At 69.8% G+C, this 55,287-nt stretch carries 54 protein-coding genes and 3 tRNA genes (1 of these 57 only partly in view); 30 read left to right on the forward strand and 27 right to left on the reverse strand.

What is annotated here, in order from left to right; translation table 11 throughout:
* Positions 1 to 159 precede the first annotated feature (159 nt).
* Positions 160 to 555, forward strand: a complete 396-nt coding sequence (locus AB0L53_RS35030) for a hypothetical protein (protein ID WP_364003304.1) — start codon at positions 160 to 162, stop codon at positions 553 to 555.
* Positions 556 to 665: 110 nt separating this feature from the next.
* On the opposite strand, the gene AB0L53_RS35035 is transcribed toward AB0L53_RS35030, so the two are convergent.
* Positions 666 to 1,232, reverse strand: a complete 567-nt coding sequence (locus AB0L53_RS35035) for a DoxX family protein (protein ID WP_364003307.1) — start codon at positions 1,230 to 1,232, stop codon at positions 666 to 668.
* Positions 1,233 to 1,489: 257 nt separating this feature from the next.
* Here AB0L53_RS35035 and AB0L53_RS35040 point away from each other — a divergent pair, with 257 nt between their 5' ends.
* Together AB0L53_RS35040 and AB0L53_RS35045 are read left to right on the forward strand one after the other, a co-directional pair.
* Entirely contained in the window at positions 1,490 to 1,819 is a 330-nt protein-coding gene (locus tag AB0L53_RS35040) for a helix-turn-helix transcriptional regulator (protein ID WP_364003310.1), read from the forward strand.
* Positions 1,816 to 2,784 carry an HD domain-containing protein gene (locus AB0L53_RS35045; RefSeq protein ID WP_364003313.1) on the forward strand — a complete coding sequence of 323 codons (969 nt, stop codon included), beginning with the start codon at positions 1,816 to 1,818 and terminating at the stop codon, positions 2,782 to 2,784. Before AB0L53_RS35040 ends, AB0L53_RS35045 begins: the two co-directional genes overlap by 4 nt.
* A gap of 48 nt (positions 2,785 to 2,832) precedes the next feature.
* On the opposite strand, the gene AB0L53_RS35050 is transcribed toward AB0L53_RS35045, so the two are convergent.
* Complete coding sequence (locus tag AB0L53_RS35050; protein WP_364003316.1) at positions 2,833 to 3,558, reverse strand: alpha/beta fold hydrolase; 726 nt, start codon at positions 3,556 to 3,558, stop codon at positions 2,833 to 2,835.
* Positions 3,559 to 3,718: 160 nt separating this feature from the next.
* On the opposite strand from AB0L53_RS35050, the gene AB0L53_RS35055 reads away from it, so the two are divergent.
* The 5 genes from AB0L53_RS35055 (at position 3,719) to AB0L53_RS35075 (ending at position 5,750) form a co-directional block, all read left to right on the forward strand.
* Positions 3,719 to 4,540, forward strand: a complete 822-nt coding sequence (locus AB0L53_RS35055) for a helix-turn-helix transcriptional regulator (protein ID WP_364003319.1) — start codon at positions 3,719 to 3,721, stop codon at positions 4,538 to 4,540.
* A gap of 84 nt (positions 4,541 to 4,624) precedes the next feature.
* A complete protein-coding gene (locus AB0L53_RS35060) occupies positions 4,625 to 4,786 on the forward strand; it encodes a hypothetical protein (RefSeq protein ID WP_364003322.1) in 162 nt (53 codons plus the stop codon).
* 314 nt (positions 4,787 to 5,100) lie between these two features.
* Positions 5,101 to 5,262: a hypothetical protein gene (locus AB0L53_RS35065; protein ID WP_364003325.1), complete on the forward strand. Its 162-nt coding sequence runs from the start codon at positions 5,101 to 5,103 to the stop codon at positions 5,260 to 5,262.
* Positions 5,249 to 5,449, forward strand: coding sequence for a type II toxin-antitoxin system RelE/ParE family toxin (locus AB0L53_RS35070; RefSeq protein WP_364003328.1), 201 nt, complete (start codon positions 5,249 to 5,251; stop codon positions 5,447 to 5,449). The genes AB0L53_RS35065 and AB0L53_RS35070 overlap by 14 nt, the downstream gene beginning before the upstream one ends.
* A gap of 1 nt (position 5,450) precedes the next feature.
* Complete coding sequence (locus AB0L53_RS35075) at positions 5,451 to 5,750, forward strand: helix-turn-helix transcriptional regulator (protein ID WP_364003331.1); 300 nt, start codon at positions 5,451 to 5,453, stop codon at positions 5,748 to 5,750.
* An 86-nt stretch (positions 5,751 to 5,836) separates the two neighbouring features.
* Here AB0L53_RS35075 and AB0L53_RS35080 read toward each other — a convergent pair whose 3' ends face one another.
* The gene (locus AB0L53_RS35080) at positions 5,837 to 7,291 is read right to left on the reverse strand and encodes a carboxylesterase family protein (protein ID WP_364003334.1); all 1,455 of its coding nucleotides are present in this window, start codon (positions 7,289 to 7,291) and stop codon (positions 5,837 to 5,839) included.
* Between the two features lie 126 nt (positions 7,292 to 7,417).
* On the opposite strand from AB0L53_RS35080, the gene AB0L53_RS35085 reads away from it, so the two are divergent.
* Genes AB0L53_RS35085 through AB0L53_RS35095 form a run of 3 tightly spaced genes read left to right on the forward strand, consistent with a single transcriptional unit; the run spans position 7,418 to position 9,002 of the window.
* Positions 7,418 to 7,852 carry an SRPBCC domain-containing protein gene (locus AB0L53_RS35085; RefSeq protein ID WP_364003337.1) on the forward strand — a complete coding sequence of 145 codons (435 nt, stop codon included), beginning with the start codon at positions 7,418 to 7,420 and terminating at the stop codon, positions 7,850 to 7,852.
* Positions 7,839 to 8,171 carry a metalloregulator ArsR/SmtB family transcription factor gene (locus tag AB0L53_RS35090; RefSeq protein ID WP_357955765.1) on the forward strand — a complete coding sequence of 111 codons (333 nt, stop codon included), beginning with the start codon at positions 7,839 to 7,841 and terminating at the stop codon, positions 8,169 to 8,171. Before AB0L53_RS35085 ends, AB0L53_RS35090 begins: the two co-directional genes overlap by 14 nt.
* A gap of 42 nt (positions 8,172 to 8,213) precedes the next feature.
* On the forward strand, positions 8,214 to 9,002 hold the full coding sequence (locus tag AB0L53_RS35095) for a thioredoxin family protein (protein WP_364003340.1): 789 nt from the start codon (positions 8,214 to 8,216) through the stop codon (positions 9,000 to 9,002).
* On the opposite strand, the gene AB0L53_RS35100 is transcribed toward AB0L53_RS35095, so the two are convergent.
* The 6 genes from AB0L53_RS35100 to AB0L53_RS35125 all read right to left on the reverse strand — a co-directional run bounded on the left by AB0L53_RS35100 (position 9,003) and on the right by AB0L53_RS35125 (position 14,377).
* Complete coding sequence (locus tag AB0L53_RS35100) at positions 9,003 to 9,863, reverse strand: hypothetical protein (protein WP_364003343.1); 861 nt, start codon at positions 9,861 to 9,863, stop codon at positions 9,003 to 9,005.
* Positions 9,860 to 10,183 carry a PadR family transcriptional regulator gene (locus AB0L53_RS35105; RefSeq protein WP_364003346.1) on the reverse strand — a complete coding sequence of 108 codons (324 nt, stop codon included), beginning with the start codon at positions 10,181 to 10,183 and terminating at the stop codon, positions 9,860 to 9,862. Before AB0L53_RS35105 ends, AB0L53_RS35100 begins: the two co-directional genes overlap by 4 nt.
* Before the next feature lie 99 nt (positions 10,184 to 10,282).
* A complete protein-coding gene (locus tag AB0L53_RS35110; protein ID WP_364003349.1) occupies positions 10,283 to 11,152 on the reverse strand; it encodes a carbohydrate ABC transporter permease in 870 nt (289 codons plus the stop codon).
* Complete coding sequence (locus AB0L53_RS35115) at positions 11,149 to 12,156, reverse strand: sugar ABC transporter permease (protein WP_364003738.1); 1,008 nt, start codon at positions 12,154 to 12,156, stop codon at positions 11,149 to 11,151. The genes AB0L53_RS35110 and AB0L53_RS35115 overlap by 4 nt, the downstream gene beginning before the upstream one ends.
* Positions 12,156 to 13,382, reverse strand: coding sequence for an extracellular solute-binding protein (locus AB0L53_RS35120; RefSeq protein WP_364003352.1), 1,227 nt, complete (start codon positions 13,380 to 13,382; stop codon positions 12,156 to 12,158). The genes AB0L53_RS35115 and AB0L53_RS35120 overlap by 1 nt, the downstream gene beginning before the upstream one ends.
* Positions 13,383 to 13,393: 11 nt before the next feature.
* Entirely contained in the window at positions 13,394 to 14,377 is a 984-nt protein-coding gene (locus AB0L53_RS35125) for a LacI family DNA-binding transcriptional regulator (protein ID WP_364003355.1), read from the reverse strand.
* A 126-nt stretch (positions 14,378 to 14,503) separates the two neighbouring features.
* Between AB0L53_RS35125 and AB0L53_RS35130 the strand changes: the two genes are divergently transcribed.
* The gene (locus AB0L53_RS35130) at positions 14,504 to 16,711 is read left to right on the forward strand and encodes a glycogen debranching N-terminal domain-containing protein (protein ID WP_364003358.1); all 2,208 of its coding nucleotides are present in this window, start codon (positions 14,504 to 14,506) and stop codon (positions 16,709 to 16,711) included.
* Between the two features lie 109 nt (positions 16,712 to 16,820).
* Here the strand turns inward: AB0L53_RS35130 and AB0L53_RS35135 are convergent, their stop codons facing one another.
* The 5 genes from AB0L53_RS35135 to AB0L53_RS35155 form a co-directional block, all read right to left on the reverse strand.
* Entirely contained in the window at positions 16,821 to 17,867 is a 1,047-nt protein-coding gene (locus AB0L53_RS35135; protein ID WP_364003361.1) for an SDR family NAD(P)-dependent oxidoreductase, read from the reverse strand.
* Between the two features lie 36 nt (positions 17,868 to 17,903).
* Positions 17,904 to 18,689 (reverse strand): chitosanase, encoded by a 786-nt coding sequence (locus tag AB0L53_RS35140; protein WP_364003364.1) that lies wholly within the window; start codon positions 18,687 to 18,689, stop codon positions 17,904 to 17,906.
* Positions 18,690 to 18,780: 91 nt separating this feature from the next.
* Positions 18,781 to 19,455, reverse strand: a complete 675-nt coding sequence (locus tag AB0L53_RS35145) for an FMN reductase (protein ID WP_364003367.1) — start codon at positions 19,453 to 19,455, stop codon at positions 18,781 to 18,783.
* A 22-nt stretch (positions 19,456 to 19,477) separates the two neighbouring features.
* Entirely contained in the window at positions 19,478 to 20,551 is a 1,074-nt protein-coding gene (locus tag AB0L53_RS35150) for an LLM class flavin-dependent oxidoreductase (RefSeq protein ID WP_364003741.1), read from the reverse strand.
* Positions 20,552 to 20,627: 76 nt separating this feature from the next.
* Positions 20,628 to 21,284, reverse strand: coding sequence for an NAD-dependent epimerase/dehydratase family protein (locus tag AB0L53_RS35155; protein ID WP_364003370.1), 657 nt, complete (start codon positions 21,282 to 21,284; stop codon positions 20,628 to 20,630).
* 183 nt (positions 21,285 to 21,467) lie between these two features.
* Between AB0L53_RS35155 and AB0L53_RS35160 the strand changes: the two genes are divergently transcribed.
* Complete coding sequence (locus tag AB0L53_RS35160) at positions 21,468 to 22,385, forward strand: helix-turn-helix transcriptional regulator (protein ID WP_364003373.1); 918 nt, start codon at positions 21,468 to 21,470, stop codon at positions 22,383 to 22,385.
* Positions 22,386 to 22,387: 2 nt separating this feature from the next.
* Here AB0L53_RS35160 and AB0L53_RS35165 read toward each other — a convergent pair whose 3' ends face one another.
* The 3 genes from AB0L53_RS35165 to AB0L53_RS35175 all read right to left on the reverse strand — a co-directional run bounded on the left by AB0L53_RS35165 (position 22,388) and on the right by AB0L53_RS35175 (position 25,903).
* Complete coding sequence (locus AB0L53_RS35165) at positions 22,388 to 23,209, reverse strand: SAM-dependent methyltransferase (protein WP_364003376.1); 822 nt, start codon at positions 23,207 to 23,209, stop codon at positions 22,388 to 22,390.
* A gap of 285 nt (positions 23,210 to 23,494) precedes the next feature.
* Positions 23,495 to 24,748 (reverse strand): amidohydrolase, encoded by a 1,254-nt coding sequence (locus AB0L53_RS35170; protein WP_364003379.1) that lies wholly within the window; start codon positions 24,746 to 24,748, stop codon positions 23,495 to 23,497.
* Between the two features lie 144 nt (positions 24,749 to 24,892).
* Positions 24,893 to 25,903, reverse strand: a complete 1,011-nt coding sequence (locus AB0L53_RS35175) for an Lrp/AsnC family transcriptional regulator (protein ID WP_364003382.1) — start codon at positions 25,901 to 25,903, stop codon at positions 24,893 to 24,895.
* A gap of 251 nt (positions 25,904 to 26,154) precedes the next feature.
* On the opposite strand from AB0L53_RS35175, the gene AB0L53_RS35180 reads away from it, so the two are divergent.
* The 6 genes from AB0L53_RS35180 (at position 26,155) to AB0L53_RS35205 (ending at position 33,084) form a co-directional block, all read left to right on the forward strand.
* Complete coding sequence (locus AB0L53_RS35180; RefSeq protein WP_364003385.1) at positions 26,155 to 27,696, forward strand: ABC transporter substrate-binding protein; 1,542 nt, start codon at positions 26,155 to 26,157, stop codon at positions 27,694 to 27,696.
* A 27-nt stretch (positions 27,697 to 27,723) separates the two neighbouring features.
* Entirely contained in the window at positions 27,724 to 28,779 is a 1,056-nt protein-coding gene (locus AB0L53_RS35185; RefSeq protein WP_364003388.1) for an ABC transporter permease, read from the forward strand.
* Entirely contained in the window at positions 28,766 to 30,472 is a 1,707-nt protein-coding gene (locus AB0L53_RS35190; RefSeq protein WP_364003391.1) for a dipeptide/oligopeptide/nickel ABC transporter permease/ATP-binding protein, read from the forward strand. Before AB0L53_RS35185 ends, AB0L53_RS35190 begins: the two co-directional genes overlap by 14 nt.
* Positions 30,465 to 31,274: an ABC transporter ATP-binding protein gene (locus AB0L53_RS35195; protein WP_364003394.1), complete on the forward strand. Its 810-nt coding sequence runs from the start codon at positions 30,465 to 30,467 to the stop codon at positions 31,272 to 31,274. The genes AB0L53_RS35190 and AB0L53_RS35195 overlap by 8 nt, the downstream gene beginning before the upstream one ends.
* The gene (locus tag AB0L53_RS35200) at positions 31,271 to 32,536 is read left to right on the forward strand and encodes an amidohydrolase family protein (RefSeq protein ID WP_364003397.1); all 1,266 of its coding nucleotides are present in this window, start codon (positions 31,271 to 31,273) and stop codon (positions 32,534 to 32,536) included. Before AB0L53_RS35195 ends, AB0L53_RS35200 begins: the two co-directional genes overlap by 4 nt.
* 110 nt (positions 32,537 to 32,646) lie before the next feature.
* The gene (locus tag AB0L53_RS35205; protein ID WP_364003400.1) at positions 32,647 to 33,084 is read left to right on the forward strand and encodes a hypothetical protein; all 438 of its coding nucleotides are present in this window, start codon (positions 32,647 to 32,649) and stop codon (positions 33,082 to 33,084) included.
* A gap of 6 nt (positions 33,085 to 33,090) precedes the next feature.
* Here the strand turns inward: AB0L53_RS35205 and AB0L53_RS35210 are convergent, their stop codons facing one another.
* Together AB0L53_RS35210 and AB0L53_RS35215 are read right to left on the reverse strand one after the other, a co-directional pair.
* Positions 33,091 to 34,110 (reverse strand): hemolysin family protein, encoded by a 1,020-nt coding sequence (locus AB0L53_RS35210; RefSeq protein WP_364003403.1) that lies wholly within the window; start codon positions 34,108 to 34,110, stop codon positions 33,091 to 33,093.
* The gene (locus AB0L53_RS35215; protein WP_364003406.1) at positions 34,107 to 35,420 is read right to left on the reverse strand and encodes a hemolysin family protein; all 1,314 of its coding nucleotides are present in this window, start codon (positions 35,418 to 35,420) and stop codon (positions 34,107 to 34,109) included. The genes AB0L53_RS35210 and AB0L53_RS35215 overlap by 4 nt, the downstream gene beginning before the upstream one ends.
* Positions 35,421 to 35,561: 141 nt before the next feature.
* On the opposite strand from AB0L53_RS35215, the gene AB0L53_RS35220 reads away from it, so the two are divergent.
* The 3 genes from AB0L53_RS35220 to AB0L53_RS35230 all read left to right on the forward strand — a co-directional run bounded on the left by AB0L53_RS35220 (position 35,562) and on the right by AB0L53_RS35230 (position 40,240).
* Positions 35,562 to 38,738, forward strand: coding sequence for a BTAD domain-containing putative transcriptional regulator (locus tag AB0L53_RS35220; protein ID WP_364003744.1), 3,177 nt, complete (start codon positions 35,562 to 35,564; stop codon positions 38,736 to 38,738).
* Between the two features lie 177 nt (positions 38,739 to 38,915).
* Positions 38,916 to 39,542, forward strand: coding sequence for a helix-turn-helix domain-containing protein (locus tag AB0L53_RS35225; RefSeq protein ID WP_364003409.1), 627 nt, complete (start codon positions 38,916 to 38,918; stop codon positions 39,540 to 39,542).
* Positions 39,543 to 39,676: 134 nt separating this feature from the next.
* On the forward strand, positions 39,677 to 40,240 hold the full coding sequence (locus tag AB0L53_RS35230) for a dihydrofolate reductase family protein (RefSeq protein WP_364003412.1): 564 nt from the start codon (positions 39,677 to 39,679) through the stop codon (positions 40,238 to 40,240).
* Between the two features lie 5 nt (positions 40,241 to 40,245).
* On the opposite strand, the gene AB0L53_RS35235 is transcribed toward AB0L53_RS35230, so the two are convergent.
* Positions 40,246 to 41,880: a Coagulation factor 5/8 type domain-containing protein gene (locus AB0L53_RS35235; protein ID WP_364003415.1), complete on the reverse strand. Its 1,635-nt coding sequence runs from the start codon at positions 41,878 to 41,880 to the stop codon at positions 40,246 to 40,248.
* A gap of 190 nt (positions 41,881 to 42,070) precedes the next feature.
* On the opposite strand from AB0L53_RS35235, the gene AB0L53_RS35240 reads away from it, so the two are divergent.
* Entirely contained in the window at positions 42,071 to 42,907 is an 837-nt protein-coding gene (locus tag AB0L53_RS35240; protein WP_364003418.1) for an SAM-dependent methyltransferase, read from the forward strand.
* A gap of 558 nt (positions 42,908 to 43,465) precedes the next feature.
* On the opposite strand, the gene AB0L53_RS35245 is transcribed toward AB0L53_RS35240, so the two are convergent.
* The 5 genes from AB0L53_RS35245 to AB0L53_RS35265 form a co-directional block, all read right to left on the reverse strand.
* A tRNA-Val gene (locus tag AB0L53_RS35245) sits at positions 43,466 to 43,540 on the reverse strand.
* 4 nt (positions 43,541 to 43,544) lie between these two features.
* A tRNA-Cys gene (locus tag AB0L53_RS35250) sits at positions 43,545 to 43,615 on the reverse strand.
* 15 nt (positions 43,616 to 43,630) lie between these two features.
* Positions 43,631 to 43,702: transfer RNA gene (locus tag AB0L53_RS35255), tRNA-Gly, on the reverse strand.
* Positions 43,703 to 43,736: 34 nt separating this feature from the next.
* Positions 43,737 to 44,216: a hypothetical protein gene (locus AB0L53_RS35260; protein WP_364003421.1), complete on the reverse strand. Its 480-nt coding sequence runs from the start codon at positions 44,214 to 44,216 to the stop codon at positions 43,737 to 43,739.
* A 177-nt stretch (positions 44,217 to 44,393) separates the two neighbouring features.
* Positions 44,394 to 45,218 (reverse strand): SDR family oxidoreductase, encoded by an 825-nt coding sequence (locus tag AB0L53_RS35265; RefSeq protein ID WP_364003424.1) that lies wholly within the window; start codon positions 45,216 to 45,218, stop codon positions 44,394 to 44,396.
* A 105-nt stretch (positions 45,219 to 45,323) separates the two neighbouring features.
* Here AB0L53_RS35265 and AB0L53_RS35270 point away from each other — a divergent pair, with 105 nt between their 5' ends.
* Together AB0L53_RS35270 and hutH are read left to right on the forward strand one after the other, a co-directional pair.
* Positions 45,324 to 46,154, forward strand: coding sequence for a helix-turn-helix transcriptional regulator (locus AB0L53_RS35270; RefSeq protein WP_364003427.1), 831 nt, complete (start codon positions 45,324 to 45,326; stop codon positions 46,152 to 46,154).
* Positions 46,155 to 46,168: 14 nt separating this feature from the next.
* A complete protein-coding gene (hutH, locus tag AB0L53_RS35275) occupies positions 46,169 to 47,719 on the forward strand; it encodes a histidine ammonia-lyase (RefSeq protein ID WP_364003430.1) in 1,551 nt (516 codons plus the stop codon).
* Between the two features lie 29 nt (positions 47,720 to 47,748).
* On the opposite strand, the gene AB0L53_RS35280 is transcribed toward hutH, so the two are convergent.
* Entirely contained in the window at positions 47,749 to 48,903 is a 1,155-nt protein-coding gene (locus AB0L53_RS35280; RefSeq protein WP_364003433.1) for a Rid family hydrolase, read from the reverse strand.
* A gap of 58 nt (positions 48,904 to 48,961) precedes the next feature.
* Between AB0L53_RS35280 and AB0L53_RS35285 the strand changes: the two genes are divergently transcribed.
* The 4 genes from AB0L53_RS35285 to AB0L53_RS35300 are packed head-to-tail and all read left to right on the forward strand — an operon-like array spanning position 48,962 to position 53,376.
* A complete protein-coding gene (locus AB0L53_RS35285) occupies positions 48,962 to 49,879 on the forward strand; it encodes a LysR family transcriptional regulator (protein ID WP_358546054.1) in 918 nt (305 codons plus the stop codon).
* The gene (locus tag AB0L53_RS35290; protein WP_364003437.1) at positions 49,846 to 50,859 is read left to right on the forward strand and encodes a chorismate-binding protein; all 1,014 of its coding nucleotides are present in this window, start codon (positions 49,846 to 49,848) and stop codon (positions 50,857 to 50,859) included. The genes AB0L53_RS35285 and AB0L53_RS35290 overlap by 34 nt, the downstream gene beginning before the upstream one ends.
* The gene (locus AB0L53_RS35295) at positions 50,856 to 51,686 is read left to right on the forward strand and encodes an aminotransferase class IV (protein WP_364003440.1); all 831 of its coding nucleotides are present in this window, start codon (positions 50,856 to 50,858) and stop codon (positions 51,684 to 51,686) included. The genes AB0L53_RS35290 and AB0L53_RS35295 overlap by 4 nt, the downstream gene beginning before the upstream one ends.
* A gap of 4 nt (positions 51,687 to 51,690) precedes the next feature.
* Positions 51,691 to 53,376, forward strand: coding sequence for a serine/threonine-protein kinase (locus AB0L53_RS35300; RefSeq protein WP_364003443.1), 1,686 nt, complete (start codon positions 51,691 to 51,693; stop codon positions 53,374 to 53,376).
* Here AB0L53_RS35300 and AB0L53_RS35305 read toward each other — a convergent pair.
* Positions 53,370 to 54,722 carry a hypothetical protein gene (locus AB0L53_RS35305; RefSeq protein ID WP_364003446.1) on the reverse strand — a complete coding sequence of 451 codons (1,353 nt, stop codon included), beginning with the start codon at positions 54,720 to 54,722 and terminating at the stop codon, positions 53,370 to 53,372. The two genes, AB0L53_RS35300 and AB0L53_RS35305, sit on opposite strands and share 7 nt — an antisense overlap.
* Before the next feature lie 78 nt (positions 54,723 to 54,800).
* Here AB0L53_RS35305 and AB0L53_RS35310 point away from each other — a divergent pair, with 78 nt between their 5' ends.
* On the forward strand, positions 54,801 to 55,287 hold the 5' portion of the coding sequence (locus AB0L53_RS35310; RefSeq protein ID WP_364003449.1) for a DUF305 domain-containing protein. It continues 131 nt past the right edge of the window; only the first 487 of its 618 coding nucleotides appear in the window; it begins with the start codon at positions 54,801 to 54,803; its stop codon lies beyond the right edge, outside the window.

Here is a 55,287-nt window from a genome sequence, read left to right on the forward strand (position 1 = left end):
CCGGAAAGATCAAGAACTCGCCCAGCACCGCCCGCCTGATCGAAGGACAGCGCACCATCGGCTGGCGCGAAGCACTCATCGAACTCGACATCGCCTATCCAGGCCGCATCAGGTAAAGACCGCTCTCAAGCTCTCAGGAACGATCTTTACACACCTGAAGTGACAACCTCCCTTTCGGGCGGTTGTTCGTCTCTGCTGGTCGGGGACGTGAGCTGGTCGACTCCCGCGAACGGCACCTCCGTCTGCACCAGTGGTATCAGGACAGGCCAGATCTGCCGGCAGATCGTGACCGACGCGAGCTGGGAGGGGATCGTCGGTGGGGTGTACGTGCGTCATCTGGCGTTCATCCAGTCCGACCAGGACGGGGACGGGCAGTACGACTGCACGACGTCCCTGCCGGGGGATTCGGGTGGCGCGGTGTACCAGGGTATGAGCGGAAGCACCATGGTGCGTGCGATGGGCATCATCACTGGGGGCGACAGCTGCTCTACCCTCTACACCAAGCTGGCCGGAGTGAAGGCTTGGGACTCCTCCGTCTCCATGCCACTGAACTGATGCGACCACGACACTCGCGGTATCGATTGATCAGGTGATTCCCTGGCTCACCACGCGTTGCTCATGCTGGGTGAGGTGGTCGGGGCGGTCGGCGTGCGGAACGGAGGTGATCAGAATGGGACGTTGGTCATCGTGTACCACGTCGGAGCGAAAGCCAGCAGGGCCAGCACGCCGAGGACCGCCAACGACTTGAGTACGCGTGAGGTGGTGATGGTCGCGGGCGCGACGGGCCTCAGTTTCCCTCGTCCGACCGCGATGATCGCCGCGACGCCGCCCAGCAAGATATTCGCCGGCACCAATGCGTATTCGCCGCGGATGATGTGAAAACCAGCCGCGAGGATCATCGTCAGTGTCAGGCCGGCGGCGGCGAGCGGTGTCAGCTTCGGTTTGACTCCCGTCATCGCCGGCAGGATCAGGCCGACGCCGCCCAGTACCTCACAGACCCCGATGAAGACGATCAGGGGCTGCGGCACTGCGGCATACCAAGCCACGGCCCGGGGCGCCGCCGCATACAGGGCTCCGTCGTACAACAGCACTTTGCCGAAACCGCTGCCGGCGAAGAAGAAGCCGAACAACGCTTGAAGCGACCAGAGCGCGCCGTTGAGCGTGAACCTCGTTCGGCGCCCCTTGGGCTGCTGCTCTATGTCCTTGACGCCGTCGCTTACGTGCTGGTCCATGTCCTGTCACTGCCTTTCTCGTCGGGTTGGTGCTGGTACGTGGTGACAGGACTCATCCGACCACCGCGGCGAGGTCGCGCGCGGCGTCCGTGGGACACGGTGGGACACGCGAGACGCGGTCCAGCTGCGAAAACAAGAATTTGTGCCGTGACCGCGGGCTGGGACGGCTCCCGTGGCGCGCATATCGAGCGGGTGGCACATGGTTGTCACCCGCGAGGTGATGTCACGTTCCGTGTTGGATATCTAGAGTTCTACATATGACGGATGGTCCGCGGATGACCCTGCAGACGATGCTCGTGCTGGAAGAGATGCTGTCCGACCCGACCAAGCGCCGCTACGGGCTGGAACTGTGCGAGAAGACCGCTCAGCTCAGCGGCACCATCTACCCGATCCTGGCCAGGCTGGAGCGTGAGTTCGGCTGGATCGAGCGCCGCAAGGAGGCCGCGGCCGAGCACCTGGCCCAGGGCCGCCGCGCCCGCTACTACTACACGCTGACCGAGAAGGGCGCTCTCCGGGCTCGTGCCGCCCTTGAGCGAGCCGAGCGGTCTCGCGGAACTGCCGTGAACCTTCGGCCGGCGACGTCATGACCGGCTTACTGGAGCCGCTGCTGGCTCGGCTGCCCGCCGAATCGACGGCTGTGGAGCGTGGCCGGATCCAGCGTGCTTACGAGTTCGCCGCCCGCTGCCACGCAGGCCAGGTGCGCAAGAGTGGCGACCCGTACATCACCCACCCCGTCGCCGTGGCGGAGATCGCGATCGACGCCGGCCTGGACTGTGCCACTGTCTGCGCCGCCCTGCTCCACGATGTGATCGAGGACACCGGATGCGACGCCGCACAGCTCCGCGCGGAGTTCGGCGACGAGATCACCACGCTGGTCAAGAACATGACCGAGCTCGGCCACAGGGACGATCAGGCGGCCATGGACGCCGCGGACAACCGCGTCCTCGCCCTGAAGGTGCTCGACCGGCTGCACAACATGCGCACCATCCAGCACCTCGACCAGGAGAAACAGCGGCAGAAGAGCGAGCAGACGCTGGACATCATCGCACCGCTCGCCGGGCACCTCGGCCTGCGTGCCGTCGCGGACGAACTCGAATCGATCGCCCGCGGCCGCCTGACCCACCTGCTCGGGGACACCGGCGCGACGTACCAGGTGCTCGTCCTCGGCGCGCTGCTTCTCCCGGCGGCGGTGAGAGCGAGCTATGTGGACGAATGGCTCGGCGAGCTCGACGTACTGCGGGACCGGCGGGCCCGCACTCGCTTCGCGCTCAGGCTGGCTCTCAGCATGCCCGCTCTGGCTCTGAACCTGCGCCGCCCCAGACGGCACATGCCGGCCGACTATCTGCTGTCCGTACTCCGCTGGATCTTACGGACAGACCTGCGCACCTGGACCCCACTGACCCTGCTGCTCGGCTGGATGATCGTGGAAACCGCACGGAACAGCCTCAGCGACGCCATAGTCATCCTGATCACGGTGCCCCCCGCCCTCCACGCCGGCGTCACCCGCCTACGCACGAAGCTCGGCCTTGATCAACCAGCCGAGCCCACCTAAGGGCAGTGCAAACGGTCAGCCCGGGTCTTCGGCCGCAGGGTGGGCGGGTCAGCCGAGCTTGAGCAGTAGTTCGGTGAGCTCGGCCGGCATGGTGATCATGCAGTCGTGGCCCGTCTCCAGTTCCCACACCTGTGCCGGGCTGCCGTTGGGCTGTATCGCTGGGACGGGCCGCCGCTTGATGCCCTCCGGTGCGCGGGCGACGCAGTGAATGTGCGCCCGCGCGATCGTGCGTACGGCCGGGTTGTCCAGCCGGACCGGTTGCCGGAAGCAGAGCACCGGCTGATCCGACAACATCGTCCGCAGCCACGCCACGTCCGTCGGCTCGGTGACCCCGAACAGGCCCAGGGGCGGCGGCAACTCGGGCATCGGCGGGATCCGCCACCCGACCCCGGATTCCGCGGCACGGTCGATGAGGGCCTGGGTCATGGGATGCACATCCATCGCGCTCTCGCCGTCCTCCGGGACCATCGCGTCGAGATAGACCAGATGGGCGATTCGATCCGGGATCCGGTTGGCGGCGGACGAGATGACCAGCCCGGCGTAGCTGTGGCCCACCAGGATCACGTCGGTGAGGTCCTGCTCGGTGATCAGCCTGACGACGTCGTCGACGTGCGTGTCCAGCCCTACCTCGGGGCCGAGCAGATGCGCCTTGTCGCCGAAGCCGGTCAGCGACGGCGCGAGCACCCGATGCCCGGCCGATGCCAGCAACGGGACCACCCGCTCCCAGCATCGCCCACTGTGCCAGGCCCCGTGTACCAGCAAATATGTTGACATGGTGTAGCTCCTTGCTCGCGGAAGGGATCATCGGCCGATATCGCCGGTGTTCGTGCCGGAAGCGAGATTTCCGCCCACCCGCTGACGGAGCCAGAGCCCCCGCGATCCTGGGGGTGACAGGACCAGGCACGCACGAAGGCGCGCGAACTACCGTGGGGACATGAGCGACGAATCCAACCTTCTTGGCGATTACGTACGCGCCCGCCGGGAGCTCGTCACTCCTGAACAGGCCGGCATCCCCTCCGTGGGCGTACGGCGCGTGTCGGGCCTGCGCCGGGAGGAGGTCGCGATGCTCGCCGGCATCAGCGCCGACTACTACCTACGCCTGGAGCAGGGCCGCGACCGCAACCCCTCCGCGCAGGTCCTCGAGTCGCTTGCCCGCGTGCTGCTGCTCGACGACGACGCGACGGCCTACTTGCTACGCCTCGGGGCGGGAAAACCCCGGCGGCGTCGGCGGCGGCCCCGGAAGGAGACCGTCCCTCCGGGCGTCGCCAAGCTCGTCGTCACGCTTGCGCTCCCCGCGTACGTGGAGGGCCGCTACTTCGACGTCCTCGCCGCCAACGCGCTGGCGACCGCTCTGTCACCGCGACTCGTGGCGGGGGGCAACCGCCTGCGGGACGTGTTCCTCGACCCCGCCGAGCAGGCCCTATACCCGGACTGGGAGGACGCCGCGCAGGGCATGGTCGCCGGCTTCCGCGAGTCGGTCGGCACCGACACGGACGACCCCCGATTCATCGAACTCGTCGGCGAACTCTCCCTCGCCAGCCCTCGCTTCAGCAGGCTCTGGGCCCGCCACGACGTGAACACATGCGAAGGCACACCCAAGCGCATCGACCACCCCCAGCTCGGTGACCTGTGGCTGAACCGGGAGAGACTGGCCGTCAGCGGCGCGACAGGCCAGACACTCGTCGTCCTCCACCCGGACCCCGGCACCGACAGCGCCGACAAGCTGGCACTCCTCGCGTCCGTCATGCGGACATGACCCCGCGCGTGCCCAGCCGCTCGGCGGGGCGCAGGCGATGTCACTTTCGGCATAGATGTCCTGGGCTTTCCGGGGCTCGTGCGCATGCACGCCACCGGCGTCCACACCATCGCGGAGCTGATAGATGTGTTCTCTGTCGGACGCGCCACCGTTGACCGGGTTCTGGACCGCGAACATCCAATCACGCACCGGAAGGGCAGTGACATGGCCGACCATGCCGTCATCACCTCTGGGATCCACATCTGATGTACTTCATCCATCGCGACTGGGAAGCCGGGCCGCTGTGCAAGAGGAACCGTGCGGTTGCTTGGCATCAGCGGACCCGCCCGTTGGAAGGCCCGACGCCGGGCTGTGCCCGTCCGCGCGTAACGGCACCTGGACCATGTGCGGGTTCAGTGGCCGTATCCCTGGCCCCAGAGATACGGCCGCTGACAGAGGGCCGTCCATCGGCGCGGGGCCGGAGTGGACCGTTTCGCCCAAATGGGCGAGCGTAGCCCGTGACCTGGGCTGATCTCTCATTTCAGGGACATCGCGCTTGCCTGCGCTATAACGTCCGTGTTATGAATTGGGGAGAGGTGGAGTTGGAACCTGAGGTCGACAAGTGGTTCGACTCGCTCAGCCAGGAGGATCAGGAAACGGCGGTCTTCTATGTCGATTTGCTGGCGTGGCGTGGAGTGCTGCTCGACGAGCCGTACACCAGGCAACTGCATGGCAACGCTTAGGGAGCTTCGGTTCCATCTCTCTCAAGAGGCTGTGCGCATCACATACTGGATCGCATCAGGCAGACGGATCATTCTGCTGACGGTGTTCCGCAAGCAGCGGATGCGCGAGACGGCCGAAGTCAAACGAGCTGTGCGAGCTATGAATCGGTGCATCGCCGAGGCTCACACGGCGGATGAGGATGAGTGACGTGAGCGAGCGCAAGGCATGGACTGACAAGCGCGCCGAAATCATGAACCGTCCGGGCGCCGGAGCCGCGTACGAAGCCGCTCGGATCCGCTTCGAGCTGGGCGAGGCCGTACGGCTGCGCCGCGAAGAGCTTGGCTTGACCCAGTCAGAGCTGGCCGAGCGCGCAGGTCTTCAGCAGCCGGCGGTGGCTCGGTTCGAAGCCGGTGGCACCATGCCGACAATCCCCATGCTGGAACGCTTCGCCGAAGCCCTCGGCCTACGTCTCACCGTCCAGTTCCAACCCCTTCGCGAAGCGAGTTGAGCCTTTTTGAGGTGCACCGCACCACTACTGACGTGACCGGGCTCGCTCCGCCGCAGCCTGGCCGGGCTGTTCAGGTGAAGGCCGTCTCAGGTGAGGCCGTCGAGGTGCCACCAGGTGCCTGAGGGCCAGGCGCGGTCGTTCCAGGCGCGGCGTTCGGCCGGGCGTGGATCGGCTTCGACCCGGCTCTGGCCGGTGTCGAAGATCATGGTCTGGCGGTGTTCGGTGTCGTGGGGTGCCCAGCCGGGCGCGTCACCCCGGGCGAAGCGTCCCCAGGTGTCGTGCAGTTCTGCCGACAGTGTCTGGTCGGCGGGGTCGGTGAGTGGGATCGACTGCCAGATCATCGGCCCGTCCGCGCCGTGCCCGCCGCGCAGCAGCCTGCCCAGGGGGGTCGTGGCGGGTACCCCAGGAAACGGGCCGTCGTAGCGGGATCGCCACACCGGTGCGTGTCTCGCCTGCGCTTCGGCCAGCCGGGTTGTGGGGATGCCGTACCGTTCGTCACCCAGGACGGCCAGGCCGAGTGCGGTGTCGTCGAGGTCCGGTCGGCTCTCGCGGTACGCGGCCAGCATCGTGTCCGCCTCGCCCGCGCCGAACAGCTCGGTCAGCACCCTCGGCGCCTGCTCGGCAGTACTGGCGTCCAGCATTTGGAAGGTGCCGCCCTCGTTCCCGCAGGTCTGCGCGAGCAGGGGGATGCCGGCTGCGGCACCCGCGGCGATGGCGTCGATGGGCCGCCCGGCCAGTACGGTTCCGTCGATTACCGGTCGCCAGATCCAGAGTGCCTTCGCTCCGGTGGCGATGGCGTCCTGCGCCGCGAGCATCTCGGCGGCGGGCACCTCGCGCACCCGGTCGGCGCTCACGCCGAGCTCCCGCAGGAACCGTACGGTCACGGCCTTGGCCTGCGGCGGGGTGGCGACGTGGTCACCGCCGCCGCTGCTGGACGCGGCCCGGTGGATCAGCCCTCGGGTGAGCGGGGTGGCCAGCAGGTTGGCCACGCTCTTGGCGCCTGCGGACAACCCGTACAGGGTCACTCGCTCCGGGTCGCCGCCGAATGCCGCGATGTTCTCCCGTACCCAGCGCAATGCCTGAATTTGGTCGAGCAGTCCTGAGACGCCTGAGGAGTCGCCGATGTCGAGGAAGCCCAGGCTGCCCAGCCGGTAGTTGAAGCTGACCACGACGAGATCATGGGTGCGGGCGAAAAGGCTGCCGTCGGCGTACATGTCGATGCCGCTGCCGGTGAGATAGCCACCTCCGTGCACCCACACCAGCACCGGCCTCAACCGGCCGTTCGGGGGAGGAGCCGCCACGTTCGCGTACAGGCAGTCCTCGTCCATGGCCGGCGCAGGTAGGCCGGGCAGGACGGACTGCATGGCCGCGTTTCCCGGCGCGGTGGCTTCCCGCGCTCCCTGCCAGGGCACCGGGGGTTGCGGCGGGCGCAATCGGAGCTTGCCCACGGGGGGAGCGGCATAGGGGATCCCCTGCCAGACGAGCGCGTCCCCGAGATCGACGCCACGGACCGTACCAGCACGAGTCGCAACAAGGGTCACGGCGACCTTCATAGCAGCCTACGAAGGACCATCGCAGGTCGACTCACCCAGCCGACCAGTTGACGCAACCGAATGGTTGCCATAGTGTTGTGGCAACCGAATGGTTGCAACAGATGGAGGTGTGTCATGGGTTTTCCCGATCGCATCGAGCGCAGCATCAGCGTCGCCCACCCGCCCGCGAAGGTGTGGGAAGCGATCACGACGGCTGAGGGATTGGGTACGTGGTTCGGTCACAAGGCGACCGTCGACCTGCGTGTCGGCGGCCTCGCCCAGCTGACCTTCGAGGGCGGCCACAACGCCTACCTGCGCATCGAGCGCCTCGAGCCGCCGCACGTGTTCGGCTACACCTGGGGCATCAACGGCCTGCCGGCCGACGATCCGCGCCGTACCTACGTCGAGTTCACCCTTGAGCCGGAGGTCGAAGGGACCCGGCTCACCGTGGTCGAATCCGGCTTCGCGCAACTGCCCGACGACCTCTACTCCGGCGCGTACGGCGGCAACGTCAAGGGATGGCAGAGCGAGCTGGACGAGCTCGTCGAATACCTCGATGCCCGAGCGTGAGCCGGAGGCCGTCGCGGAAGAGGTCTTCGCCGCGCTGGCCGATCCCAGTCGGCGGAGCATCCTGGCCGCGCTCGCGTCCCGCGGGCCGGCCACGGCGACGGACCTGGCGGCCGGCCTGCCGATCACCCGGCAGGCGATCGCCAAGCACCTCGGCTTGCTCGCCGAAGCCGGGCTGGTCATCGCCGAGCCCGGCGAGCGGCGTCGCGTCCGCTACCGGCTCCAGTCGGCCCCCATCCAGGTCGCGCAGCAGTTTCTCGCCGCGCTGGCCCGTGACTGGGACTCCAGTCTCGACGCCCTCAAGCGGCATCTGGGTACGTGAGGAACAGGGGGAGTCGTGACCTAATACGACAAGGAGAAGGCAATGATCGACCACAAGATCGGAACACGTGAAGAGTGGCTCGCGGCCCGGCTGGAGCTGCTCGAGGCCGAGAAGGCCCTGACGCGGCAGGGCGACCAAGTGGCGCGGCAGCGGCAGGAGCTGCCCTGGGTCCGCGTCGACAAGGAGTACCGCTTCGAGACCGACGAGGGCACAGCGTCCCTCGCCGACCTCTTCGAGGGACGCTCGCAGCTGCTCATCTACCACTTTATGTTCGGGCCTGACTACCAGGCGGGATGTCCGTCCTGCTCGGCGATCGCCGACGGCTTCAACGGCTCCGTCGTCCACCTCGCCGACCACGACGTCACGCTCTGCGCGGTGTCGCAGGCCCCGCTCGCCAAACTGCAGGCGTACAAGCGGCGGATGGGCTGGAGCTTCCCCTGGGCCTCATCCTTCGGAAGCGACTTCAATTACGACTTCCGGGTGACGCACACCAAGGAGGAGTGGCAGTCGGGAGTCGTCGAGTACAACTTCCGCTCGATGGACGTCCGGCCGTCGGAGTCGGGTGAGGAGAATCCCGTCCTCGTCGAGTTCGCGTCGAGCGTGGGCACGGACTGGCCGACGTACCGGCAGCAAGGGCCCGGCATGAGCGCGTTCGCGCTCGAGGTTGACGAGGATGAGGATGAGGATGACGTCGTGTATCACACCTACTCGACGTACGAGCGCGGGGTGGACGGTCTCTGGGGCATGTTCCAGTGGCTCGACCGCGCGCCACTCGGCCGCAACGAGACCGGCTTCTGGTGGCGCCGCCACGACGAGTACGACAGCCAGTGATCACTCTCTGGCTTTGGCCGCGCGCCTCCATCCCGTCGCGGCCATGATCAGCAGGAGAGCCGCAAGGGCCGACCAATAGGCCGTGTACCGCAGGCTCGACGGTGGGTTGGTGAGCGCGGACGCCAAGCCCGGCAGGACGTAGATCGCCGCCGCCAACGCCCAGCGCGGGCTACGCGCGATGGTGGTGGCCCACACCCCTGCCAAGAGCAGGACGCCTTCCATGCCCGCTCTGACCAGCTGCCAGGTCTCGCCGTACTCCCCGAAACCGGGCGCGTAGGTGAGGACGAAGGCGGCTGCCGGGATCGCCAGCCACCACCACGGTCGCGTGCGCAGGTCGCGCGACCTCCTGCTGACCGCGAGGACCACGGCCCCGACCGCCAGCAGGCCGAAGGGCGTCAACGAGACCCAGTTGTGGTACGCCGGGCCCAAGAACGGCGACCATCCCGTCGCCTCGGTCCCGAGCAGCATGGCCCGGCCGGTCGAGAGCGCGACCGCCAAGGCCAAGGGCAGTGCCGCCAGCGCCCAGCCGCGCAGCAGCGCGACCACCAGCGCCGCCGAAGCGGCCAGCCACCAGGGGGAGGCGTGGTCGGCGATGTTGTACGCCAGATTGGCCAGGGCCAGCGTCAGGAGGCCGAGATGTACGCCGTCGGCCCACCATGGTGCGGGTCCCTCGGCGGCCTTGCGGGCCCTGGCGGCGAAGCCCGCCGTGACGAGGGCGGCCGTCTCCCGCGGCGAGGGGACGCGGCGCGGCGAGTCGTTCATCAACGTGCCGAGGATCTCGGCGCCGTATTCGGCGCGGTGATCGGAGGGGAAGGCCCGCAGGAACAGCCGGTACCAGCTTTCGGTGAACGCCTCGCTCATGCCCGTGCCGTCCCCAACGCCGGGGCGATCCGTCCCGTGACGACCCGGGCGGCCTGCTCCATCCGCGTCGCCTCCTTGATGACAGCCGCACGTCCGTCCTCGGTCAGCCGGTAGTAGCGGCGGGGACGGCCCTGGACGGTCTCCTCGCGGTCCACGGCGATCAGCCCGTCGCCCGCCAGCCGGTCCAGCGCGCCGTAAAGGGTGCCGACGGCGAGCCGCACCCGCCCACCGGACTGCTCCTCGGCCCGCTTGATGATCCCGTAGCCATGCGAAGGCCCATCGAGTAACGCGGCCAGTACGAAGTACGTGGGCTCGCTCATCACTGGCGATCTCTTAACCATACGGGCGACGATATATCGGGCGCCGAAGCATGGGAAGACCTCCAGGCGGTGCCCGTACCCGCGTAACGGGAAAATTGATCAGCCCTTGTCGCTGCCCTCGTTGGCGCCGCGGACGAACCGGCGCTGGAATATCACGAAGATCACCGCCACCGGGATCGTCGCGAGCAGCGCCGCCCCCAGCTTGAGCGGGTACTGCGTGCCGCCTCCCAGCGACCCGCTGACCAGATCGGCCAGCCCCCGGGGCAGCGTGAACAGCGCCGGGCTCTGGACGGCCACCAGCGTGTGCGGGAACTCGTTCCACGCGCTCTGGAACGAGATGATCGTCAGCGTGATCAGCGCCGGTCGCGCCATCGGCAGCACTACCGACCAGAACGTACGGAACGCGCCCGCCCCGTCGATCCGGGCCGCCTCCTCCACCCCCGCCGGGATCGAGTCGAAGAACTGCTTCATGATGAACACCCCCGCCGCGTCCACGAGGATCGGCAGGATCAACGCCAGATAGCTGTCATACATCCCCAACTGATTGAGGACCAGAAATTTCGGGATAAAGAGGACTACGCCCGGCACGGCCATCACCGCGATGACCGCCCCGAACAGCGCCGACCGCCCGCGGAACCTCAGCCTGGACAGCGCGTACCCGGCCAGCGAGTCGAGGAACACCCGCCCGACCGTCAGCACGAGTGTCACCAGCAGCGAGTTGCCCAGCCACACCGGCATGTCGGTCCCGCTGAACACCCGCTCGAACCCCGCCAGCGTCCCCGGCTGCGGGATGGGCGAGAGCGGTGAGGCGGCCGCGTCCGGCTCGGTCTTGAACGAGTTCGCGACCTGGATGACGAACGGGTAGATGAACACCAGCGCGAAGAAGATCAGGATCGCGTAGCCGGTGAAGGTGCTCGCGAGCCTGCGCACCCCGGCTCCCGTCGTCCTGCCCCTCATGGGGAGTGTCACGAGCTCCTCCTCTCCCGCATCACGCGCCGCTGGAACAGCGTCAGCAGCACGATGATGAGGAACAGCACGAACGAGATCGCCGTCCCCGCCCCATAGTCGAAGTCCCGGAACGCCGTCCGGTACGACAGGAACGCCGGAGTCAGTGTGGTCTTGGCCGGAGCGCCCTTGCTCATGACGTAGATCTGATCGAACACCTGCCAGCTCCCGATCATCCCGAGCGTCAGCACCAGGAACATCGTCGGCCTGAGCATCGGCAGCGTCACGTACCGGAAGCGCTGCCACCGCCCCGCCCCGTCGAGCACGGCCGCCTCCTCCAGCGTCACCGGGATGTCCTGCAACGCCGCCAGGAACATCAGCATGAACGTGCCCGACGTCGTCCACACCACCAGCGCGATGATCGCGCACATCGCCACGCTCGGCCCGGACAGCCACTCCCACCACGACAGGCCGAACGGCCCCGCCCCGGCGAGCGCCGCCGGCGGCGTGTCCATGCCGAGCAGCAGGTGGATGACCCCTCTGGCGTCGGAGAACCACTGCGGCCCCTGGATGCCGAAGAAGCCGAGCAGCTGCGTGAGCGCCCCGGAGTTGCTGAAGATGAACAGGAACACCACGCTGATCGCCACCGAGCTGGTGACCGACGGGAAGTAGAACGCGCTCCTGAAGAACGACTTGCCCTTGAGCAGGCGGCTGTTCACGATCAGGGCCAGGCCCAGCGCCAGCGCCGTCTGCAGCGGTACGACGATCGCCACGTAGTAGACGTTGTTCCGGACGCTGATCATGAAGTTCTCGCGGGCCAGGTCGTCGCGGGTGAACAGCCGGACGTAGTTCTCCAGCCCGACGAACGGCACGCCGCTCTTGAACGGGCTGCCCTGGCCGTTCCACGAGGTGAGGCTGACCCACATCGCCATCAGGATCGGCAGCAGCAGGAACACCCCGAGGATGACCACGACCGGCGCGACGAACAGCCACCCCGTCACGTCGTCCTTGGCCCGGCTGCGGCGCATCACTCGCCCAGCGCGGACTGCGTGTTCTTCTGCAGCCTGGCCAGCAGCGCTTTTGGGTCCTGCGAGGTGAGCTGCTGGAGCCCGGCGTCGAAGTCGGACAGGACGCTGTCCATCTTGGCGGCGTTCACCGGGCCCTGGGCGTAGGCGGCGCCGTCCACGAACGCCGTGTCCGCGGGGAACTCCTTGACGTAGGCGTCCTTGGCCGACTGCCGAGACGGCATGACCCCGAACGCCTTGGCGAACGCGAGCTGCTGGTCGGCCTTGGTCATCGCCTCGACGAAGGCGATCGCGGCCGTCTTGTTGGCGCTCTTGGCCGCGATGCCCCAGCAGTTCGTGAACGACAGCGTGCCCTGCTTGGCCCCGGCGGGCAGCGGGTGGGCCGTGTACTGGATGTCGGGGTAGTCGGCCTTCAGCGCGCCCTTGATCCAGTTGCCCTCGATCGTCATCGCGGCCTTGCCCTTGCCGAACGCCTCACCGGCCCACTCCGCGCCGAGCTGCTTGGGGGACTGGGCCAGCTTGTCCTGGAGCAGGGTCTTGACGTACTCCAGGGCCTTGAGGTTCTCCGGGCTGTCGCCGGTGGCCTGCTTGCCGTCGGCGCTGGTGATCCAGCCGCCCGCCTGCACCATGAACGCGCCGATCCGGTCGCGGGTGTCGCCGATCGCCAGCGGGGTGATGCCCTTGGCCTTGAGCTTGCCGGCCGCCTCGGTGAGCTGTTCCCACGTGGTCGGTACGTCGGCCGCCGCCAGGCCCGCCTTCTTCCACAGGCCGTCGTTGACGATCAGCGCCAGCGTGGAGAAGTCCTTCGGCGCGCAGTAGAACTTGCCGTCCCGGGTGAAGGTGGTGCGCAGGCTCGGGTAGAAGTCGTCCGGATTCGAGATCTTGTCCCCGTACGGCTCCAGTGCGCCGACACTGGCGTAGTCGGCGAACCGCGAGGCGTCCACGTAGAAGACGTCGGGCGGGGTGCCGCCCGCGAACGCCTGGCCGAGCTGCTGGTGGATGTCCTGCGCCGGGGTGACCGTGGCCTGGTTGCCGCTCGCCTTCGCCCACGCGTCCGCGGCCTGCTTGACCGCCGTCGTCTCCGGGTCGCCGGAGGAGGCGATGAGAATCCGCAGCGAGACCGGGCCGCTGCTCTGCGGCGCGGCCGACGGCTTGTCCTCGAAGCCGCTGCCGCACGCGGTCGCGGCCAGCGCCAGTACGGCGAGCGCCGCCAGGGGGAGGTGTTTCATCGCGTTTCCTTTCACGCTGTACGCCGGATGACCAGGGAAGGTTGAAGCAGTACGTGATCCGGCTTGTCCGGGCTGTCGTCTTCGAGGAGTCGGGTCAGCACCCGGACACAGCGCACGGCGGCGTCCGACAGCGGCTGGCTCAGGCTGGTCAGGCCGATCGCCGCCGCCACGGGCGTGTCGTCGAACCCGATCACGGGCACCGGCCCGGCCTGCATGGCGCCCAGGGCGACGGAGTCGCTCACGCACACCAGGGCGGTGGCGCCGGCGGCGATCAGCTCCCGCGCCGCGGTCTCACCCTCGGCCGCCGACCCATCGGTCCGCCGCTCCAGGACGCCCGCCTCGCTGTCTTCTGGGCTCGTGTCTCCGAGTGCCCGGACCCAGCCGCTCCTGCGGTCGTCGCCGACGCCGGAGCCCTCGGGCCAGCCGATGAACCCGATCCGCCGGTGACCCGCGTCGAGCAGGTGCCGGGTGGCGGCGGCCGTACCGGCCGCGCCGTCCACGTCCACCCACGGATGGTCGCCGCCCTCCGGCATGCCCCACGGCCGCCCGAACGTGACGAACGCCAGCTCCCGCTCGGCCAGCCACGAGGTGCGCACATCGCCGTAATGGGTGCCGGTCAGGACGAACGCATCCGGTTCGTACGCCCCGAGCAGGTCGTCGAACGTGGCGATCTCCGACTGGTCATCGTCTGCCGAGTAGAGGATCACCCGATACCCCGCCTTGGCCGCCGACTCGGTCAGCCCGTGCAGGAACCGGTCGAACACGTTCATGCCATCCTGGGTCCGCTCGATCCGTACGGCCAGGAGTCGTGACCGGCCGGTCCGCATGCGGCGCGCCGCCTGGTTCACCCGGTAGCCGAGCTCCTCGACCGCCTGCCGTACGCGCTCACGCGTCTCCTCGCGAACGAGGTCGGGGGAGTTCAGGACGTTCGAGACGGTCTGCCGGGAGACGTTGGCACGCCGCGCGACGTCGGCGATCGTCACCTTTTCGGGCATTATGTCGCTTTCTAAGGGTTTGAACGTTCAAACGGCGGTATGGCAGGATTGGATCGTTCAAGTAAACGGAGTGTTACGCACTATCTCCCTTGGATGATTCGCCTGTCAAGATTTTGGGGGCCGCTCGTGCTCGACCAAGCCACGCACCGCCTGCAACCGCTGCTGCACGACCTCGTCAGCACCGTCCTGGCACCGACGACCGCGCTGAGCGGCACCGACGGGCAGATCAGGGCGGCCGGGGTGCAGGGCCTCTTCCATGCGGACGCGAGGGCGTTGTCGCAGGTGAAGCTGGCCGTGGACGGCAGGGAACCGGAGGCGGTGGGGCACGCGGTGCAGGCCGCCGGCCGTACCAGGTTCGTGTCGCTGGTCCGCTGGCTGGGCGACCCGATCGCGGACCCCACGGTTCGCGTCGACCGCACCCGCGAGGTCTCTCCCGGACGGATGGCGGAGCTCATCGAGATCGCCTCCACCGCCACCCGCCCGGTGACGGCCACCGTCACGCTCGACCTGAGCTGCGACTTCGCCCCGATCGAGCTGGTGAAGGCCGGCGGCAGCGCCCCTCCGGCCACCGTCACCCCGGCCTCGTCCGCCGGAGGCGCTTGCCTGGAGTGGCGATCCGGCCGCATCCACGTACGGGCGACCGCCGAGCACGCCACGGCCGAGCCGCAGCCCGAGGGGCGGTTTCGGTGGGAGGTCGCGCTGGCGCCCGGTGAGCGCGTCACGCTGCGGTGGGCCGTCGTGATCGACGACCCCGAGGCTGTGGTGACCGCGCCGGTCAAGCCGCTGGAGTGGAACGTCCCGCAGGTGACGGCCGACGACGCCCGCCTCGTACGGCTGGCGGCCCGCTCGCTCGAAGACCTGCGCTCCCTCCGGCTGGCCGAGACCGGTGAGCCGGGGGACACGTTCCTGGGGGCGGGGGTGCCGTGGTTCCTGACGTTGTTCGGGCGGGACAGCCTCTGGGCCGCCAGGATGCTCCTGCCTCTGGGTACTGACCTGGCGGCGAGTACTCTGCGCGTGCTGGCCAGACGACAGGGCACCCACGTCGACCCGGCCACCGGTGAGGCGCCCGGCAAGATCATGCACGAGCTGCGCCGCCACGAGCACAGCGGCGGCGACCTGCGGCTGCCCGCCGCCTACTACGGCACCATCGACGCCACCCCGCTCTGGATCGGCCTGCTGCACGACGCCTGGCGCTGGGGCATGCCCGCCGCCCAGATCGAGCCCCTGCTCCCCGCTCTGGAGGCGGCGCTCGGCTGGCTCGGCGACCACGGGGACCCGGACGGGGACGGCTTCCTGGAGTACATCGACTCCACCGGCCACGGCCTGGCCAACCAGGGGTGGAAGGACTCGGGCGATGCGGTCCGCTTTCGCGACGGCCGCCAGGCGGAGCCGCCCATCGCGCTGGCTGAGGTCCAGGGGTACGCCTGCGCCGCCGCCAACCAGGGGGCCGCCCTGCTTACGGCGTTCGGGCGGAAGGGGGCTGAGCGGTGGCTGGACTACGCGGGCACGATGGCCGACCGCTTCCGCGCCCGCTTCTGGGTCACCCACCCCGCGCCTGCCACCGAGCGGGGGAGTGGTCATCTCGCGCCTGCCGCTGACCGGGGGAGTGGCCATCTCGCGCCGGTGGCGGGCTGGGAGAGCGGTTTTCCCGCGCTGGCCCTTGACCGCGACAAGCGGCCGGTCGACTCGCTGACCAGCAACATCGGCCACCTCCTCGGCACGGGACTGCTGTCGCCGGGGGAGGAGGCGAGGGTGGCGGAGCTGCTGGGCACCCCGGCGATGTCCGGCGCCTTCGGGCTGCGGACGATGTCGGCGGACGACGGCGCGTTCAGCCCGCTGTCCTACCACTGCGGGTCCGTCTGGTCGCACGACACCGCCATCGTCATCGCCGGACTCGCCAGGACCGGCCATGGCCGGCTGGCGGCGGAGCTGGCGCGGGGTCTGCTGACGGCGGCGGAGAGCTTCGACTACCGCCTGCCCGAGCTGCACGCGGGCGACGACCGGGACACGGTCGGCCGTCCGGTGGCCTACCCGGCCGCCTGCCGTCCCCAGGCGTGGTCGGCCGCCGCCGCCGTGACGCTGCTGCACGCGGCTGTGGGCCTGTATCCGGACGTACCGGGCGGCAAGGTGCTTGTGCGTCCTCTGACGGGAGCCCCGCTCGGCGCGGTCACGGTGCGCGGCCTGCGGGTGGCGGGCGCCGACGTCACCGTGTCGATCGACCGGTCAGGCGGAGTCCAGGTAACGGGCCTCCCACCTGGCCTGTCGGTCGAGGTGGCCGACCCCGAACTGTCGGTCGAAGTCACCGAGCCCGGCCTGCCGGTCAGGGGGCTGTAAGAGGGCAGCGGGGCGTAAGGGGTTGGTGGGGCTGCGGTCCCTCGACGGCCAGCGGCTGCGTCCGGTCCGGCCGACGGCCGCGTCCTTGACGGTTAGTGGGCCAGAGAGGTCAGGGGGCCGGGAGGACGGAGAGCTCTGCGAGTTGGGCTTGGGGTGGGGCGGTGAGGGCTGTCAGGACCATGGAGGCGACCGCGGCCGGGGGTAGGCACCGGTCGGGGTCGTACGGCGAGCCGAAGTCGGTCCGGACCTTGCGCAGCAGTTCGGTGGCCGTGGCCCCCGGGTAGATCGTGGTGACCCGGATGCCATGGGGCTGTTCCTCGTCCCGTACGGCGTCGCCCAGCTCGCGCAGTGCCGCCTTGCTGGCCGCGTAGGCGGGCCAGCCGTTGGGGCTCAGGCCGGGCGCGGCATTGATGAGAACCACCCGGCCGCGGCTCCTGCGCAGGGCGGGCAGGAGGAGGCGCAGCAGTTCGGCGGCCGAGGCGACGTTGACATTTAACGTGTCGCGCCACAGCTCCACCGTGCTGTCCGCGGTCGTCGTCACCTCGGCGATGGCCGCGCAGTGTACGAACCCGTCTAACTCCCTGATGGGCGGCAGCGCGGCGGCCAGCGTCTCCGGCCGGGCCAGGTCCGCCACGATGGCGATGACACTGCCGGGCGTGAAACCGGCGGGCGTCACATCGAGGTGCGTGACGGTGGTGGGGCTGACTTCGGCGGGAGTGACATCGGGGGGTGTGGCATCGGTGGGGATGGCCGCAGCGGGGGCGCTACCGGCAGCGGCGACGGCGGCGGACGGTACGGCCGGGCTCATGATCTCCGGCCACGGGAGATTCGCCGCGACCGGGGTGATCTCGCCCAGCCCCGCGATCCCATCCATGGCATCAGGCCCGGCGATCCGGTCCGTGCCGTCAGGTCCGGGGGTCGGGTCCGTGCCGCCAGGCTCGGTGACCTCGTCCATGGCACCGGGCCCGGCCGCTCGGTCCACGGCGGCGAGTCCGCCCGACGTGGCGAGGTCGCCTGAGGCGGCGAGTTCGCTCAGGCGGGCCGGGTCGCGGACCAGGGCCAGGACCCGGTAGCCCGCATCCAGCAGCGTCGTGGCGATGGCCGAGCCGATGCCGCCCGTCGCCCCTGTCAATAAGATCGTCCCAGTACGGGTCATGATCAGAGCGTGGCAGAGGCGCGGGCCGTACGTCTATTAGCTCTTGATCGTGTAGCTGTCGCCGTACACCTTCCAGGTCAGCGGCGGGTTCAGGTCGAGGTTGCCGTTCTTGAGGAAGACCCGCTGCTCGGTGTCGACGCGGGTGGTGTCCTCGTGCGCCTCCTCGGCCTTCATCGCGGCCTTGCGGGCGTCCAGGAACGCGTTGAGGTACGTCGTCTCGTTGCCGCCCTGCGCGGGGGTCTTGGCCTTGGACATCGCGGTCTTCCTGATGCCGCCGAAGCTGAGCTTGTCGGTGCCGGGGCCGTGCATGACGATCGCGTCGTAGTAGATGAACTGGCCCAGCGCCCGCAGTCCGTCCGTCTTGGCCTGGCTGACCGACGGGTTGAAGTAGACGCGGTCGCGCTCGTCGTTCTGCGCCGTCTGGAAGGCGGTGTCCTTGGCGGCGGTCTTCCAGTCCTTGGTGAAGTTCGGGTCGAGGCCCGCGTGCGAGTCGCTGCCGTTGACCTTGCGGAGGGCGGGGAGGTATTTGGCCAGGACATTGCCCGGCTTGCGGTTGGTGTAGAGCTCGACGAGCGCCAGCATGTCGCTGGTGCCGGAGCAGAATCCGATGATCCCGGCCGTGTAGCCGCGGCCGTCGTCGATGTCCTCGATGTAGCCGTACTGGGACTTCCAGTCGAGCGTGGAGTTCTCGGCACTGGACACCAGCTGCATGGCGATGTCCTTCTTGTGCGGATCGGTGAGGTCGACCGCGGCCTGGCTGGTGCCCGTGAGCACGAGAGTGGTGGCTAAGGTGACCAGTGTGACGAGAGTGGTTCGGAGCAACGTGATCTCCTGCTCTTCGTTAGGAAAGCTTCCTAACGAACCATACTCACAGGAGTCAACCTTCGGGGCTTTTGTTGTGAAATTGGGCCCCTTATCGGCGTAGTGCGGCGAGTTGCTGCTCGAACGGCACGACATCCAGCTCCGGCTCCGGCTGGCGGCCCGGCCCTCGGCGCGGCCTGCTGCTGGCCGCGTCGCCGAGCGCGGCCCCAGCGGGTGCCGGCGTACGGCTGCGCAGCAGGTCGGCCAGTTCGGTCGCGGCGCGGTCGATCCGCTCCGCCAGGCCGTCCGCGAAGTCGTCACCCCCGCCGCCCCAGTCCTCCGACGCCGCGTAGACGCCGGTCGGCGCCACCATGGCTCTCAGGTACGCGAACAGCGGCCGCAGCGCGTGCTCCAATACCAGCGAGTGCCGTGGCGTACCACCGGTGGCCGCGATGAGCGTCGGCTTGCCCGCCAGCGCGGTGGGCTCCACGACGTCGAAGAACGACTTGAACAGGCCGCTGTAGGAGGCGCTGAAGACGGGCGTGACCGCGATCAGGCCGTCGGCCTCCGTCACCGCCTCGATCGCCGCGCGCAGCCGGGCGCCGGGGAAGCCGGTGACGAAGTTGTTCGCGATGTCGACGGCGAGATCACGCAACTCGATCACCCGCACTGTCACCTCAGTCGGCCGGTCGGCGAGCCGCCGCACGGTCGCCTCGGTCAGGCGGTCGGCGAGCAGGCGGGTGGACGACGGCTGGGTCAGACCCGCCGTGACGACGACGAGCTTCATGAATACTCCTCCGAACTCCGTGTCAGGCAGTCTGACGGTCGCGGGTGGTGTGGACGGGACCGTCGGGCACGTCGGCGGGCCGGTTCGCCGCGAACTCCCGGCGCAGCACCGGCACGACCTCCTCCCCGAGGAGGTCGAGCTGCTCCAGGACCGTCTTCAGCGGCAGCCCCGCGTGGTCCATCAGGAACAACTGCCGCTGGTAGTCGCCGAACGACTCCCGGAACGTCAGCGTCCGGTCGATGACCTGCTGTGGGCTGCCCACCGTGAGCGGCGTCTCCTCGGTGAACTCCTCCAGCGACGGGCCGTGCCCGTACACGGGGGCGTTGTCGAAGTACGGACGGAACTCGCGCACCGCGTCCTGCGAGTTCTTCCGCATGAACACCTGCCCGCCGAGCCCCACGATGGCCTGCTCGGGCGTGCCGTGCCCGTAGTGGGCGTACCGCTGGCGGTAGAGGGTGATCAGCCGGATGAAGTGCTCCTTCGGCCAGAAGATGTTGTTGGCGAAGAACCCGTCTCCGTAGTAGGCGGCCTGCTCGGCGATCTCCGGGCTGCGGATCGAGCCGTGCCACACGAAGGGCGGCACCCCGTTCAGCGGCCGTGGCGTGGCCGTGAAACCCTGCAGCGGCGTGCGGAAACGGCCCTCCCAGTCGACGACGTCCTCGCGCCAGAGCCGGTGGAGCAGCGCGTAGTTCTCGACGGCCAGCGGGATGCCCTGCCGGATGTCCTGCCCGAACCACGGGTAGACGGGCCCGGTGTTGCCCCGGCCCAGCATCAGGTCGACCCGGCCGTCGGCCAGGTGCTGCAGCATCGCGAAGTCCTCAGCGATCTTGACCGGGTCGTTGGTCGTGATCAGCGTCGTGGCCGTGGACAGCGTGAGCCGCTCGGTCTTGGCCGCGATGTAGCCCAGCATGGTGGTGGGGGAGGACGGCACGAACGGCGGGTTGTGATGCTCGCCGGTCGCGAACACGTCCAGCCCCACCTCCTCGGCCTTGACCGCGATGGCCACCATCGCCTTGATGCGCTCATGCTCCGTCGGCGTCCTGCCGGTGGTGGGGTCCGTGGTCACGTCGCCCACACTGAAGATCCCGAACTGCATATCGTTCATCGCCTCTTATTATTGAAAGTTCAACGACCACCCAAGCAGCGGACGGTCCGAGGTTATTCCGCGCGGGTCAGCCTTGGAGGGCGTTGATCTCCAGCGGTCCGAGGATCCGCTTCGGCGCACCCTGGGCCGCGACGGTGATCATGGCCCGGCCGATCTGCTCGGTCGTGGTCACCGCCGTGGGGAAGAGCAGCCGCAGTATCGGGTAGAAGGGCGCCGTCACCACGTACGCCAGCCGATACCAGGTCGTCCGCGAGGTGACGCCGTGCATGGGCTGGATGTAGCCGGGCCGGAACATGTACGCCTCGAACGGCAGGGCCAGCAGCGCGTTCTCTGTCTGGCCCTTGACCCGGGCCCACATCGCCCGCCCGTGCTCGTCGGTGCCCACCCCGGACACGTAGACGAACGTCGAGCCGGGGTTGAGCCTGGCCAGCGTCTCGCCGGCCGCCAGCGTGAAGTCGTACGTGACGCGCCGGTAGTCCTTCTCGCTCATGCCCGCCGCGGAGACACCAAGGCAGAAGAAGCACGCGTCGTAGCCGGACAACTCGGCCTCGATCGGCGTGAGGTCGAGCAGATCCGGATGCGCGAGCTCGCGCAGCTTGTCATGGGTACGCCCGGTGGGGGTGCGGCCGACCGTGAGCACGGCCGTCACCCGGTCGTCGGCCAGGCATTCCCGGAGTACGCCCTGCCCGACCATGCCGGTGGCACCGAAGATGATGATTTTCATGCCAACTCGAAGGCTATCGCCCGATCGGAAGCAGTCAGACGGCGGTCAAGCGGCGGTCAAGCGCTGTGCCCATCCCGTGACCTGGTATTTCCGCTATTAACGTGGCTCGTGGCGGCGGAGCTGGCTAGCGTGGCAGGATTGTCGATGCGTCAGACTGCCACAGTTTCCGACTTAGGAGCGTATATGCCGAATGCTCGGAATATTGACGACCTGACCGAAATTCCAGGTTGGGAGACTCGTCAGTCCGGGCCGACAGCGCTGCGGATATTAGTGGGGAGGCAACTACGCCGGCTGCGTGAGTCGCGGGAGATCACGCGTGAAGCCGCGGGATACGCCATCCGGGGTTCGCATTCCAAAATCAGCCGCCTGGAATGCGGGCGGACCAGTTTCAAGCTGCGCGACGTGGCCGACCTGCTCACCCTCTACGGCGTGGTCGAGGAGGCCGAGCGCGAGGCCGTGCTCTCGCTGACCAAGCAGGCCAACGCGCCCGGCTGGTGGCACGAATACCGCGAGGTGGTGCCCGACTGGTTCGAGGACTACCTCGGGCTGGAGCAGGACGCGGCGATGATCCGTACGTACGAGGTCCAGTACGTCCCTGGCCTGCTCCAGACCGAGGACTACGCCCGCGCGGTGATCACCTGCGGACACCCGGGCTGCCCGCCCGAGGCGATCGAGCGCCGGCTCGCGCTCCGGACGCGCCGCCGGCGGATCCTCTCGCGGCCCATGGCGCCCAAGCTCTGGGTGGTGCTGGACGAGGCGGCCCTGCGCCGGCGGGTCGGAGACGGCGCCACGATGCGCGGGCAACTCGAGCACCTCAAGGAGATGGCGAAGCTGCCGCACGTCACCATCCAGGTGCTTCCGTTCAGCTACTGCGGTCACATCGGCGGGGTCGGTCCCATCACCATGCTGCGCTTCGCCCAGGCCGAGCTCGACGACGTGGTCTACCTCGAGCAGATCGCCAGCGCGCAGTATCTCACCAGGGCATCCGACGTGCACCCGTACCAGCACCTGATGGACGAGCTGGGCATCCACGCGCAGCCGTCGGCCGCGACCCCGGCGATCATCGACAAGATCATCGAGGGGATCGACGGCAACCTGTAGGGCTACGGTTTGCGGGCCACGGCGCAGAACGCGTCTACCTCGTCAGGAACGCCGAACACCGAGGACTCCACCCGCCACCGGGAGACGGAGACGACGCCCGGATCCACCAACTCCAGGCCGTCGAAGAACCGGGCGATCTCGTCCGGGGTGCGCAGGCGGTAGGAGTACGACTGCTCCTCGTCGTGGAGCCGTCCAGCCTCCGCGGCCGCGTCGGGTTTGATGGTGTTCGTACCGTCTTCGAACACCAGGTAGCTGCCCGACGGCAGGGCGTCCAGCAGTTGCCGCGTCAGCGCGTGTGCCTGGTCGTCGTCGAAGATCGTGCCCATCACGCCGAGGAGCATGAGCGCGGTCGGCCGGCTGAAGTCCAGCGTCTTGGCCGCGAACTCCAGGATGGCGGCCGGCTCGCGTACATCGGCCTCGATGTAATCGCAGGCGCCCCGAGGGTCACTGGCCAGGAGTGCCTGGGCGTGCACCAGCACCAGGGGATCGTTGTCGACATAGACGATGCGGCAGGACGGGTCCACCCGCTGGGCGACCTCATGGGTGTTGTCGACCGTCGGCAGCCCGGTGCCGATGTCCAGGAATTGCCGGATGCCGGCGTCCTCCGCCAGATAGCGGACGGCGCGGCCCAGGAACGCGCGGGCGTGGCGGGCGATATCCTCCATTCCCGGATAGACCTGCCGGAGTTGCTCTGCGTGCTCGCGATCTACCGGGTAGTTGTCCTTTCCGCCCAGCCAATAGTTCCACACCCGGGCCTGATGCGGCTTGTCGGCGTCGATCTTGGAGGGGGGCGCGGGATCGTTGTCGAAGGATTCATCCGCCACGACATCTTCTCCTCTTTTGTCGCTTATATATCTCTAAGCTGAGTGTCCTGGCGTCTCGTCGCGCTGTCACGCCTTAAAGCGGGATCTCCTAACCTTCCAGATGAAAATTGCCGCTTAAGACGGATGTCTGGTTGGCGCTTTCTGCCCAGAACTGTGCGCAGATGAACTGATCTTGACTGATTCCCGGGGGTTGGCGCAACTGTCACACGCCGCGCGGGGCACTCAGTCAGGTGCCGCCGGGCCCGCGGGCCAGGCGGCACAACCCGTACTCCAGAGAAGCGACGCTCAATTCTGGCGGATCAGCGAGGCGAGGATGTCGATGCCGATCGGGATCGCCTCCTCCACCACGTCGAAGTTCGCGCTGTGGTGCGGCCCTGGGCTGGCGCCGCCGATCATCAGGTACGCGCCCTTGCCCCCGCGCCGCTGCACGTGCCGGATGAGCAGGTTCGCGTCGTCGCTCCCGGCGAACGCCTGCGTCCTGATCACTTCCACCACCTCGGGCAGCGTGCCGGCCACCTCGACGATGCGGTCGATCACCTCGTCGTCAGGGGACACGGTCGAGGACTGGCCCATCACGGCGAGCGTCACCTCGACGCCCTGCGTGCGGGCGGCTCCCTCCACGATGGCCCGGATCCGGTCCACCAACTCGTCGACGACCTCGTCATCGGTGGCGCGCGCCTCGCAGGTCAGCATCGCCGCGGACGGCACGATGTTCACTCCGTCACCGGCGACGAGTGTGCCGACATTGAGCCGGGTGTCCGCGGAGCTGAAGCGGGGGATCGCCATGATCCCCAGTGCGGCCATGGCGGCGGCGAGCAGCGCGTTGCGGCCCGTCTCCGGCGAACCGGCGGCGTGGGAGGCCTTGCCGGTGAAGTCGACCTTCAGCTTGCGGGTGGCCATGCCGCCGGTGAAGCTGCCCACGACCGAGCCCAGGGCCAGTTCGCCCGCCATGTGCACGGCGAGCATGGTGTCGATCGGGTCCGCGGCCCCGGCGTCGATCATCGTCTGCGCGCCCCGTACCCCCTCTTCCGCGGGCTGGAACAGGATCCGCAGGGAGCCCGCGAAGTCGCGGTCCGCGAGACGGTGCAGCAGGCCCACGCCCATGGCGACGTTCGCGTCATGGCCGCACGCGTGCATCGCGCCGTTGGTCGCGGCGAAGCCGTTCGCGACCGGGAAGTGAGCGGGATCGTCTGATTCGCGCATCGGCAGCGCGTCGATGTCGATCCGCAGGCCCCATCGCGGGCCCGGCCGGTCGCCGGCCAGATCGACGACCATCGCGGTGCCGTTCTCCCGGAAGTATCTGGCGCTTTCGGCGGGAACGCCGGACGCGACCGCGCGAGCCTCCCACTCGTCGAGCGTTTGCGGTGACGGGTAGTTCACGACGGGGGAGAGGTCGTGGGCGTCCTTCCCGGTCAGGACACGCACCGGCAGGCCGTCGATGGCCTGTTTGATCCGGGCCGCTGTCCCGATCTCCACGAACGCGGGTTCCGGATTGCGGTGCACTTCTCGCCGAAGCGCCCTGAGCTGCTCGAAGTCCACAAGACTCCTTCTCGCCACGATGATCGACGGCCGGGCGGCCGCCTCGCTCAGGCTAGGGAAGGCACCGCGGAGCGGGGTCGATCGCGCGCGATTCTGCACGAAACACCAAATTTCCGAGCATGGTCCGCACGAAGTCGCGTCGAGCTAGTCCTCGAATACCGGCTGACCGCCGACCGGCACGTAACGCAGGCGCCGGCTGTCGAGGTCGAGGATGTAGCCGGTGCGCTTGGCGATCCTTGGCACGATCCATCGGTCCTTGATCGGCGCCTTCGGGAACAGCGAGGCCAGCTTGCCCTCGATCTCGTCCAGCTCCTGGAGGTCGCGCAACCAGAGGAAGACCGCCAGATTGGTGGCACCGGTCACCGACGCGCACATCCGTACATTCTCCAGCGACCGGAGCATGGAGACGAGGCGTTCCATCTCGGAGTGCTGGACGTCGAGCCACAGCACCGCCGCGGCCGACCAGCCCATGAGGGTGTGCGCGAAGTCGACGCGCCATCTGACCCAGTCCGCCGCGAGCAGCGCGTCGATGTCCCGGGAGATCACCGAGATCGAGCGGCCCAGCTCTCGCTGCATGTCGGCGGCCGTCCGGCGTACGTCCGTGCTGAGCGCGGTGATCACGTCGCGGTGGGTGGGCTTGCGGTGTTCGGGTGGTTCGGACGGCCGGAGCAGGCGCAACGCCTCGACCTGCTGGTCGGACAGCGCGTTGAGCCGCCAGCCCGATCCTTCGAGGAAGATCCGCCGCAGATAGTGCGTCTGAGTGCCGACGATGCCGGGGATCACGGCGATGTGCTCATCGATGTAGCGGTCCATGGACAGCAGGGTGTGCGTCGAGACCATGATGTAGAGATCGCGGGGGCCCGAGGTGCAGTGCACGCTGAAAATGGGTCCCTGCCGGCCGAGTTCGGCGATCACGTCGACGCGTCGGCCGGGGGCGCACCGGATCTCGACCAGAGCCGAGACCTCTCGCCCATGGGACCGCTGCCCGTCGGCCTCGAAGCAACTCGTCCACACCTGCCGCTCGTGGGTGAGCGCCGACCATCGACGGGAAATCGTCGAAGGATCAACCCTAAGAATCCTCCCCAGTTGCGCCCAAGTGACCCGAGGGTGGATCTGGAGCGCGTTGATGATCTGAAAGTCCAGCCCGTCCACCATCCGTCCATCATGCAGGAAAGGCCAGGTCCTCCCCTCAATCGGGCACCTCCGCAGATGTCACCACAAGATCAATTAAGTGTCGGGTGCCCGTAACGCGCGGGAAACCTGCGGTAGGCGGCCTTTCCGGAAGGATCGTGCACCCGACCCGCCTTATCCCTCAATTCCGTGCAAAGTGGGTCGCGAAAACCCGCCACGTAGCACGCAGAACCTAAGCTCACGCCATTCCTTTCGCGGTTGGACCTGGAGGATTGGTGTATCGCAAATCGATTCTTGCGCTGTCGGTGACGGCCGCGGTCGCGCTGGGCGCGGTCGGCTGTGGTGCCGGTGGGGGAACCACCGACACCATCAATATGTCGCTGAACACCGATCCGGCGACCTTCGACCCGGCGCTCGCCAAGGGCGGCGACGACTTCACCGTGGCGCGACTGCTGTTCGACACGGTGGTACGCAAGGACGCGGGCAACACCCTCGCGGGCGGGATCGCGTCCTCGTGGACCGCCGAGGACGCCGCGCACTACACGCTCACCATCCGCAACGGACTGAACTGCTCGGACGGTTCGCCGATCACGCCGACCGTGGTGGCGGCCTCACTGACGCGGTTCGCGGCCAAGGAGACGAGCTCCTCGGGCCGTACGCTGGCCCTGGGCGGCGCCACCGCGACGTTCACCCCCGATGACAAGGCGGGCACGGTGAAAGCCGAGTTGTCCGCTCCGTGGTCCGACTTCCTCACCGGGCTGACCCTGCCGCAGGCCGGGATCGTGTGCCCGGCGGGCCTGAAGGACACCAAGGGACTCGCGGCGGGCAAGGTCGCCGGCGCGTTCTCCGGCCCCTACTCCCTGACGGCCTCGCAGCCCGCGGTCTCCTACCAGCTGTCGCTGCGCGAGGGCTATGCGGCCTGGCCGAAGTTCGCCAAGCCCCTGACGGGCGTGGCCGCCAAGCAGGTGACCCTGACGCCGATCACCGACTACGCGACGATCGCCACCCAGTTGCTGGCCGGCAGCCTGGATGTCGGGACGATCAGCGACGAGAACGTGGCCCGCTTCGACGGCAACAAGGCGTTCACCTCGTCGGTCGCCTCGAACACCACGACGTACCTGCTGTTCAACGAGCGTCCGGGGACGGTGTTCGCGGACAAGCCGGAGCTGCGCACCGCGGTGGCCCAGGCCATCGACGCGAAGGCCTTCAGCGACATCATCAGCGGCAAGCGCGGCAGCACGACCCTGTCGGTCGGGTCGGCCAAGCTGGCCTGCGTCAACACCGACAAGTCGCTGCTGGTCGCCCAGGATCTCGCCGCCGCCACCAAGAAGCTGACCGGGGTCCGCTTCCGCATCGTCGGCACCACCCTGCTGCAGGGCGGCAACGACTACATCGCCGAGGCGCTGCGCAACGCCGGCGCCACCGTGACCGTCGACTCGCTCGACAACGCCAACTGGGCCACGCTGACCACGGCCGGCGGCAAGGACTGGGACATCAACGTCCAGGGCGACAACAACCAGCTGGGCGTCCTCACCTCCTCCCTGCTGCGGGTGATGGGCCCGGCCACCGAGGACGGCGGCCGCAACAAGACGGGCGAGCCCAACAAGGAGGGGTACGGCTTCGTCACCAAGGCGATGAGCGAGATCGACCGTAACGCGCAGTGCTCGGCCCTCCAGTCCGCGCAGAAGTCGTTCCTCGAGCGGGTGGACGCGATCCCGCTGGCGACCCTGCCCGCCACCACAGTCGCCGCCGCCGGGTTCGACATCAGGACCTTCGACGACTACCTCGACCCCGCCACGCTCCGCATCGTCAAATAGCTCCAATAGCCGGAAGGCGCGTCAGTCATGGCCTCTCTCGATTCCACGCGTGCTCTGGGAGTCCCCCCACCGGACCCCCTGACCGGAGCGCGGCAGCGTCCGGCACGGATCTCCTCCGCCTGGCTCCGGTTCGCCGTGCGGCGGCTCGCCAGCCTGGTGATGATCTTCGTCGCGCTGCTGGTCGTGTCGTTCCTGATCGTCCAGCTCATCCCCGGTGATCCGGCGGTCGGCATCGCCGGCGCCAACGCCGATCTCGCCGACATCCAGCGCATCAGGACTGAGCTCGGACTCGATCGCCCGATCTGGGAGCGATTCCTCGACCACGTGGGCGGCGTCTTCTCCGGGGACCTCGGTACGTCCTTCATGTACCGGCAGCCGGTGTCGTCGCTCATCGTGAACCGCCTGCCCTTCACCGCGACCATCGCGGTGACCGGCATCGTCCTGGTCCTGGTGATCTCGGTCCCGCTGGGCATGGTCATCGGGGTGCTCACGCGTGGCGGCCGGCGCAAGTTGCTGGACGTGGCCTTCGGTATGGTCACCGGTTTCCTGGATTCGATTCCCGGCTACATCATGGCGTCGTTCCTGGTTGTGACGTTCGCGCTCGGCATCGGGCTGGTGCCGCTGTTCCCTCCGGCCTACACACCCCGCTTCGGGGCCGCGTCGTTCGTGCTCCCGGTCGTGGCCATCGCGATCGGCCCGATCTGCACCATCTCCCGTGTCGTCCGTCGCGAGATGGCGGTCGTGCTGGAGACCGACTACATGCGGACGGCCCGGGGCTGGCGGCTGCCCGCCCTCCGGCGCCACGTCCGCTGGGCGCTGCCGAACCTGCTCACCACCACGCTCACCCTGAGCGGGCTGATCCTGACCGGCATGGTCGGCGGCGCGATCATCATCGAATCGGTGTTCGCGCTGCCGGGCCTGGGCAGCGGCATCATCAAGGCCATCCTCGACCGCGACTATCCGGTCATCCAAGGCATGGTCCTCGTCATCGGCATGATCACCGCGATCATCAACCTCCTCGTTGACGTCCTGCTCGGACTGATCGACCCACGGACCCTCGGGGGGTCGCATGTCTCCGCGTAGCCGTTCGCGCCGCTGGAACCCCGGGCTCGTGCTCGGCCTGGGCGTGCTGGGCTGCGTCGTGCTGATCGCCGTACTGGCCCCGATCCTGTTCGCCGGCCAGGCGAACGCGCTGGGCCCGCGGTTCGCCGCGCCCTCGTCGGATCACCCGCTCGGCACCGACGCGGCCGGCCACGACGTCCTGCTGCGCAGCCTGGTCGCCACCCGCCTCACCCTGCTGATGACGGTCGGCGCGACGGCCATAGCGGTCGTCCTCGGTGTGGTCCTGGGTACGGGCGTCTGGCTCGTACCGCCCCGGGTCAGGGAGATCTGCCTGCGGGTGATCGACGCGATGGTGGCCTTCCCCGGGCTGCTGCTCGCGCTCGTCGTGGCGGCCGTGCTCGGCGCGGGCGGCTCCTCAGCGGTGATCGCCATCGGCCTGTCCGGTATCCCCTACTTCGCCCGCCTGACCGCGAACCTCGCCGCTAAGGTCTCCCAGCAGGAGTACGTCTCGACCGCCCGCCTCCTGGGCGTGAGCCACGGCCGGATCGCGATCAGGCACATGCTGCCCAACATGGCCGAGCCGCTGCTCGTGCTGTCGGCCTCGACGTTCGCGGCCACGCTCACGGCCATCTCGGCGCTGTCGTTCGTGGGCCTCGGCGTCCAGTCGCCCTCCTACGACTGGGGCAAGCTGCTGAACGAGGCCCTGCCGTCGCTCCTGGCGGGCCGGCCTTTCCAGATGGCGGGCTCGGCGGCCCTGGTCATCCTGACCGGGCTGGGCGCGGTCCTGATCGGCGACGGACTCGCCGCTGCGGCGAACCCCCGGGGGCGCACGACGGCGAGCCGGAGCGCGGCACCCCCCACCACCCGGGACGAGGCGGCGCCGGAGAGCGACCACCTCGCCGACGTCCGCGACCTGTGGATCCACTCGGGCGACGAACCGCTGGTCAAGGGCATCTCCTTCGGCATCAGGCGCGGTGAGATCGTCGGCATCGTGGGTGAGAGCGGCTCGGGCAAGACCCTCACCGCGATGTCGCTCGCGCAGCTGCTGCCGGACGGCCTGACCTCGACGGCCGCCCGCATGGCCATCGGCGATCTGGACCTGCGCCGGCCCGTCGCGCCGGCGCTCATGGCGGAGGCGGTCAGCCTGATCTACCAGGACCCGGGCTCGACGTTCAATCCCGCGCTCCGCATGGGCGGTCAGCTCACCGAGGTGCTGCGCACTCACAAGGGCCTCGGCGCGCAGGCGGCCAGGCAGCGCGTGCTCGACGCGCTCAAGGTGGTCCAGATGACCAGGCCCGAACACCGCATGAAGCAGCACCCGCACGAGCTCTCCGGCGGCATGCGGCAGCGGGCGATGATCGCGACCGCGCTGGCCGTCGAGCCGCGCCTGATCATCGCCGACGAGCCGACGACGGCCCTGGACGTGACCGTCCAGGCCGAGATCCTGCGCGAGCTCAAGCGGGTCAACAGCGAGTTCGGCGCCTCGATCGTGTTCATCTCGCACGACATCGGGGTGGTACGCGCGCTGTGCGACCGCGTCCTCGTGATGTACCACGGGGAGATCGTGGAGGAGATCGCCGCGGCGGACCTCGCCGTGGAGACCGTCCGCCACCCGTACACGAAGAAACTCCTGGAAGCCGCACCCGACATCGACGGCCCCGTGGCTGACCGGCCCGGCGACCCGGAGCACGCGAAGGAGCACTCGCATGGATGAGGCGATCGCCGTCGAGGTCCGCGACCTCGAGGTGGGCTACGGCTGGGGCGGCAACGCGACGCGCATCCTGCACGGCATCACGATGGACGTCGCCCGGGGCCGTACGGTCGGCATCGTCGGAGAGTCCGGATCGGGCAAGTCGACGCTGGCCAAGGCGCTGGTCGGGCTCGTCCGGCCGTCTGCGGGCAGCGTCAAGGTCGGCGGCCTGCACGTGTCCTCCGCACGCGGCGCGGACCGCCGGGCGATGCGGCGGAAGGTCCAGATGATCCCGCAGGACCCCTACTCCTCACTTGATCCCCGCCGCACGATCGGCGAGGCGCTCGCCGAGGCCGTGGACCCGCGCCGGGCCAAGGTGAAGACGCACCGGGACGAGATCGTCCACTGGCTGGAGACCGTCAGGATGCCGGCCGACACCATCGACCGCTATCCCCACGAGTGCTCCGGAGGGCAGCGGCAACGGGTCGCGATCGCCCGCGGCCTGATGATCCGGCCCGAGGTGGTGATCGCCGACGAGATCACCTCGGCGCTCGACGTCTCGGTCCAGGCGGAGATCCTCAACCTCCTGGCGAGCCTGCGCCGCGAACTCGATCTGACCATGGTGTTCATCTCGCACAACCTCGCCGTCATCCGGCACGTGAGCGACGAGGTCGTGGTGCTCTACCACGGCGACATCGTCGAGCAGGCCCCGGCGGCGGATCTGTATCAGCGCCCGCGGCACGAGTACACGCGCACCCTGCTCGACTCGGTGCCGGGCGCACCAGGCTTCGACATCCGGCCCAGGCCACGGAAGGACGCCTCTTGAGGCTGCAGCGCAATCTTCGGCTCACCAACGTCAGGATCATCGACGGCAGGGGAGGGCCGCCCATCGAGGACGGCGTGCTGGAGGTGACCTCGGACGGCGTCATCGGGTTCGTCGGCAGGGCGGCCGAGGCCCCGGACGGCCGCGACGCGGACGTACGCGATCTGCGGGGCCGGACGCTGCTGCCCGGATTCGTCGACTGTCATGTGCATCTGGGGTTCGCCCTGGCGAACGGGCCGTACCACCGTCTCCAGAACGACCCGGCCCTGATTCACCTCGAGTCCGCCGCGCGGATCCGGGAGACGCTCGAGGCGGGCATCACCAGCGCGCGCGATCTAGGCGGGCTGTCCGCAGGCTTTCGCGAGGCGATCGAGCGCGGGCTGATTGCCGGACCCCGGCTGAAGCTGGCGGTGAGCCCGATCAGTCACACCGCGGGCCACGGGGACTTCCACGTGCCCGGCGGAGAGGTCGCCTACACCGTGCCCGAGCTGATCGAGCTGGCCGACACCGTGGAGGAGGTCCGCCGGGCGACGCGCCGGGTGCTCCGCCAAGGGGCCGACCTCGTCAAGATCTGCACCAGCGGTGGCATGGGCAGCAGGCACGACCATCCCGACGACGAGGGCCTGCGCCTGGACGAGGTACGGGCGATCGTCGACGAGCTCGACCGGCACGGCGGCAAGCCGATCGCCGCCCACGCGCAGGGGCGCGTGGGGATCCTGACCGCCCTGCGGGGCGGGGTGACCAGTGTCGAGCACGGGTACGGCATCGACGACGAAGGGCTCGATCTCCTGGAGGAGCGCGGCGCCTTCCTCGTTCCGACCCTGTCGACCGTGTTCGCGATCGACAAGGAGAAGATGCAGCCGTACCACTACGCCAAGAAGGTGAAGTGGTCCGAGATCACCAAGAAGAACATCGGTCACGCGATCGCGCGCAAAGCCAAGATCGCCCTGGGCACGGACGCCGGTGTCTGCCCGCACGCGCGGAACCTGCGCGAGCTCGGCCATCTCGTCGAGCTCGGCATGTCCCCGATGGACGCCCTCGTCGCCGGTACCCGGACCGGGGCCGAGGCGCTCGGCATCTCCGACGAGGTGGGCACGCTGGAGACGGGCAAGCTCGCCGACCTCGTGGTCACCGACGCCGATCCGCTGCGCGACATCCACGCGCTGGCCGATCCCGCGCACATCGAGATCGTGATGCAGGCGGGCGTCGTCATGAAGGACGACGTCATGAATAAGCTCGGGAAGGCCGACGGGCTGTCCCGCTGAGCGGGAGCCTGCTCGGCCATGGCACGCGCCGCCGTGAGGGGGTGGCGCAGCCCGGATCTGTCGTTCACGATGAGGGCTCGGATCACCATGACAGGGAAGGGTCAAATCGCATGCGTTTACCTGTTCACCTGGCGCTGGGCGCCCTGGTCGCCGCCGCTCTGCTGACGGTCCAGCCCGTGGCGTCGGCCCAGGCGGCGGTGAGGTTCCACGCCGACTCCGGCGACTCATGCCTTCGCGGGATCACCGAAGGGACGCTGGACTGGCCGACCGTCAAGGTCGACGGGTACCTGTCCGATGACGCCGCCCTCTCGCCCTGCTCTCGGGACGGCATGTACTCCCGCGCCGTCTTCAACGCCTACAACGGCGCCACCCTCGTCGACTCGGAGACCTACAAGGCGGACGACGCCCAGGTCCCGCTCTCCTTCTCGCTGTCGGATCCGGCGGGGGTCGCCGCCATCGATCGTGTGGTCGTACAGGTGTGCCGGTTCAGCAGTTCGCCGATCGGGGTCAGCTACTGCGGCAAGGCCGCGGAGTACAAGATGCCCTGAATATCGTCATGAAGGGCCTCTGGAAGGCTGGCGAACTATCCCGCTGAGCACGTCGTCCAGGGTGACCACGCCGAGCACCTGCCCCTTGTCGCCGGTCACGGCGGCGAGCTGGGCGCGGCGCTGACGCATGGTCGCCAGGACGTCCGCGAGCGTCGCCGTGCCGGCGATCAGCGGCAGGGCGCGGATCGGCAGCGGCTGACGGGTTCCGTGCCCGTTGAGCGCGTCCAGGACGTGCAGGTAGCCGCGCAGCTCGGCGGGGCTGTCACCGTGCACGGGGAAGCGGGAATGCCCGTGGCGGCCCGAGTATTCCTGCAGCCCGAGGCTGTCGATCGTCGCGGGGACGCTCACCACCTCGCCGATGGGCACCATGACCGTGCGGACCGGCCGGGCCTGCAGCGCGAGCGTGGCGATCATCCGGTCCCGCTCGTCCTGCCGCAGCAGTTTGTGCCGGCGGGACTCCTCGATCAGCACCGGCAGCTCCGCCGAGGTGTAGACGGTGTGGATCTCGTCGGTCGGCGGGATCCGCAGCAACCGCAGCGCCGCGCCCGCCATGGCCTGGATCAACGTGAGCACCGGGCCGATCGCCCGGGCCAGAACGAACAACGGGGGCACCAGCCACAGCGCCGCCGTGTCCGGGCCGGACAGCGCCAGGTTCTTCGGCACCATCTCCCCGATGATCACGTGCGCGGACACCACCAGGAGCAGCGCCAGCGTGAAGGCGACCGGATGCACCATCTTCTCGGGCAGCCCCACGGCCGCGAACAGCGGCTCCACCGCCCGCGACACCACCGGTTCGCCGAACGCGCCGAGCATCAGCGAGGCCAGCGTCACGCCCAGCTGGGCCGCGGCGAGCATCTTGGGCACCGTGTTCATGGCGGCGAGCACCGCCTGCGCCCGGCGCGAACCCACCCGCGCCTGCGGCTCGAGCTGGGTGTGGCGCGCCGAGATGAGGGCGAACTCGGCGCCCACGAAGAACCCGTTGACCGCCAGAAGCAGCACCAGGGCCAAGCCGTCGCCGATGGTCACGGATGCTCCCGCCTCGGCGCGGTGAGGGTGACCTGCTCGACCCGCCGGCTACGCATGGCCTCCACCCGGAGCGTCCACCCGCCCACCTCCACCTCGTCGCCCGGATCGGGGATGCGGCCGAGCCGGGCCAGCACCAGCCCCGCGAGCGTCTCGTAGGGCCCCTCGGGCATGCGGAAGCCGGTACGTTCCTCGGCCTCGTCCGCCGTCAGCACGGCTGGCACGCTCACCGAGGCGCCCGGCGCGAGCAGCGCGGCCTTGGGCTCGGCCGACGCCTCCTCCGGCAGGTCGTACTCGTCGGCGATGTCGCCGATCAGCTCCTCCACCAGGTCCTCCGCGGTGACGACGCCCGCGAAGCCGCCGTACTCGTCGATCACCACGGCCATCTCGACGCCCGTCGAACTGAGCCGTTCCTGGACCACCTCCAGGCTCACCGACTCGGGCACCTGAACCGCCGGCCGGACGATCGCGGCCACCGGCGTCCGCTCCCGTTCCTCCTCCGGCACGGCGCACGCGCGCGGCACGCTCGCCACGCCGAGGATGTCGTCCAGTTCCGTACCGCACACGGGGATGCGCAGATGCCGGGTACGGCGGGCCAGCCTGAGGAACTCGGCGACACTGGTGGATCCGGCTATGGTCACGCAGTCAGTACGGGGGGTCATGGCCTCCGCGGCGATCTTGCCGCCGAAGCGCAGAGCCCGCTGGAGCATGGCGGCCGTGCTCGGCTGGAGCGCCCCCGCCTCCGCCGACAGCCGGACGAGCAGGCTCAGCTCCTCGGGAGAGCGGGCCGAGGCGAGCTCCTCCTGCGGCTCGGCCCCCAGCCATCGGACGATGCCGTTGGCCACCGCGTTGCACAGCTTGATCAGCGGCCCGAACGCGGCGGAGAACACCCGCTGCGGCGGCGTCGCCACCCTGGCCACGGCCATCGGCCTCGACAGGGCGGCGTTCTTGGGCACCAGCTCGCCCAGGACCATCTGCGCCACCGTGGAGATGACGATCGCCAGGGCGACGGCGACGCCGGGAGCGGCGGGGACGCCGCCCAGAAGCGGCTCCAGCAGGCCGGCGATGGCGGGCTCGGACACGACGCCGAGCAGCAGCGACGTGACGGTGATGCCCAGCTGCGCCCCGGACAGGTGGAACGACAGCCGCCGCACCGCGGCCTCGATCCCCTGCGCGCCCCGGTCTCCGGACTCGGCCAGCTGGTGGACCCGTACGCGCTCGACCGTCACCAGGGAGAACTCCGCCGCGACGAAGATCCCGTTGGCCACGATCAAGGCCAGCGCCCCGAGCAGAAAGACCACATTCAGGATCACGGGCGAAAGCTAGCACCGGTGAAGGACTGGTGGAAGCCAACGCGGCGCGACGACCGGCACCCGCTGGGGTTGAGGACCGGCATCCGCTGGCGTCGTGGACGGGAGTCGCCCGGTGAGTGGGAAGCTTGGGGCGTGCGTGTGATGCTGCTGGGTCCGTTCGAGACGCGGGCCGACGACGGCCGTCCGATCGAGATCCCGGGCACGAAGTTGCGCGCGCTGCTGGCCAGGCTCGCGCTGGAGGCGGGCCGGGTCGTGCCGGTGGAGGTTCTCATCGCGGCCATCTGGGGCGATGAGCCGCCGGCGGGCAGCGCCAACGCCCTGCAGGCCCTGGTCTCCCGCACCCGCCGGTTGGTCGGCGCCGCGACCATCGAGTCGCAGCCGCCCGGCTACCGGCTGGCGATCGAGCCCGCCGAGGTCGACGTCACACGCTTCGAGAGGCTGGTGAGCGCCGGCGACCTCGCGGCGCTGCGGGCGGCCGAAAGCCTGTGGCGCGGGCCCGCGTTCGCGGAGTTCGCCGACCTGCCGTTCGCCGCCCACGAGGGAGTACGCCTGGCCGAGCTGCGCCTGTCGGCCGCCGAACAACGACTGGAGCTCGAACTCGCCGAAGGCACGGACGTCCTCGCCGAGCTGCGCCCGCTGGCCGCCGCCCATCCTTTGCGCGAGCGCCTGCAGGGCCTGCTGATGCGGGCGCTGTACGCGGCCGGACGGCAGGCGGACGCGCTGGACGCCTACGAGCGGACCCGGTGCACCCTGGCCGACGAGCTGGGTGTCGACCCGTCGGCGGAGCTGGCCGAGGTCCACCTGAGCCTCCTCCGGCACGACCCTCAGCATCATCCTCGCCGTCGAACCCGGCGTACCAATCTGCGCGCCCAGGTGACCAGCTTCGTCGGCCGGGAGGAGGAGCTGGCGCAGCTGGCCAAGGCGCTGGAAGCCGCCCGCCTGGTCACCGTCGTCGGGCCGGGCGGCGCGGGCAAGACCCGGCTGGCCACCGAGGTCGCCCAGCGCTCCGCCGAGCTCGCCCCCGACGGCGTCTGGCTGGTCGAGCTGGCGGCGGTGACGGAGCCGCTCGACGTGGCCCACGCGGTGCTCACGGCGATCGGCGCCAGAGACTCCGGCTGGTTCGAGCCGGCGCCCGCCGACGGCACCCCGGCCCGCGGCATCGCGGCTCGCGACGCCCCGGCTCGTGACGTCATGGACCGGCTGGCAGAGGCGCTGGACCGGCTGTCCGAGGAGCTGGACGGCCGGCGGGTGCTGCTCGTCCTGGACAACTGCGAGCACGTCGTGTCGGCTGTCGCGCACCTGGCCGACCGGCTGCTCGGCGCCTGTCCCGACCTGCGCGTCCTGGCGACGAGCCGGGAGTCGATGGCCATCGCGGGGGAGAGCCTCTATCCCATCCCGCCTCTGGAGTGGCCGGCGGCCGCGGTGCGGGATCCGCAGTCCTATCCGGCCGTGCGGCTCTTCGTCGAGCGCGCGGCCTTGGTCCGCCCCGGATTCGTACTGAACGAGGACAACACGGGCACGGTCGTCGAGATCTGCGGGCGGCTCGACGGGATGCCGATGGCCATCGAGCTGGCCGCCGCGCGGATGCGCGCGTTGAGCGTCGAGCAGATCGCCGCCAAGCTCGACGACCGGTTCCGCCTGCTCAGCAGTGGCAGCCGTACGGCGCTGCCCCGGCATCAGACCTTGCAGGCGGTCGTGGACTGGAGCTGGGACCTGCTGTCCGGCCGCGAACGCGAACTCGCGATGCTCCTGGCCGCCTTCCCCGGCGGCGCCACGCTGGACGCGCTCGAAGCGGTGAGCGTACATACCGCCGACGGCACGCTCGAAGAGGCCAGTGGGCCGGACGCCGCCGACGTGCTGGACGTCCTTACCGCCCTGGTGGACAAGTCCCTGGTCGAGCCGTCCGGTGAGCGCTACCGCATGCAGGAGACCGTCCGGTCGTACGGGATGGCGCGGCTGACCGAGGCCGGTCAGGACCGGGCCGTCCGAGACCGGCACGCCCGCCACTTCCTCCGGCTCGCCGAGACCGCCGACCCCGAGCTGCGCAAGGCGGACCAGCTCCACTGGCTGGCGCGGCTGCGGGCCGAGGACGACAACCTCCTGGCCGCGATGCGGCTCGCGGCCGAGGTCGGGGACGCGGAGCTGGGCGTACGGCTCCTCGCGGCCGTCTGGTGGTTCTGGTACCTGGAGGGCAGGTCCCTCGAAGGCATGCACTGGGCGCGCGGCGTCCTCGACCTGCCCGGCGAGGTGCCCGAGGCCCAGCGCCCGGTGCGGCTGGTGCTGGAGGCGTTCGCCCACCACGGGCTCGGTGCGGTCGAGGCGGCCCAGCAGGCGATGTCCACCGGCCTGGAGCTGCGCGACCGGCTGGGCGGCGGGGTGTCCGGGTGGGTTCTGCTGCTCTTCGCGCCCATCTGGCTGGGCGATTCCGCGGGCGCCGCGCGTTCGGCCGATCGGCTGCTGCCGGGGCTCACCGGCTGGGAGCGCGCGACGACGCTGATGACGCAGTCGATCGTGGCGGAGTACGAGGGCGAGGTCGCTCACGCCTTTACCCTCCTGGACGAGGCCCGCCGGGAACTGGAGGCCCTCGGCGAACGCTGGGCCCTGTCCTCGGCGTTACGCGTACTCGCCGAGCACCACGCCCGCCAGGGCGACCTGAGCGCCTCGATCGACGCGCGGCTGGAAGCGCTCCGCCTGGCCGGCGAGCTCGGCATTCTCGAGGATCAGGCGGCCATCCTGGCCGGCCTCGCGATCACCCGCGCGCGGCTGGGCGAGCTCGACCGGGCACAGAGCGACATGCTCGCGGCCTGGGACTTCGCGGAGCAGCTGCGCAAGCAGGAAGGCATCGAGTACATCCGGCTGGCGCGGGCCGAGGTCCTGCTCAGAACCGGCGATCGGGCGGCTGCCCGGCGCGAGCTCGATGCGGTGGAGGCCATGACCCTGCACTCCCCGGTCCGGGCGTCGGCCGGCTGCTACCGGGCCATGGCCGCCCTGCTCGACGGCGACGTGGAAGGCGCCCGGCCGCTCCTCGACACCGCGATCGAGCTGGCCGCCGACGCGGTGGACATGCCGACCCTGGCCGGCGCGGCACACCTGCGCGCCGCGCTCGCCCTGGCCGACGCCGACCCCACGCGCGCCGCCCACCTGCTCGGCCTGGCCACCGCACTGCGGGGGACGACGGACCTGAGCGGCTTCGACAACCTGCTGCGACCCACCGAACGCGCCCGCGCCCTACTCGGTGAGGCGGCCTTCACCACGGCCTACGACCGCGGTGCCGCACTCACACGTGACGCCGCGATCCAGGCCGTACGCGGCCACTAGCGCGATGTCCACGACCGTTCGCCTCCTCTCCCTCCGGAGGGGGCGTCCCCGCAGGCGTGACAGACCGTCTCCCTCCTGGGGGCCTCTGCCACGACGGGCCGTCACCGAGCTCGCGGTGCTGTCCTTCGCGAGTCGTTGTCATATATTCATTATAAACAGCGGAAAGTCGGGGAAATCATGAGTGCAGAGCCGGGGCCGCGCCGCTACGACTCGTTGCGCCGGGCGACGCAGGCGCGGAAGACGCGGGCCGACATCGCCGGGGCCGCCCGCCGGCTCTTCGTCTCCCAAGGGTGGGCGGCGACGACCGTACGCGACGTGGCGCGCGAGGCGGGAGTCTCCGTGCCGACGGTCTACGCGGTGTACGGGAACAAGGCGGGGCTGACCCAGGCCCTCGCCGACGCCGCCGACCTGTCGGCCGACGTCGCCCAGGAGCTCGCCGAGCTGGAAGCCGCGGCGACGGACCCCCGGCGGCAACTGGCGGCGATGGCCGCCTACGACCGGCGGCTGTTCGAGCGCGCGGGCGACGTCATCACGCTGGTGCGCGAGGCCGGTCGCACCGAGCCCGAGCTGGCGGCGGCCTACCGCGATGCCCGCCGGCGGGGCGACGAGACCCGGGTCCAGGTGTTCTCCTCCTGGCCGGCCGGTGTGCTGCGGGACGGCCTGGACGTACCATCGGCCGTCGACATCTACGCGGCCATGTGCACCATCGACGTCTACACCACGCTCACCACCGAACGCGGCTGGTCGCCCGATCGGGTTCAGCAGTGGTGGAGCGAAGCCCTGGCTCGCGAACTCCTGGCATGAGTGCCGGCCCGCCAACTCCTGGCCTGAAACCCTGGCTCGCGGAAGTCAGGAAAACTTCCGGCCGGATGTAGAGAACGGCCGCGCGACTCCGACTCCACCACGAAAGCGAAGAACACCGAGCGAAGGAGCGGGACATGCGCAGGATCATCTACTGGGTGCACACGTCGATCGACGGCCACATCGACGGGCCGAAGGGCGAGTTCGACTGGCCCGAGATGGGCGAGGAGCTGTCGGACTACTCCGACGCGCTGACCGACAGATCCGACACCTTCCTGTACGGGCGCGGCGTGTGGGAGGGGATGGCGAGCTTCTGGCCGAACGCCGAGTCGATGTCGGACCACCCGCACGTCCTCAGGTTCGCGCCCATCTGGCGGGACACCCCGAAGATCGTCTTCTCGACCACGCTGAAGGAGACCGACTGGGCCACCAGGGTCATCGGCGACAACCTCGCCGAGGAGGTCGCCGAGCTCAAGCGGCAGCCCGGCAAGGACCTGCTGCTGACCGGCGGCTCTCGCCTGGCCGCCGCCCTGACCGACCACGGCCTGATCGACGAGTACCACGTCGCGGTGCATCCCGTCGTACTGGGCGGCGGCAAGCCGCTGTTCGTGCCCCGCGAGGACCGGATCAACCTGCGGCTCGTCGACTCGCGCACCTGCGACTCCCGCGTGGTGGTGATGCGCTACGACCGCACCCAGTAACGGGGTCAGGGGATGCGGCGGGCCGCGGCGGCCGTCCAGGTGCGCAGGTAGGACTCGGCGCCCGCGGCCATGTCCCGCACGATGTCCGGGCCGGCGATGATCCGCATGTCCTCGATCCAGTCGGGCACCAGGCCGTAGTTGGCGACGCCGTCCGTGTTGACGTCCCAGACCCGGTCGCCGGTACGCAGCCGGTCCAGGGACACGCTCCCGTCGAAGGACGTGAAGGGGTACGTCACCGGGTTCGCGGCGTTGCCGGTACGGGGTGCGGGCAGCCGGCCCAGGCCGTTGGCGTCCAGGCCGTAGCCGTAGCCGGGGATCTGGTGCGCCTGCCTGAGCGGCTGGGTACGGCGCCACTCGGCGACGAAGTCCCGCGCGTCGTGCCCGTACTGCGTGATCATCCCGCCAAGGGCGTAGATCCGGTCGAAGTAGCTCGGGTCGGCCCAGCTGTGGGAGGAGATCACGCCCGGATAGCCGGCCGCCTCGAGGATGGCGAGCGTACTGCCGGCGGCCTTGGCGCTCATGTGGTCGAGCTCCACCAGCATGCCCCGGCGGATCATCCCCTTGACCATGTACTCGCCCAGGGCGGTCAGCCCTCTGGTGTTGCAGTGCGGCGCCGGAGGATAGATCGGCAGCGAGACGCCCGGTGGCAGCAGCCCGGCCAGTTGGTCGGGCAGGACTCCGCCGGGATCGATCGGATTGTCGTGCGCGGGCCCGGTGCAGGTGCGCGCCTGCCAGAAGGAGCCGGTGCTGAGCAGGTTGCCCAGGTTGACGATGGCGCCCTGGGTGCCGGAGTCGAAGCGCACGCCGCACAGGGCGTTGTCGTACTTGTGGCAGACGAACATGCTCCGTACGCCGAGCGCGTACATCTCGTCCAGCCCGCGGTCGATCTGCCCCTGGGTGCACTGCGGGATGCCGAGGATCTGGCGGCAGCCGAACGGCTCGGAGGTCTCGATCCCCAGAACGACGGCGAGCTTGCCCGCCTCGACCGTCCGCCTGGCCTCGGCCGGGTCGAGCACGATCCTGAACCAGCCCCGTCCTGGCCCGCCGTACTGGGTGTCGATGTAGTCCTGCAGCTCTCGGGCCCGCTGTGCCTCCAGCCTGATCGTGGTCATCTCGTCGCAGGAGTTCTTCTTCAGCGGGTAGATCGCGCACAGCTGGCGGTTGGCCACCAGGTCATTGACCATGATCCGGAGCCCGCCGCGCCAGGCCCGCTCCACCCACGTGTAGTACGCCTGCTGGTGGGTCAGCGAGTCGTGCGCCGGCCAGTCGCGGAACGTGGGCCAGCCCACCGGGTCGTGGGTGCCGGTCGCTGAGCCGGTCCGGGTGAAGTTCTCGAACCAGGCCAGCTCGCCATGGGGATAGTGATCGGGGCAGTCCGCCAGGGCGCGGGAGACGCCACCGGGGTCGAAGGGCTTCCCGCACAGCAGCATGCCGCCGAATGCCTCGTAGGAGAACAGGTGACTGTGTGCGTCGACGAACCCACGCACATCGGACGCCGCCGCCGACCTGCCTTCCGCCGCGACGGCCGCCGACCTGTCTCCTGGAGTGGCCGGTGAGGACGCCGCCGTCGATCTTCCTCCCGGCGGCGCCAATAAGGCGGTCAGAAGGAGGAGAACGATGGCGATGGATCGGCGGCGCATCACGGACACCTCACACGGCTGGGGGGCCTGCCGCCAGCATCCGCCGCCCGCGCCACTCCGACAAGGCCCAAACATGAGCCCATCTCATCACCGCTGTTAGATGCGCTATGTCCGGTCTTTGCGGGTTGGGCGTAGCTTGCTGTTGTTGGGCATAATCAAGGAGCTATTCGACACGTGGAGGAGACGCCGCATGAGTGACGAGGCCCGGTGGATCGCAGGAATCGACTCCAGCACACCGAACCTCGCCCGGATGCACGATTACTTCATCGGGGGTAAGGACAACTTCGCCGTTGACCGGGAGGCGGCCGAGGCTGTGCTGGCCACCGCGCCGGAGGTCCGGGTCATGGCGCAGGAGCACCAGGCGTTCCAGGGACGGGTGATCCCGTTTCTGGTGGAGCAGGGCATCACCCAGTTCATCAACCTGGGCTCGGGGCTCCCCAGCGAACCCAACACCCACGAACTGGCCCGATCCCTGGCCCCCGGCGCCCGCGTGGCCTACGTGGACAACGACCCGGTGGTGCTCGCGCACGCCCGCGCGATCCTGGCCCGAGGCGCCGGGACCGGCGTCGTCAAGGGCGACATCCTGCATCCCGCCGAACTGCTGGCCGACCCCGACCTGCGGGCGGTCATCGACCTCGACCAGCCGGTGGCGGTGCTGCTGCTGGGCGTCCTGCAGTACATCCCGGACGGCCACGAGCCCTTCCGGCACGTGGCCGAGCTGCGTGACGCGTTGCCGGCCGGCAGCCACATCGTCATCACGCACGTCGTCTTCGACTCCCGCCCTGAGGTGGCGGAGCCGATCGTCGCCCTCTACCGGAGGATGCTGGGCCACGCCGAAGGCGGCGCCCGTACGCGCGAGACGGTGCTGCCCTTCTTCGACGGGCTCGAACTGGTCGAACCCGGGCTGGTGTACGTCCGGGAGTGGCGGCCCGACAGCCCTTTCCAGTCCGAGAGACCGGAGAAGGCGTGGGTGATGGTCGGCGTCGGCCGCAAGCCTGGGCTCCCGGCAGAGAGCGCCCACCCCTAGCGATGTCCCAGGCAGGGGACGCCCGCCCCTAGCGATGCCTCAGGCAGGGGATGCCCAGCTCAGGCCCAGCGTGTGGGCGCCGCGGGCGCGCAGGCCGGTCACCCCGCCGCCGCCCATGCGGCGGGCAAGACCGAGACCAGGCTCGGCACCGGACCGACCACACGCAGCCGGCTCGGCCTATGCTCTGCCAGCAGGGCGCTGCGGACATCCTCCGGCGCCTGGCCAGGGCCTGAGTGCTCACACCCCCCAGCACCGCAGGACACGCAGGAGAACTCGGCATCCCACCACAATTGGTCGCGGTCGATGAACTGGTTCACCTGGCGGACCAAGGTGCCCCCGCAACCGTCGCAACGCGATTCGATCTTTGCCGTCTGCTCTGTCATCAAGACACCGATGCTCCCCTCGCCGCTACGAACCGGCGGGCCCGGTGCGGCACAACGTCGGCGCCAGCACTGACAACAACCATGATCAACCGGGAACAACAAGAAGCCCCAGACTCTCGGCAGCTGCCGTGAGCTGGGGCTATGGCTCCTGCGTGAGCAGGTCTGCCATGGAGCATGGTGGACGATACTGGGATTGAACCAGTGACCCCTTCCGTGTCAGGGAAGTGCTCTCCCGCTGAGCTAATCGTCCTGGGAGGTGGAGACGGGATTTGAACCCGTGTAGACGGCTTTGCAGGCCGTTGCCTCGCCTCTCGGCCACTCCACCGAGCCGGAAGCTCCGAGCGGAAGACGGGATTCGAACCCGCGACCCTCACCTTGGCAAGGTGATGCTCTACCACTGAGCCACTTCCGCGTTGTCTCCGCTGGTGTGCGGCGACGAGAGAACTCTAGCGAATCCTGGCCGAGTCCCCAAACCGGAGGGTTCCCACCTGCTCGGCGTACCAGGTGATCCCGGACACGTGCTCGGCGATCTCGCGCAGGGTCCAGTTGGGGGAGCGCGGGAGGTCCCAGGCGTCGGGGGCGGTGGTGTAGCGGTTCACGTAGGACTGGCCCAGGCGGGTCCAGCGGGAGCGGGCCTCCGCCAGGTCCAGCTCCGTGAAGCGGGCCCAGTCGGCTTCCAGCGTCACCATCCGGCCGTGCCAGTGGTCGTCCTGCGGGGTTGCGCCGGCCAGGAGCGCCTCGACTTCGGCGAGGTGGTCGATGAGGTGGTCCTGGATGCGGCGTACGGCTTTCGCCGGGGTCCACAGGTTGGCCCCGTCGGTCACGATGGGGGTGCCGTCCCAGGCGAGCCAGGTCTCGGCGATGGTGAGGCACCGGTCGACGGCTTCGGCGACAAGGAGCGCGGGATTGGTGGCGTTGTCTGTCATGGGTCGATCGTGGTCGTGGAATGGTTGGGGCGGCGTCTAAGCGTGGTTGCGTCTGGAGGTCGCCACGACGTGGCAAAGGGGAGCCGGACCGTGGGGCTCGACACGGTCACCGAGCGCCGCCGTAACCGAAGCCGTCGTCACCGAGCGCCGCTGTCGCTGGGCGTCTCGGGGTTCGGGTCAGCCGATGGTGTGGCCCCCGTTGACGGTGATGCGTTCTCCCGTGACGAACGCCGCCGCCTCAGAGGCCAGGAAGGACACCGCGCCCGCCACGTCGTCAGGCGTGCCCATCCGGCCGAGTGGGACATGCGCCCGGTACGTCGCCAGATCCTCAGCGCCGATCTCGGCGTGCCGTTCGACGGGGATGAAGCCGGGCGCGACGAGGTTCACCGTGACGCCGTACGGTCCCAGCTCGCGTGCCCATGCCCGGGTGAGCTCATGCTGGGCGGCCTTTGCGGCGATGTAGGCGGACATGCCGGGTAGGGCGCGGTCCACGATGTCCGAGCCGATCTGGATCACGCGGCCCCGGCCCCGCGCCTTCATGCCCGGCAGGGCCGCCTGGATGAGGAGCGTGGGGCTCTTCACGAAGAAGCGGAGCTGGTCCAGGTGCGTCTGCCAGGTGAGATCCTCGAACGCGACCTTCGGCTGGGGGCCGGTCGCGTTGAGGACCAGCACCTCCACGGGGCCCAGCCGGTCGGTGACCTGGGCGACCAGTTCGGCCGTCGCGGCCTCGTCGGTGACGTCCCCCGCGAACGCCTCGGCGGATCCACCGGCGGCGCGGATGTCGGCGGCCACCCGGCGGGCGTTCTCGTGTTCGGAGTAGTAGTTGACGGCCACGGTGTGGCCGTCGGCGCCTAACCTGCGGGCGATCACGGCGCCCAGGCCGCGGGACGCTCCGGTGACGAGCGCGACGCCGGCTCCTGCTGCCGCGGCGTCGGCTTCTCCTGCCGAGACGCTGGTTTCTGCTGTCGAGGTACCGGCTTCTGCTGTCGACGGGACTGCCAACGGAACCCCCCTGGTTAGGCTCACCCGCAGCCTAACCAGGCGCCGGGCGCGGCGAAGAGGCGATGCTTCGACGGCTGGCGAAATGTCCGTGGGTTAACGTCAAGTATGGCCGCCGAATACATCGCCCAAGACTCCGACATCGCGCCCGTCGCGGCGCTCATAGCCGATCCCACCAGGGCGGCCATTCTCACCGCGCTGCTGGGCGGTCGCGCGCTGGCCGCCGGAGAGCTCGCCAGGCTCTCCGGCGTGAGCGCCGCCACCGCGAGCGCGCACCTGTCCCGCCTGCTCGACGGGCGGCTCGTCGACGTCGTACGGCAAGGCCGCCACCGCTACTACCGCCTGGCCGGCCACGAGGTCGCCGAGGTGCTGGAGGTGCTCGCCAGGGTGAGCACCCGGCCGCCCATCCGGTCCCTGCGCCAGTCGCGTCAGGCCAGGCAGCTGGAGGAGGCGCGTACGTGCTACGACCACCTGGCCGGGCGGGCCGGTGTGGCGCTGTTCGACCAGCTGGTCCAGGGCGGTTTCCTGGTGAACCAGGAGGTCACGGACAAGGGGGAGTGGCTGCTGGCGGGGCTCGGAGTGGACGTCGCGGGGGTACGGAAGGCCAGGCGGCGGTTCGCCCCGGAATGCCTGGACTGGACCGAGCGCCGGGCCCACCTCGGCGGGGCTCTCGGCGCGGCGGTGACCGGGGCGCTGCTCGAGCGCGGCTGGTACCGGCACGGCACCGTTCCACGGGCCGTGGTGCTGACCGATGAGGGCAGAGAAGGGCTGGTCGCCCTGTTCTCCGATGGCGAGGCCAGGGAAGGGCTGGCCAACCGGTTCTCTGGTGATGAGGCCAGGGACGGGCGGGCCGCCCGGTTCTCCAGTGACGAGGGCGGGGAGGGGCAGGCCGCTGCGTTCGCCGGTAAGGAGCTAACATCACATACGCCGGTTACCTAAGCGGGAGAGTCATCATGCGCGACAACGGAGTCGTGAACGTCGGTCCAGAGCCCCTCACCTTCGACGACGTCATCCGGGTGGCCCGTCACGGCGCCCCCGTACAGCTCACCGACGACGCCATCGCCGCGATCTCCGCGGCCCGGCAGCTGGTCGACGAGCTGGCCGAGAGCCCGGTGCCCGCCTATGGGATCTCGACCGGGTTCGGGGCCCTGGCCACGCGGCACATCGACCCGGCTCTGCGCGCCCAGCTCCAGCGCTCGCTGGTCCGCAGCCACGCCGCGGGCAACGGTCCCGAGGTCGAGACCGAGGTGGTGCGCGCGCTCATGCTGCTGCGCCTGCACACGCTGGCCACCGGTCACACCGGCATCCGGCCGACCACCGCGAAGACGCTGGCCGCGCTCATCAGCGCGGGCATCACGCCGGTCGTGCACGAGTACGGCAGCCTCGGCTGCTCGGGCGATCTGGCGCCGCTGGCGCACGTGGCGCTCACGCTGATGGGTGAGGGCGTCGTACGGGATGAGTCCGGAAATATCACCGCAGCGGAAGAGGCGCTCAAGCAGGCGGGCATCGAGCCCGTCGAGCTGGCCGCCAAGGAGGGCCTCGCGCTCATCAACGGCACGGACGGCATGCTCGGCATGCTCATCCTGGCCATCGACGACCTGACCATGCTCGTCAGGACCGCCGACGTGAGCGCCGCGATGAGTGTCGAGGGGTTGCTGGGCACCGACCGCGTCTTCGCCCCCGAACTGCAGGCGCTCCGGCCGCAGCCCGGCCAGGCCCTCTCCGCCGCCAATATGACGAAAATTCTGGATCAATCGGGCATCATGGCGAGCCACCGCGACCCGACCGCCTGCACCCGCGTCCAGGACGCCTACTCCCTGCGCTGCGCCCCCCAGGTGGCCGGCGCCGCCCGCGACACGATCGCCCACGCCGCGAACGTCGCCACCTGGGAACTGGCCAGCGCCGTGGACAACCCCGCCGTGCTCTCCGACGGCCGCGTCGAGTCCAACGGCAACTTCCACGGCGCCCCCGTCGCCTACGTACTGGACTTCCTGGCCATCGTCGCCGCCGACCTGGCCTCGATGTCCGAACGCCGCACCGACCGCTTCCTGGACGTGGCGCGCAACCACGGCCTGCCGGCGTTCCTGGCCGACGACCCCGGCGTGGACTCCGGTCACATGATCGCCCAGTACACCCAGGCGGCCATCGTCTCCGAGCTCAAGCGGCTCGCCGCGCCCGCCAGCGTGGACTCGATCCCCAGCTCCGCCATGCAGGAGGACCACGTCTCCATGGGCTGGTCGGCGGCCCGCAAGCTGCGCAAGTCGGTCGACGGCCTCACCCGGGTGCTGGCCGTCGAGGTGCTCACCGCCGCCCGCGCCCTCGACCTGCGCGCCCCGCTGGAGCCGGCGCCCGCCACCGGCGCGGTGGTCAAGGCGCTGCGCGAGACCGTCCCGGGGCCCGGCCCCGACCGCTTCCTGGCGCCGGAGATCGAGTACGCCGTCCGCCTGGTCGCCGACGGCGGCGTGGTCGCCGCCGCCGAGTCCGTCACGGGCCGCCTGGCGTAATTTTTCGCCGTATTTCGGGTCTCGCGCTGCTACGGCAGGGCGACGATCGCGTCCATCTCCAGCAGCAGCCCCGGCATGAACAGCTTCGACACCTCCACCGTCGTGCTCGCGGGCGGCGTCCCCGGGAAGTACTTGCGACGCACCTGCCCGTACGCCACCCGATCGTCCATGTTCGTGAGGTACGTCCGGAGGAACGCCACGTCCTCGAACCCCGCCCCCTGATCGGCGAGAATCCGCCCCAGACACTGGAACACGTGCTCGGCCTGAGCCGCCATGTCCCCCTCCCCGACGAGCTGCCCGTTCGAGTCGAAGGCCGCCTGCCCGGAGACGTACAGCATGTCGCCCACCCGTACGGCATGGGAGTAGAAGCCGTTCGTGGCCGGCACGGTCGCGGGGTTGATCGGCACGGCCCGGTGCGCGGGCCGCCCGCCGACGTGGGTGGCGATGGCCGTCACGTCGTGGTCGCCGAGCCCGGCCGCCTCGGCCTCCTGCAGGCGTGCGCGGGCCGCGGTGGCCAGGGTGGCGCCCGGCCAGGCGGCCAGCGTCAGGTCCTTGGCCGCCAGGCCGAGCGCGTAGCGGGTCTCGGGGGCGGGCGTGCGCAGGCGTTCGGCCAGGACGCCCAGCGGGGTGGCCGACAGCACCTCGGCCAGGGCGTCGCGGTCCACCCCGTGCGCCTCCCCGTACGCGTACGTCTCCGCCAGCAGCACCTGCGCCGGCACCAGGGCGCTCATGACGGCGAGCTTCATCGCCGCGCCCGCCCCCGGCGGCCCGCACTCGCGCACCGTGCCGAACACCGACAGCACATCGCGCACCCCCGCCAGGTCGCCGCCCGCCAGCACGGTCAGCGTGCCGTCGGCCGCGGGAGCGACGCTGCCCAGGACGGGCGCGTCCACCAGCTTCACGGAGGCGGGCAGCAGCGCGCGCAGCTCCCGCACCGCCTCCGGCCCGATCGTGGACATCTCCACCACCGTCGCGCCGGGTCGCAGCCCCGGCAGCGCGGCCGTCAACACCTCGCGCACGGCGGCCGGGTCCCGCAGCATCGTGAGAACCAGATCCGCCCCGTCGACCGCCTCGGCGACCGGGACACCGGTCCCGCGCCGCCATGTCGTCACCTGATGCCCGGCCTCGCTGAGCCGCCGGGCCATGGGGACGCCCATGCGTCCCTGTCCAAGAAATGCAATCACGTTCCCCAGTTAACTGACATGCGAGGCATTCCACCACCGACTAGATTGCATGTCAGCCATGACAGACACGAATGCCTTCGACACCGTCGCGCTGCGCCTCTTCGACGAGGTGGCCAAAAGCGGCTCGTTCACTGCCGCCGCGGAGCTGCTCGGATACACCCAGTCGGCCGTCTCGCGGCGGATCGCCGCCCTTGAGCGGGCCACCGGCGGGCCGTTGTTCGAGCGGCTGGCCAGGGGCGTACGCCTGACGCCGGCGGGAGTGGCGCTGCACCGGCATGCCGTCGCCGTGCTCGACCGGCTCGACCGCGCGTGCGAGGAGCTGACCGCGATCCACGGCGGCAGCGGCGGCACGCTGCGGGTGGGCGCGTTCGCCACGGCCAACGTCGATCTCGTGCCCGTGACGCTCAAGCGGTTCGCCGAGCGCCGGCCGGAGGTCGGGCTACGGCTGGTCGAGGGGCTGACGACGCGGCTGATGGAGCGGCTGCAGGCGGGCGCGCTGGACGTCGCGGTGATCAGCGACTATCCCGCCGGGCTGCCCGCCGACGGCGGCCGGATCGTGCCGCTGCGCGAGGACCGGCTGCTGGTGGCGCTGCCACGGGCGCACCGGCTGGCCGCCGAACCCGACGTGGACCTGCGCGACCTGGCCGAGGAGACGTGGATCGAGGCGGCGCCGCGCGGACAGCCGACGCTGCTCGTCACCGCCTGCGCCGCCGCCGGGTTCACGCCGCGCAGCGGGCTGCGGGTGGCCGAATGGACGGGCAAGTTCGGTTGCGTCGCCGCCGGGCTCGGGGTGACGCTGGTGCCGGAGCTCGCGGCGCGGGCCGTACCCGCCGACCTGGTGTTGCGGCCCCTGAGGGGGTTGGTCCCGGCGCGCAAGGTGTACGCGGCCCTGCCCGAAGTGCCGCTGCCGTCCGCGCGGGAGTTCGTCCGATTGCTGGGAGAATGGCAGGTGTGTACGACGGCTTCGCCTCCGTAGGCAACCTCCTCGCCACCGGCCTGCGCGACCTGACGACCGACCTGGCCGCGCTCGACGGCGACGGCTGGTGGGCGGTGGTGGTCGACTACGAGGGTAAGGTGACGTGCGCCCGCTTCGACCACGTACGCCAGGCGCCCCTGCCCACCCCCACGACCCCCTGGCACGGCCCCGCCCCCGACCGGTGGCACAGCTCCCTCGACCAGGCCGCCTACGAGCGCGGGGTCCAGACCATCCGCGACTACATCGAGCGGGGCGAGGTCTACCAGGCCAACCTCTGCCGCGTCCTGACCGCGCCGCTGCCCCACGACGCCGACCCGCTGGCCCTGGCCGCCCGCCTGGCCACCGGCAACCCGGCCCCCTACGCGGCCGTCGTCCAGGTGCCCGGACTGAGCGTGGTGTCGGCCTCGCCCGAGTTGTATTTGTCGCGCGAGGGGGACCTGATCGAGTCAAGACCGATCAAGGGCACCGGCGCCACGGCGGACGACCTGCTGGAGAAGGACTACGCTGAGAATGTCATGATCGTCGACCTGGTCCGCAACGACCTCGGCCGGATCGCCGCCGTCGGCTCCGTCGAGGTGCCGTTGCTCTGCGCCGTCGAGGAGCATCCCGGGCTGGTCCACCTCGTGTCGACCGTACGGGCCAGGCTGGCGCCCGGGGCGGGCTGGCCGGAGCTGTTCGCGGCGACCTTCCCGCCCGGCTCGGTCACCGGCGCGCCCAAGTCGTCCGCGTTGCGCATCATCAATGAGCTCGAACCGGAGCCGCGCGGGCCGTACTGTGGGGCCGTGGGCTGGGTCGACGCCGACCGTCGACGGGCGGCGCTGGCTGTGGGCATCCGTACGTTCTGGATCGAAGCAGGCGAGATCCGCTTCGGCACGGGCGCGGGCATAACCTGGGGCAGCGATCCCCGGCGTGAATGGCTCGAGACCGAGCTGAAGGCGTCCAGGCTCATCGCACTGGCATCCTCAGGAGGAAATAGATGACCATCCCTGTCTGGGTCAACGGGGAACTGATCGACCCCGCGCAGGCGACCGTCTCGGTGTTCGACCATGGGCTGATGGTCGGCGACGGAGTCTTCGAGACCATCAAGATCGTGCACGGCGAGGCGTTCGCGCTCACCAGGCACCTCGACCGGCTCGCGCTGTCGGCCCAGCGCATGGACCTGCCCGAGCCCGACCTCGGGGCCATCGAGGACGGCGTCGGCAAGTGTCTGGCCGCCGCCCCCGACTGGCCGCTCGGCCGCATCCGCATCACCTACACCAGCGGCCCGGGCCCCCTCGGCTCCGACCGCGGCGACCAGGGCACCACCTCGATCGTGATCGTCGACGAGCAGAAGCCGTTCCCCGGCACCGCCAACGTCACCGTCGTCCCCTGGCCGCGCAATGAGAACGGCGCCCTGGCCGGCGTCAAGAGCACCTCCTACGGCGACAACGCCAAGGCCCTGGCCCACGCCAAGGCGCGTGGCGGCGGCGAGGCCATCTTCGGCAACCTCGCCGGCAACCTGTGCGAGGGCACCGGCTCCAACATCTTCATCGTCCGCGACGGGCGGCTGCTCACCCCGACTCTCGAGTCCGGCTGTCTGGCCGGCGTCACCAGGGCGCTGGTGCTCCAATGGTGTGGTGGCGAGGAGGCCGACGTACCGCTGTCCGCCCTCTACACCGCCGAGGAGGCGTTCCTGACCTCCACCACCCGCGACATCCAGCCGATCAGGCTCGTCGACGAGACCGAGCTGCCGGTGGCTCCGGGGCCGATCACCGCGAAGGCGATGCGGATCTTCGCCGAGCACGCCGCCGCCGACCTCAACCCCTGAGCAGATGGCCGTCGATACACCCCGGCCGGGCGACCCGCTGCGGCTCGGCGGCTATCTGATCGTGGGCCGGCTCGGGCAGGGTGGGCAGGGCGTGGTCTACCTGGCCGAGAAGCCGGGTGGCGAGCGAGTGGCGATCAAGGTGATGGCGGGCGGCGTGGCGGGCGGCGTCGATCGCACGGCGCAGCGGGAGCTCGCCGCCGCCAGGCAGGTCGCCGAGTTCTGCACGGCCCGGGTGATCACCGCCGACCTCGACCATGACCCGCCCTACGTCGTGAGCGAGTACATCGACGGCCCCTCCCTGGAGGAGGTCGCGCCCCTGCGCGGCACGCCCCTCACCCGCCTGGCCATCGGCACGGTCACCGCGCTGACCGCCATCCACCGGGCGGGCGTGGTGCACCGCGACTTCAAGCCGGGCAACGTGCTGATGGCCCAGGACGGGCCGCGGGTCATCGACTTCGGCATCGCCCGGCTCGCCGGGCTCACCGCGACCAAGAGCGGGCTGGCCGGGACACCGCGCTACATGGCGCCCGAGCAGTTCGGCGACGGGCCCGTCGGGGCGCCGGCCGACGTGTTCGCCTGGGGCTCCACGATGGCGTACGCGGCCACCGGGCAGGCGCCGTTCGGCGGGGACACGATCGCCGCGGTCGCCTACCGGATCCTGCAGGGCGAGCCCGACCTGGGCGATCTGGCCGAGCCGCTGCGCGGGATCGTGGCCCGCTGCCTGGCCAAGGACCCCGCGGCCCGTCCCACGGCGCGCGGCGTCCTGCTGGAGCTGCTCGGTGAGGACCGGCGCTCGGAAGAGGCCGACGTGCTCGAACAGGGCGCGCTGGCGGCGGCCGACACCTTGGTGGCCGGGCCGCCGCCGGCCATCGGCACCGTGCGGGCGCTGCTGGCGCGCAGGAAGATGCTGGCCGGGGCGGGCCTCGCGGCGACGGCGCTGCTGGTCAGCGGGGTGCTGCTCTGGGAGCGGGCGGCCGGCCGCGCACCCATCACACCGGCCGCCGCCACCGGTACACCGTCATCGACGACCACCGGCGCGGCCGAGTCCCTGGTCCCCCCGCCGCCGGCCAAGCGCGCGGAGCTGGTCGCGGCCGTGGAGGCGGCGACCATCGTGACGCCGCTGGCCGACTTCACCTACTCGGGCGGCCTGAGCGAGAGCGCGTACGCCGGCCAGGCCCGGGGCCGGCTCGTGTTCGGCGCGAGCGATGACACCACCACGGACTTCGACATGCGGGTGGAGTCGGTCGGCGACAGCCGCCAGGTGGTCGTCATAGAGAGCTCCGACACACCGGCGGTCTACCTGGACGGCAAGCCGGTGAAGGGCAAGGAGGCGTCGGCGTCGCTCTACTTCGCCGAGATGCTCCCCGTGACCGCGGGCATCGGCGCCCTGCTCGACGTGATCAGCCTGACGCCGCGGATCAGCGCGGAGGGGCGGTCCTACTCCGGATCCCTGGTGACCAGCAAGGGCCCGCGGGCCCTGCAGGACAAGATCTCGGAGATCACCGGCGGGTGGACCGTCGACGACCTCGCCGACACCCAGCTCACCTGGAAGCTCAAGCTGGACCCGCGCGACAGGCCGGTCTTCTTCGACCTGTCCTGGCGCGCGCTCAACGCCAACATCCGGCTGGCCTCCTCCTTCGCCACCACCTACAGCAACTGGCGGGCGGGGACCATCACGGCACCTCAGTAGGACTTCTGGGTCTGGACGTTGAAGTCGTCCATCTTGACCTGCTTGGCCGGGTCGGTCAGCGGATCCTTGATCTCGATGACGTCCAGGCCGCCCCGGATGTCACTGGAGTAGATGTAGCCGTTGTAGTAATAGGCCGACCAGGACCCCGCGACGCCGTCGAACGGGGGCGGATCGAAGTAGCCGATCTCCTTGGCGTTGGCGGAGTCGGTGAAGTCCCAGATCGACACGCCGCCCTGATACCAGGACTGGACCATGATGTCCTTGCCCGGCACCGGGAGGAGCGAGCCGTTGTGGGCGACGCAGTTCTCGTCCTGCTCCTGCTCGCGCGGGATCTTGAAGTAGCCGCGCCGCTCCAGCTGGCCGTTCGTGAGGTCGTAGATCGCGTCCGCGCCCTTGGTCCGCGGCGTGTCCCGGTCGCAGGTCGGCGCGGAGCCGCCGCCCAGCTCGTCGCTGAACACCACCTTGGTCGCGTCGTTGTTGAACGTCGCCGAATGCCAGAGCTGGAAGTTCTCCTCGTCGCGTATCCGCTGGAGCAGCTTCGGGTTGACCGGGTCGGAGATGTCGAGCAGCACGCCGTCACCGAAGCAGGCGGCCGCGGCCAGCTTCTTCTCCGGGAACGCCGTGATGTCGTGGCACCCGGCGCCCGTCTCCTCGCGGTCCGGGAAGAAGTTCGGCCTTGCCACGACCTTGGCGGCTTTGGGGTCATTGGTGGGGATCTCCACGACCTGGAGGAGTTCGTGCGGCGGCGGGCACGTGTCCGACTCCGGCTCTGGGCCCGGCGACGACACGTACACGTACAGCGTCTCCCCGTCGGGGATCATCGTGTGCGTGTGCGAGCCGCAGTCGGTCGCGACGGCCGAGACGTACTTCGGGTTCTTCTTGTCGCTGACGTCGAAGATCCGCAGCCCTTCCCAGGCCTGGCTCTTCGTCGTGGAGGCGCAGCTCTCGTCGCTGCGCGGCTCGTCGATCGACAGGATCAGCAGGTCGCCGTAGATCGAGACGTCGTTCTGCTGCGCCGGGCAGGCGACCTGGCTGACGGTCTTGGGCTTGGTCGGGTCGCTGATGTCGTAGATCGAGAACCCGCCGAAGTTGCCCACGTACGCGTAGTCGCCCTGGAAGGCCAGGTCGGTGTTCCAGTCCATGGCGCCGTTGAGCGGAGCCGTGCGGGGCACGTGGGCGACCCGTTTGACGTTCGGGCTCGTCTTCGCGTCACCGGTCGGCTGGGCGGTGGTGAGGGGCTCACCCCCGTCTCCGGAGGGATCCTCCCCTCGCGGACCGGCGCTGCACGCGGCCATCAGCAGGAGTGCCGCGCACGCCGCCGCCACCCGTACCTTTCCGAAGATCACGCGCTTCCCTCTCGTTCCTGGGTCACTATGGAAGCTATGTCAGAAAGGTCCCGATCGCGTGCGCTCATTCCCGCAGTCTTGGCGGCACTCGTGCTGCCCGTGCTGTCGGCGTGCGCCCAGGAGGCGGAGCAGCCGTCCGCGATCGGCACCGACGCTCCGGTGATCGTCCCACAGGGCCCGGGCAGCCCCGCCCGCACGGCCACGCCCGGCGAACGCCTCGGCCAGCCGCCGCCCGCCCCGGCCGCCGCCGACGTGCGTTTCGCCGAAGGCATGATCCCGCACCACCGGCAGGCGCTGGAGATGACCGGCCTGGTCAAGGACCGTACGACGACACCGGCCGTACGCCGCTTCGCCGAGCAGATCGCCAGTGTGCAGCGTCCCGAGATCACCGTCATGTCCTCCTGGCTCGCCTCCCTCGGCCGCCCGGTCCCCGGCGACCACTCTCACGGCCCCGAGGGCTACGGCATGGCCACCCTGGAGGAGATGAACGCCCTGCGGGCCGCCCGCGCGGCCGCCTTCGACCGCCTGTTCCTGCAACTCATGGTCAGACACCACGGTGGCGCCC

Origin of the sequence: Nonomuraea sp. NPDC052129 (assembly GCF_040680095.1) — a bacterium.
GTDB lineage: Bacteria > Actinomycetota > Actinomycetes > Streptosporangiales > Streptosporangiaceae > Nonomuraea.

Coding starts and splice junctions, on each gene's coding strand:
- AB0L53_RS35035 (WP_364003307.1), bottom strand. CDS start 1,232: ATGGACCAGCACGTAAGCGACGGCGTCAAGGACATAGAGCAGCAGCCC.
- AB0L53_RS35040 (WP_364003310.1), top strand. CDS start 1,490: ATGACGGATGGTCCGCGGATGACCCTGCAGACGATGCTCGTGCTGGAA.
- AB0L53_RS35045 (WP_364003313.1), top strand. CDS start 1,816: ATGACCGGCTTACTGGAGCCGCTGCTGGCTCGGCTGCCCGCCGAATCG.
- AB0L53_RS35050 (WP_364003316.1), bottom strand. CDS start 3,558: ATGTCAACATATTTGCTGGTACACGGGGCCTGGCACAGTGGGCGATGC.
- AB0L53_RS35055 (WP_364003319.1), top strand. CDS start 3,719: ATGAGCGACGAATCCAACCTTCTTGGCGATTACGTACGCGCCCGCCGG.
- AB0L53_RS35060 (WP_364003322.1), top strand. CDS start 4,625: ATGCACGCCACCGGCGTCCACACCATCGCGGAGCTGATAGATGTGTTC.
- AB0L53_RS35065 (WP_364003325.1), top strand. CDS start 5,101: ATGAATTGGGGAGAGGTGGAGTTGGAACCTGAGGTCGACAAGTGGTTC.
- AB0L53_RS35070 (WP_364003328.1), top strand. CDS start 5,249: ATGGCAACGCTTAGGGAGCTTCGGTTCCATCTCTCTCAAGAGGCTGTG.
- AB0L53_RS35085 (WP_364003337.1), top strand. CDS start 7,418: ATGGGTTTTCCCGATCGCATCGAGCGCAGCATCAGCGTCGCCCACCCG.
- AB0L53_RS35090 (WP_357955765.1), top strand. CDS start 7,839: ATGCCCGAGCGTGAGCCGGAGGCCGTCGCGGAAGAGGTCTTCGCCGCG.
- AB0L53_RS35095 (WP_364003340.1), top strand. CDS start 8,214: ATGATCGACCACAAGATCGGAACACGTGAAGAGTGGCTCGCGGCCCGG.
- AB0L53_RS35100 (WP_364003343.1), bottom strand. CDS start 9,863: ATGAGCGAGGCGTTCACCGAAAGCTGGTACCGGCTGTTCCTGCGGGCC.
- AB0L53_RS35105 (WP_364003346.1), bottom strand. CDS start 10,183: ATGAGCGAGCCCACGTACTTCGTACTGGCCGCGTTACTCGATGGGCCT.
- AB0L53_RS35115 (WP_364003738.1), bottom strand. CDS start 12,156: ATGCGCCGCAGCCGGGCCAAGGACGACGTGACGGGGTGGCTGTTCGTC.
- AB0L53_RS35120 (WP_364003352.1), bottom strand. CDS start 13,382: ATGAAACACCTCCCCCTGGCGGCGCTCGCCGTACTGGCGCTGGCCGCG.
- AB0L53_RS35125 (WP_364003355.1), bottom strand. CDS start 14,377: ATGCCCGAAAAGGTGACGATCGCCGACGTCGCGCGGCGTGCCAACGTC.
- AB0L53_RS35135 (WP_364003361.1), bottom strand. CDS start 17,867: ATGACCCGTACTGGGACGATCTTATTGACAGGGGCGACGGGCGGCATC.
- AB0L53_RS35145 (WP_364003367.1), bottom strand. CDS start 19,455: ATGAAGCTCGTCGTCGTCACGGCGGGTCTGACCCAGCCGTCGTCCACC.
- AB0L53_RS35150 (WP_364003741.1), bottom strand. CDS start 20,551: ATGCAGTTCGGGATCTTCAGTGTGGGCGACGTGACCACGGACCCCACC.
- AB0L53_RS35155 (WP_364003370.1), bottom strand. CDS start 21,284: ATGAAAATCATCATCTTCGGTGCCACCGGCATGGTCGGGCAGGGCGTA.
- AB0L53_RS35160 (WP_364003373.1), top strand. CDS start 21,468: ATGCCGAATGCTCGGAATATTGACGACCTGACCGAAATTCCAGGTTGG.
- AB0L53_RS35175 (WP_364003382.1), bottom strand. CDS start 25,903: ATGGTGGACGGGCTGGACTTTCAGATCATCAACGCGCTCCAGATCCAC.
- AB0L53_RS35185 (WP_364003388.1), top strand. CDS start 27,724: ATGGCCTCTCTCGATTCCACGCGTGCTCTGGGAGTCCCCCCACCGGAC.
- AB0L53_RS35190 (WP_364003391.1), top strand. CDS start 28,766: ATGTCTCCGCGTAGCCGTTCGCGCCGCTGGAACCCCGGGCTCGTGCTC.
- AB0L53_RS35195 (WP_364003394.1), top strand. CDS start 30,465: ATGGATGAGGCGATCGCCGTCGAGGTCCGCGACCTCGAGGTGGGCTAC.
- AB0L53_RS35205 (WP_364003400.1), top strand. CDS start 32,647: ATGCGTTTACCTGTTCACCTGGCGCTGGGCGCCCTGGTCGCCGCCGCT.
- AB0L53_RS35220 (WP_364003744.1), top strand. CDS start 35,562: ATGCTGCTGGGTCCGTTCGAGACGCGGGCCGACGACGGCCGTCCGATC.
- AB0L53_RS35225 (WP_364003409.1), top strand. CDS start 38,916: ATGAGTGCAGAGCCGGGGCCGCGCCGCTACGACTCGTTGCGCCGGGCG.
- AB0L53_RS35230 (WP_364003412.1), top strand. CDS start 39,677: ATGCGCAGGATCATCTACTGGGTGCACACGTCGATCGACGGCCACATC.
- AB0L53_RS35235 (WP_364003415.1), bottom strand. CDS start 41,880: ATGCGCCGCCGATCCATCGCCATCGTTCTCCTCCTTCTGACCGCCTTA.
- AB0L53_RS35240 (WP_364003418.1), top strand. CDS start 42,071: ATGAGTGACGAGGCCCGGTGGATCGCAGGAATCGACTCCAGCACACCG.
- AB0L53_RS35260 (WP_364003421.1), bottom strand. CDS start 44,216: ATGACAGACAACGCCACCAATCCCGCGCTCCTTGTCGCCGAAGCCGTC.
- AB0L53_RS35270 (WP_364003427.1), top strand. CDS start 45,324: ATGGCCGCCGAATACATCGCCCAAGACTCCGACATCGCGCCCGTCGCG.
- hutH (WP_364003430.1), top strand. CDS start 46,169: ATGCGCGACAACGGAGTCGTGAACGTCGGTCCAGAGCCCCTCACCTTC.
- AB0L53_RS35285 (WP_358546054.1), top strand. CDS start 48,962: ATGACAGACACGAATGCCTTCGACACCGTCGCGCTGCGCCTCTTCGAC.
- AB0L53_RS35290 (WP_364003437.1), top strand. CDS start 49,846: ATGGCAGGTGTGTACGACGGCTTCGCCTCCGTAGGCAACCTCCTCGCC.
- AB0L53_RS35295 (WP_364003440.1), top strand. CDS start 50,856: ATGACCATCCCTGTCTGGGTCAACGGGGAACTGATCGACCCCGCGCAG.
- AB0L53_RS35300 (WP_364003443.1), top strand. CDS start 51,691: ATGGCCGTCGATACACCCCGGCCGGGCGACCCGCTGCGGCTCGGCGGC.